The 57,671-nt window shown below is 66.6% G+C and carries 46 protein-coding genes (1 of these 46 running past the window's edge); 29 read left to right on the top strand and 17 right to left on the bottom strand.

The window, feature by feature from the left end:
- The 4 genes from BoBH3_RS09255 to kce all read left to right on the top strand — a co-directional run.
- Positions 1-14: the end of a branched-chain amino acid ABC transporter permease gene (locus tag BoBH3_RS09255; protein ID WP_262330518.1), read on the top strand. It extends 862 nt beyond the left edge of the window; 14 of the gene's 876 nt are visible here — the last part of the coding sequence; the start codon falls outside the window, past its left edge; its stop codon occupies positions 12-14.
- 7 nt (positions 15-21) lie between these two features.
- Positions 22-2,547 (top strand): branched-chain amino acid ABC transporter ATP-binding protein/permease, encoded by a 2,526-nt coding sequence (locus tag BoBH3_RS09250; protein WP_262330517.1) that lies wholly within the window; start codon positions 22-24, stop codon positions 2,545-2,547.
- A gap of 34 nt (positions 2,548-2,581) precedes the next feature.
- The gene (locus BoBH3_RS09245) at positions 2,582-3,520 is read left to right on the top strand and encodes a 3-hydroxyacyl-CoA dehydrogenase (RefSeq protein WP_262330516.1); all 939 of its coding nucleotides are present in this window, start codon (positions 2,582-2,584) and stop codon (positions 3,518-3,520) included.
- A gap of 141 nt (positions 3,521-3,661) precedes the next feature.
- The gene (kce, locus tag BoBH3_RS09240) at positions 3,662-4,594 is read left to right on the top strand and encodes a 3,5-dioxohexanoate:acetyl-CoA acetone transferase (RefSeq protein WP_262330515.1); all 933 of its coding nucleotides are present in this window, start codon (positions 3,662-3,664) and stop codon (positions 4,592-4,594) included.
- Positions 4,595-4,679: 85 nt separating this feature from the next.
- Here the strand turns inward: kce and BoBH3_RS09235 are convergent, their stop codons facing one another.
- The 7 genes from BoBH3_RS09235 to BoBH3_RS09205 form a co-directional block, all read right to left on the bottom strand.
- Positions 4,680-5,321 carry a CDP-alcohol phosphatidyltransferase family protein gene (locus tag BoBH3_RS09235; RefSeq protein ID WP_262330514.1) on the bottom strand — a complete coding sequence of 214 codons (642 nt, stop codon included), beginning with the start codon at positions 5,319-5,321 and terminating at the stop codon, positions 4,680-4,682.
- Between the two features lie 3 nt (positions 5,322-5,324).
- Positions 5,325-5,714: a hypothetical protein gene (locus BoBH3_RS09230; RefSeq protein ID WP_262330513.1), complete on the bottom strand. Its 390-nt coding sequence runs from the start codon at positions 5,712-5,714 to the stop codon at positions 5,325-5,327.
- Positions 5,711-6,661 carry a phosphatidate cytidylyltransferase gene (locus tag BoBH3_RS09225; protein ID WP_262330512.1) on the bottom strand — a complete coding sequence of 317 codons (951 nt, stop codon included), beginning with the start codon at positions 6,659-6,661 and terminating at the stop codon, positions 5,711-5,713. Before BoBH3_RS09225 ends, BoBH3_RS09230 begins: the two co-directional genes overlap by 4 nt.
- A complete protein-coding gene (locus BoBH3_RS09220) occupies positions 6,658-7,296 on the bottom strand; it encodes a lysophospholipid acyltransferase family protein (RefSeq protein ID WP_262330511.1) in 639 nt (212 codons plus the stop codon). Before BoBH3_RS09220 ends, BoBH3_RS09225 begins: the two co-directional genes overlap by 4 nt.
- Positions 7,297-7,617: 321 nt before the next feature.
- Positions 7,618-10,752 carry an efflux RND transporter permease subunit gene (locus BoBH3_RS09215; protein WP_262330510.1) on the bottom strand — a complete coding sequence of 1,045 codons (3,135 nt, stop codon included), beginning with the start codon at positions 10,750-10,752 and terminating at the stop codon, positions 7,618-7,620.
- Positions 10,753-10,757: 5 nt separating this feature from the next.
- Positions 10,758-11,939 (bottom strand): efflux RND transporter periplasmic adaptor subunit, encoded by a 1,182-nt coding sequence (locus tag BoBH3_RS09210; RefSeq protein ID WP_262330509.1) that lies wholly within the window; start codon positions 11,937-11,939, stop codon positions 10,758-10,760.
- Positions 11,940-11,965: 26 nt separating this feature from the next.
- Positions 11,966-12,535: a TetR/AcrR family transcriptional regulator gene (locus tag BoBH3_RS09205; RefSeq protein WP_262330508.1), complete on the bottom strand. Its 570-nt coding sequence runs from the start codon at positions 12,533-12,535 to the stop codon at positions 11,966-11,968.
- 271 nt (positions 12,536-12,806) lie between these two features.
- On the opposite strand from BoBH3_RS09205, the gene BoBH3_RS09200 reads away from it, so the two are divergent.
- The 9 genes from BoBH3_RS09200 to BoBH3_RS09160 all read left to right on the top strand — a co-directional run bounded on the left by BoBH3_RS09200 (position 12,807) and on the right by BoBH3_RS09160 (position 22,139).
- On the top strand, positions 12,807-13,595 hold the full coding sequence (locus tag BoBH3_RS09200; protein WP_262330507.1) for an enoyl-CoA hydratase/isomerase family protein: 789 nt from the start codon (positions 12,807-12,809) through the stop codon (positions 13,593-13,595).
- A 1-nt stretch (position 13,596) separates the two neighbouring features.
- Positions 13,597-14,430: an ABC transporter ATP-binding protein gene (locus tag BoBH3_RS09195; RefSeq protein WP_262330506.1), complete on the top strand. Its 834-nt coding sequence runs from the start codon at positions 13,597-13,599 to the stop codon at positions 14,428-14,430.
- Positions 14,430-15,308 (top strand): branched-chain amino acid ABC transporter permease, encoded by an 879-nt coding sequence (locus BoBH3_RS09190; RefSeq protein ID WP_262330505.1) that lies wholly within the window; start codon positions 14,430-14,432, stop codon positions 15,306-15,308. Before BoBH3_RS09195 ends, BoBH3_RS09190 begins: the two co-directional genes overlap by 1 nt.
- 3 nt (positions 15,309-15,311) lie before the next feature.
- Complete coding sequence (locus BoBH3_RS09185) at positions 15,312-16,352, top strand: branched-chain amino acid ABC transporter permease (RefSeq protein WP_262330504.1); 1,041 nt, start codon at positions 15,312-15,314, stop codon at positions 16,350-16,352.
- Positions 16,353-16,415: 63 nt separating this feature from the next.
- Positions 16,416-17,597 (top strand): ABC transporter substrate-binding protein, encoded by a 1,182-nt coding sequence (locus tag BoBH3_RS09180; RefSeq protein ID WP_262330503.1) that lies wholly within the window; start codon positions 16,416-16,418, stop codon positions 17,595-17,597.
- Between the two features lie 29 nt (positions 17,598-17,626).
- Complete coding sequence (locus tag BoBH3_RS09175) at positions 17,627-18,436, top strand: ABC transporter ATP-binding protein (RefSeq protein ID WP_262330502.1); 810 nt, start codon at positions 17,627-17,629, stop codon at positions 18,434-18,436.
- A gap of 11 nt (positions 18,437-18,447) precedes the next feature.
- The gene (locus BoBH3_RS09170) at positions 18,448-20,271 is read left to right on the top strand and encodes an AMP-dependent synthetase/ligase (RefSeq protein ID WP_262330501.1); all 1,824 of its coding nucleotides are present in this window, start codon (positions 18,448-18,450) and stop codon (positions 20,269-20,271) included.
- An 11-nt stretch (positions 20,272-20,282) separates the two neighbouring features.
- Positions 20,283-21,464: a beta-ketothiolase BktB gene (gene bktB, locus BoBH3_RS09165; RefSeq protein WP_262330500.1), complete on the top strand. Its 1,182-nt coding sequence runs from the start codon at positions 20,283-20,285 to the stop codon at positions 21,462-21,464.
- A 9-nt stretch (positions 21,465-21,473) separates the two neighbouring features.
- A complete protein-coding gene (locus tag BoBH3_RS09160) occupies positions 21,474-22,139 on the top strand; it encodes a TetR/AcrR family transcriptional regulator (protein ID WP_262330499.1) in 666 nt (221 codons plus the stop codon).
- A 102-nt stretch (positions 22,140-22,241) separates the two neighbouring features.
- Here the strand turns inward: BoBH3_RS09160 and BoBH3_RS09155 are convergent, their stop codons facing one another.
- The gene (locus tag BoBH3_RS09155; protein WP_262330498.1) at positions 22,242-27,347 is read right to left on the bottom strand and encodes an Ig-like domain-containing protein; all 5,106 of its coding nucleotides are present in this window, start codon (positions 27,345-27,347) and stop codon (positions 22,242-22,244) included.
- Between the two features lie 123 nt (positions 27,348-27,470).
- Positions 27,471-28,250, bottom strand: coding sequence for a DeoR/GlpR family DNA-binding transcription regulator (locus tag BoBH3_RS09150; protein WP_262330497.1), 780 nt, complete (start codon positions 28,248-28,250; stop codon positions 27,471-27,473).
- 77 nt (positions 28,251-28,327) lie between these two features.
- Here BoBH3_RS09150 and BoBH3_RS09145 point away from each other — a divergent pair, with 77 nt between their 5' ends.
- From BoBH3_RS09145 to BoBH3_RS09130, 4 genes are all read left to right on the top strand, one after another.
- Complete coding sequence (locus BoBH3_RS09145) at positions 28,328-28,606, top strand: hypothetical protein (RefSeq protein WP_262330496.1); 279 nt, start codon at positions 28,328-28,330, stop codon at positions 28,604-28,606.
- Positions 28,607-28,800: 194 nt separating this feature from the next.
- Positions 28,801-29,148 (top strand): hypothetical protein, encoded by a 348-nt coding sequence (locus BoBH3_RS09140; protein ID WP_262330495.1) that lies wholly within the window; start codon positions 28,801-28,803, stop codon positions 29,146-29,148.
- Complete coding sequence (locus BoBH3_RS09135) at positions 29,148-30,278, top strand: efflux RND transporter periplasmic adaptor subunit (RefSeq protein ID WP_262330494.1); 1,131 nt, start codon at positions 29,148-29,150, stop codon at positions 30,276-30,278. Before BoBH3_RS09140 ends, BoBH3_RS09135 begins: the two co-directional genes overlap by 1 nt.
- Before the next feature lie 3 nt (positions 30,279-30,281).
- Positions 30,282-33,443, top strand: a complete 3,162-nt coding sequence (locus tag BoBH3_RS09130) for an efflux RND transporter permease subunit (RefSeq protein ID WP_262330493.1) — start codon at positions 30,282-30,284, stop codon at positions 33,441-33,443.
- Positions 33,444-33,557: 114 nt separating this feature from the next.
- Here BoBH3_RS09130 and BoBH3_RS09125 read toward each other — a convergent pair whose 3' ends face one another.
- Positions 33,558-34,340 carry a DUF2272 domain-containing protein gene (locus tag BoBH3_RS09125; protein WP_262330492.1) on the bottom strand — a complete coding sequence of 261 codons (783 nt, stop codon included), beginning with the start codon at positions 34,338-34,340 and terminating at the stop codon, positions 33,558-33,560.
- A gap of 313 nt (positions 34,341-34,653) precedes the next feature.
- Here BoBH3_RS09125 and BoBH3_RS09120 point away from each other — a divergent pair, with 313 nt between their 5' ends.
- The 3 genes from BoBH3_RS09120 (at position 34,654) to BoBH3_RS09110 (ending at position 41,165) form a co-directional block, all read left to right on the top strand.
- Entirely contained in the window at positions 34,654-38,310 is a 3,657-nt protein-coding gene (locus tag BoBH3_RS09120; protein WP_262330491.1) for a S8 family serine peptidase, read from the top strand.
- Positions 38,303-39,901 (top strand): ComEC/Rec2 family competence protein, encoded by a 1,599-nt coding sequence (locus BoBH3_RS09115; RefSeq protein ID WP_262330490.1) that lies wholly within the window; start codon positions 38,303-38,305, stop codon positions 39,899-39,901. Before BoBH3_RS09120 ends, BoBH3_RS09115 begins: the two co-directional genes overlap by 8 nt.
- 139 nt (positions 39,902-40,040) lie before the next feature.
- On the top strand, positions 40,041-41,165 hold the full coding sequence (locus tag BoBH3_RS09110) for a zinc-dependent alcohol dehydrogenase family protein (protein ID WP_262330489.1): 1,125 nt from the start codon (positions 40,041-40,043) through the stop codon (positions 41,163-41,165).
- Positions 41,166-41,212: 47 nt separating this feature from the next.
- On the opposite strand, the gene BoBH3_RS09105 is transcribed toward BoBH3_RS09110, so the two are convergent.
- From BoBH3_RS09105 to BoBH3_RS09085, 5 genes are all read right to left on the bottom strand, one after another.
- Positions 41,213-41,914, bottom strand: coding sequence for an ABC transporter ATP-binding protein (locus tag BoBH3_RS09105; RefSeq protein WP_262330488.1), 702 nt, complete (start codon positions 41,912-41,914; stop codon positions 41,213-41,215).
- Between the two features lie 2 nt (positions 41,915-41,916).
- Positions 41,917-42,666 carry an ABC transporter ATP-binding protein gene (locus BoBH3_RS09100; RefSeq protein WP_262330487.1) on the bottom strand — a complete coding sequence of 250 codons (750 nt, stop codon included), beginning with the start codon at positions 42,664-42,666 and terminating at the stop codon, positions 41,917-41,919.
- Entirely contained in the window at positions 42,663-43,616 is a 954-nt protein-coding gene (locus BoBH3_RS09095) for a branched-chain amino acid ABC transporter permease (RefSeq protein WP_262330486.1), read from the bottom strand. The genes BoBH3_RS09100 and BoBH3_RS09095 overlap by 4 nt, the downstream gene beginning before the upstream one ends.
- Entirely contained in the window at positions 43,616-44,521 is a 906-nt protein-coding gene (locus BoBH3_RS09090) for a branched-chain amino acid ABC transporter permease (protein WP_262330485.1), read from the bottom strand. Before BoBH3_RS09090 ends, BoBH3_RS09095 begins: the two co-directional genes overlap by 1 nt.
- Positions 44,522-44,725: 204 nt before the next feature.
- Positions 44,726-46,030 (bottom strand): ABC transporter substrate-binding protein, encoded by a 1,305-nt coding sequence (locus BoBH3_RS09085; protein WP_262330484.1) that lies wholly within the window; start codon positions 46,028-46,030, stop codon positions 44,726-44,728.
- Positions 46,031-46,268: 238 nt separating this feature from the next.
- On the opposite strand from BoBH3_RS09085, the gene BoBH3_RS09080 reads away from it, so the two are divergent.
- Genes BoBH3_RS09080 through BoBH3_RS09070 form a run of 3 tightly spaced genes read left to right on the top strand, consistent with a single transcriptional unit; the run spans position 46,269 to position 49,437 of the window.
- Positions 46,269-47,399, top strand: a complete 1,131-nt coding sequence (locus BoBH3_RS09080; protein ID WP_262330483.1) for a CaiB/BaiF CoA transferase family protein — start codon at positions 46,269-46,271, stop codon at positions 47,397-47,399.
- A 20-nt stretch (positions 47,400-47,419) separates the two neighbouring features.
- Entirely contained in the window at positions 47,420-48,577 is a 1,158-nt protein-coding gene (locus BoBH3_RS09075) for an acyl-CoA dehydrogenase family protein (RefSeq protein ID WP_262330482.1), read from the top strand.
- A gap of 14 nt (positions 48,578-48,591) precedes the next feature.
- The gene (locus BoBH3_RS09070) at positions 48,592-49,437 is read left to right on the top strand and encodes an HTD2 family dehydratase (protein ID WP_262330481.1); all 846 of its coding nucleotides are present in this window, start codon (positions 48,592-48,594) and stop codon (positions 49,435-49,437) included.
- Positions 49,438-49,457: 20 nt separating this feature from the next.
- On the opposite strand, the gene BoBH3_RS09065 is transcribed toward BoBH3_RS09070, so the two are convergent.
- Positions 49,458-50,420 carry a LysR family transcriptional regulator gene (locus tag BoBH3_RS09065; RefSeq protein ID WP_262330480.1) on the bottom strand — a complete coding sequence of 321 codons (963 nt, stop codon included), beginning with the start codon at positions 50,418-50,420 and terminating at the stop codon, positions 49,458-49,460.
- A 354-nt stretch (positions 50,421-50,774) separates the two neighbouring features.
- Here BoBH3_RS09065 and BoBH3_RS09060 point away from each other — a divergent pair, with 354 nt between their 5' ends.
- Entirely contained in the window at positions 50,775-51,755 is a 981-nt protein-coding gene (locus BoBH3_RS09060; RefSeq protein ID WP_410050589.1) for an MBL fold metallo-hydrolase, read from the top strand.
- A 181-nt stretch (positions 51,756-51,936) separates the two neighbouring features.
- Here BoBH3_RS09060 and BoBH3_RS09055 read toward each other — a convergent pair whose 3' ends face one another.
- The gene (locus BoBH3_RS09055) at positions 51,937-52,344 is read right to left on the bottom strand and encodes a hypothetical protein (RefSeq protein ID WP_262330479.1); all 408 of its coding nucleotides are present in this window, start codon (positions 52,342-52,344) and stop codon (positions 51,937-51,939) included.
- A 230-nt stretch (positions 52,345-52,574) separates the two neighbouring features.
- Here BoBH3_RS09055 and BoBH3_RS09050 point away from each other — a divergent pair, with 230 nt between their 5' ends.
- The 5 genes from BoBH3_RS09050 to BoBH3_RS09030 all read left to right on the top strand — a co-directional run bounded on the left by BoBH3_RS09050 (position 52,575) and on the right by BoBH3_RS09030 (position 57,464).
- Positions 52,575-53,018, top strand: a complete 444-nt coding sequence (locus tag BoBH3_RS09050; protein WP_262330478.1) for a DUF2946 family protein — start codon at positions 52,575-52,577, stop codon at positions 53,016-53,018.
- Between the two features lie 227 nt (positions 53,019-53,245).
- A complete protein-coding gene (locus BoBH3_RS09045; protein WP_262330477.1) occupies positions 53,246-54,361 on the top strand; it encodes an ABC transporter substrate-binding protein in 1,116 nt (371 codons plus the stop codon).
- 179 nt (positions 54,362-54,540) lie between these two features.
- Positions 54,541-55,545, top strand: coding sequence for a FecCD family ABC transporter permease (locus tag BoBH3_RS09040; protein WP_262330476.1), 1,005 nt, complete (start codon positions 54,541-54,543; stop codon positions 55,543-55,545).
- Positions 55,542-56,288 carry an ABC transporter ATP-binding protein gene (locus BoBH3_RS09035; protein WP_262330475.1) on the top strand — a complete coding sequence of 249 codons (747 nt, stop codon included), beginning with the start codon at positions 55,542-55,544 and terminating at the stop codon, positions 56,286-56,288. The genes BoBH3_RS09040 and BoBH3_RS09035 overlap by 4 nt, the downstream gene beginning before the upstream one ends.
- A gap of 165 nt (positions 56,289-56,453) precedes the next feature.
- Positions 56,454-57,464, top strand: coding sequence for a c-type cytochrome (locus BoBH3_RS09030; RefSeq protein ID WP_262330474.1), 1,011 nt, complete (start codon positions 56,454-56,456; stop codon positions 57,462-57,464).
- Positions 57,465-57,671: the final 207 nt, after the last annotated feature.

Raw genomic sequence — 57,671 nt, 5'->3', positions numbered from 1 at the left:
AGCGCTTCGAGTGAGGCCGCGATGACGCAAAGCCAACGCGACCTCGCGCCCCTCCTTATCGCCGCCGCAGGCCTCGTCGCCCTGCCCTTCCTGATGCATTTCATCGGGCTCGGCACGACATCTGCGACGGAGATCGTCGTCTTCGCCATCGCCTGCATGGCGCTGAACATCCTCGTCGGCACGACGGGCCTTGTCTCCTTCGGCCATGGCGCCTGGTTCGGGCTCGCCGCCTATGCGGCCGGGCTGCTCCAGCGCAACCTGATGCCCGGCCAGTTCGCCCTGCCGATCCTGCTGGGTGTCGCCTTCGTCGGACTGATCGCCTTCGCCTTCGGTGCGCTGATCCTGCGTCGCAAGGGCGTCTATTTTTCGCTGCTGACGCTGGCACTCGCCGCCATGACCTATTCCGTCGCCTTCCGCTGGACGGCGGTGACGGGCGGCGAGGACGGGCTCGGCGGCATCAGGCGGCCGCTCTTCCTCGGCATCGATTTCGAGCAGGCGGCGAGCTTCTATGTCCTCGTCGCTGCCATCGGCATGGCCGTCGTCTACGGGCTCTGGCGCTTCCACCGCTCGCCGGTCGGCACCGTTCTGGTCGCGATCCGCGAGAACGAGCAGCGCGCGCGCTTCCTCGGCTATGCGACCGACCGCTACAAGCTGATCGCCTTCACGCTCTCGGCGGCGCTGACGGGGCTTGCCGGCACGCTCCTGCTGTTCAACAACCGCATGACCTCGGCTGAGCCGATCTCGGTCGCCTTCTCCGGCGAACTGCTCGCGATGGTCGTCATCGGCGGCATGCGCTCCTTCCTGGGGCCGGCGCTGGGTGCGCTCTTCTTCGTCATTTTCCGCGACTACCTCTCCAGCGTGACGCCGAACTGGCTGTTCTGGTTCGGCCTGCTCTTCGTAGCCTTCATCGTGTTCTCTCCGACCGGCCTCGTCGGCGTCGGCGAGCGGCTGCTGCGGCCCTTCCGCAAGCAGGTGGCGGGCGATGCCGCCATGTCCGAGCGCAAGGCCGGCACGGTCACGCTGCCGGACTTCATGAAGCCGGCCGATGCCGGCGACGGCGCGATTTTGACCGCGACCGGGCTCGCCAAGAGCTTCGGGGGCATCAAAGCGGTCGAGAATGTCGACCTAAAGATGGCCGACCGCCGCCTGCATGCACTGATCGGCCCCAACGGCGCCGGCAAGACCACCGCCTTCAACCTGATCTCGGGGCTGTTCGCGCCCGACCGCGGCGAGGTGCGCCTGCGCGAGCGCCAGATCGGCGGGCTCTCGCCGGAGGCGATCACCCAGGCCGGCATCGGGCGCGCCTTCCAGATCACCAACCTGTTCCCCACGCTCTCGGTCGAGGAGAACGTTCGGCTGGCCGTACAGGCACGCGCGCCCGAGCGCTTCGGCTTCTGGCGCTCGGCCGGCGCCTTGTCGGAGGTTTCGGCTCAGACGAAGACCGTGATCGAGACGATGGGCCTGCGCGGCATCGAGACGGCGGAAGCTGGCTCGCTCAGCTATGGCGGCCAACGCCTGCTCGACATGTCGCTGGCGCTCGCGACCAAGCCGCGCGTGCTGCTGCTCGACGAACCGCTGGCGGGACTCGCGGCGGCCGAGCGCGAGCGCGTCGGCAACCTGATCAAGTCGATCTCGACCGACCTGCCTGTGCTGCTCGTCGAGCACGACATCGACCGCGTCTTCGCCATCGCCGACCATGTCACGGTGATGAACGAGGGCTCCGTGCTGGTGGACGGCACCGTCGAGGATGCGCGTTCCTCGCCGCGCGTGCAGGAGGTCTATATCGGCTCGGGTGCCCATGCGCTCGCTGAGAAGCCGCGCCAGAGCGCGGCGCGCGAGAGCGTGCTGCTCGGGCTCGACAAGGTCGACACCTTCTATGACAAGAGCCATATCCTCCGGCAGGTCTCCTTCGACGTCCACGAGAACGAGATCGTCGCCCTGCTCGGCCGCAACGGCGCCGGCAAGTCGACCCTGCTGAAGACGGTCACCGGCATCGCCCCGCCGGCCTCGGGCAGCATCACGCTCGCGGGAGACGACATCGCCGGTCGCCCGCCCGCCGCGATCGCGCGGGCCGGCATCGCCTATGTACCGCAAGGCCGCGGCCTCTTCGCCGGCATGAGCGTCAAGGACAACATGGAGCTCGGCCGGCTCAAGCGCCTGACAGGCAACGGCACGCGCTGGGAGGACGAGAAGATCTTCTCCTTCTTCCCGCGCATCAAGCAGCGCTGGCATTCGCCGGCGGACTACCTCTCCGGCGGCGAACAGCAGATGGTCGCGGTGGCGCGCGCGCTGTCCGGCGACACCCGCGTGCTGCTGCTGGACGAGCCCTTCGAGGGCCTCGCTCCGGCCGTCGTCGAGGAGTTGTTCGAGGCCTTCGACAAGCTGCGGCAGGAGATCGCCATCGTGATCGTCGACCATCATCTCGATCTGGCGCTGGCGCTGTCGGACCGCACGGTCGTGCTGGAGCGCGGCAGCGTCGTCCATACCGGCCCGTCGCGCGCGCTGAGCCAGGACCTCGCGCTCAGGCGGCAGGTGTTGTGGCTGTGACCCCCGACGGAAAGCGTCTCACCAAGGATAGCGCATGACCAAGATCGCCATCGTCGGCTCGGGCCTGATCGGCCGTGCCTGGGCCACCGTCTTCGCCAGTCATGGCTTCGAGGTCGCGCTGCATGACGTCGCGCCCGGCGCTGCCGAGGCGGCGCGGGCGCATATCGGCACCAATCTGGAAGAGCTCGCCAGCCATGGCCTCGTGGCCGATCCCAAGGGCTCGCTGGTCCGCATCCGCGTTGCCTCCGGGTTGGCAGACGCGTTGCAGGGAGCCGATCTGGTTCAAGAGAACGGGCCGGAAACCGTCGAGGCCAAGCAGAAGTTGTTCGCGGAAATGGATGCACTCGCGCCCTCCTCCACCATCCTCGCCTCTTCGACCTCCTTCATCATGGCCTCGGTGTTCAGTGAAAGCCTGAAAGGTCGGGCGCGCTGCCTCGTCGCCCATCCGGTGAACCCGCCGCATCTCGTGCCGATCGTCGAACTAGCCCCCGCGCCCTGGACCGATCCGGCGGTCGTCGAGCGGGCCAAGGCGCTCTACGAACAGGCCGGGCAGGTGCCGATCATGCTGCGCAAGGAAAAGCCCGGCTTCGTGCTGAACCGGCTCCAGGCGGTGCTGCTGGCGGAGGCGTTCCGGCTCGTCGGCGAAGGGGTCGCGAGTGCGGAAGACGTCGACAAGACGATCCGTGACGGGCTCGGGCTGCGCTGGTCCTTCATGGGGCCGTTCGAGACGATCGAACTCAACGCGCCCGGCGGCATTCCGGACTACTGCACGCGCTACGGCGCCTCGCTCGCCCGGATGCAGCCGGAGGCCGGAGGAGTCGATCCGTTCGGACCTGAGACGGTCGCGACCGTGATGAGCGAGTGGCCCGGCACCCAATCGGCCGAGCGCGTCAGGCATCTGAGCGAGTGGCGCGACACAAGGCTGGCCGCGCTGCAAGCCCACAAGCGCGCATCGGCGCGCAAGCCGGTATGACCATCTCGGCCGTCATTGCGAGGAGGCGCAGCCGACGACGTAGTCCAGGGGCCGTCGAGCGAGCCCTCCTGGATTGCTTCGCTATGCTCGCAATGACGCTGACGCCATTCATTCATTCGACGATCTGAGAAAGGGCCGAACATGGCGAAGAACCGCAAAGTCATCATCACCTGCGCGGTCACCGGCGCGATCCACACGCCTTCGATGTCGCCGCATCTGCCGGTAACGCCGGACGAGATCATCGATGCGGCCGTCGGCGCGGCGGAAGCCGGCGCAGCCCTCGTCCACGTTCATGCGCGCAATCCGAAAACAGGCCAGCCCGACCAGTCGCCCGAGGCCTTCGAGCCCTTCCTGAAGGTGATCAAGCAGCGCTCGAACTGCGTCATCAACATCACCACTGGCGGCGCCCCGACCATGGGCGTCGAGGAGCGGTTGCAGCCCTGCGCCTATTTCAAGCCCGAGGTCGCCTCGCTCAACATGGGCTCGATGAATTTCGGCCTCTATCCAATGCTCGCCCGCTTCAAGGATTTCGAGCACGACTGGGAGCGGCCCTATCTGGAAGGCTCCAAGGACCGGATCTTCAAGAACACCTTCCAGGATATCGAGAACATCCTGACCACCTGCGCCGAGAACAACACTCGCTTCGAGATCGAGTGTTACGATATCGGTCATCTCTACACGCTGGCCCATTTCGTCGATCGCGGGCTGGTGAAACCGCCCTTCTTCGTCCAGTCGGTCTTCGGCATCCTCGGCGGCATCGGCCCGCATCCCGAGGACGTCGCGCATATGAAGCGCACGGCCGACCGGCTGTTCGGCGACGCCTATCAATGGTCGGTGCTCGGCGCCGGCCGGCATCAGCTCCCGATCGCGGCGATGGCGGTCTCGATGGGCGGCAATCTGCGCGTCGGCCTGGAGGATTCGCTCTGGCTCGGTCCGGGCCAGCTCGCCAAATCCAACGCCGACCAGGTCCGCGCGGCTCGCAAGATCATCGAGGGGCTCGGCCTGGAGGTTGCGACCCCGGACGATGCCCGCGAGGTGCTGCAGCTCAAGGGCGCCGACAAGGTGAATTTCTAGCGCGAGCTTCGTAGACAGCCGGCGCAACTTCGGGCCGAAGGCGAGCCCGGCCGAAACCGGAACGATGCGCGACGCGCGAGCCGCCTCAGCGCGCCCGCAGGGAGCGAACGATATTGCCGGCCCGCTTGACGGTGGTCACGGCTGCGCCTGCGGCTATGAGCCAGAGAGCGGCGGTCAGGACCTCGTTGTGGCCGCGCCAAAGCGGCTCCACGAGCGACAGCAGCGCGGCCCCGGTGATCGTCGCCATGCGGTGCTGCTTGGCCATCGGGCCGGAGAAATCGGCAGGCAGCCCGCAGGCACGGCCGAGTTCGCGCGTGTAGGCGGTGAGCACGGCGAGCCCGGCCGCTGCCCAGCCCAGCGCCGGCACGCCGGCCCCATAGCCGGCGCCGACGAAGATCAGGATGTCGGCGACACGATCCGGGAATTCGTTCCAGAACGGCCCGTCAGGCTCCTGCTTGCCACCCTCGATCGCCACCATTCCGTCGAAGAGGTTGCAGAGCAGCCGAAACTGGCAGAACAGCGCCGCGCCCAGAAGCAAGACGATACGCGATCCGGGATTCACGGTGCCTGCCAGCCAGAAGCAGGAGCCGGCGATTGCCGCCATGACCATGCTCGCCATCGAGATCTGGTTCGGCGTGACGGAGGCCGCGCTCAGCCGGCGCGCGATCGTGCGGGCCCAGCCCGAATTGCGGCTCGCGAGGGGTCGTCGATTCTCGTCCTGGGCCACGGTTCAGCCTCCCCTGCCCCGCCAGAGCGAAAAATTGTAGAGAGCCGCATAGCTGGTCGCGACGGTCAGAGGGAGCGCGATCGTCCGCGCGATCTCGGGCGTGCCACCTGCAGTATGAATGGCTGTCAGCAGGCAAGCCGATACGAGGCCCGCAATCAGCGGTGGAGCCAGAAGCGCAGCGAAGCCGGCAAGACGTTTCGACAATGCCTCGATGCCGCGTTTCAGAAACAGGGTGATGACGGCCGACAGCGCACCCTGGATCAATCCAGCCTGGAGGGGTGCCGGCATCGGATGCGCGCGGTTGGCAAAAGCGGCCCAGCTCCCCATCGCGACGAAGGCGAAAGCGACATGGATGACGCTGCTTCGCATCAGGCGCGCGACCGGCGGGTTCATGTGGCCGACCACCCGTAGCGGACGAGATGGAAGAAGATCGGGGCCGAGAACACCACAGAATCGAGCCGATCGATGAAACCGCCATGGCCGGCAATCAGATGACCCCAATCCTTGACGCCGCGATCGCGCTTGATCGCCGACATGACGAGCCCGCCGAAGAACCCCATCAGTACGATGACGAGCGACAGGAAGGCAGCTTGGAGCATCGTGAACGGCGTCATCCAGGACAGGCCCGCGCCAACGGCTGTGGCGCTGAGCGCCCCGCCGACGAAGCCCTCGACCGTCTTCGAAGGCGAAAGCCTGGGTGCGATCTTGGTGCGGCCGATCAGCTTGCCCCAGACGTATTGCAGCACGTCGCTCATCTGCACGACGATGACGAGATAGGCGATCAGGAGCACGTTGCGCCCCTCGAAGCCGGCAATTTCCAGGCTGAGCAGGGCCGGCACATGCGAAATGCAGAAGACGCAGATCATCAGCGCCCACTGCACTTCGGCGATGCGCACGAGAAAATGGTCCGTATCGCCGCGCAGCGCGGCGATGATCGGCATCAGCAGGAAGGCGTAGACCGGTATGAAGATCGAGTAGAGGCCGTACCAATCGATCCAGACAAGATAATACTGCACCGGCAGCACGACGAAGAAGGCGACTGCCAGCGCCCAGTGGTCGGCGCGGCGCGTGTTGGTGAGCGTGATGAATTCCCGAAAGGCCGCGAAGGAACAGAAGGCGAAAAGCAGGGTCACGCCGGACTTGCCGCCGATCAGCGCCAGCCCCATCAGCACGATCATGACCCACCAGGCTCGGATGCGGTGGTTCAGGTTCTCCACCACGGCATTGGAGCCATCGGGCGAGAGCCTGCGCTGCAGCACGTAGCCGATGCTGGAGGCGACGACGAGCACCACGAGCATTCCGGCCAGAACCGCCACGAGATCGGGATGCGGGGTGATCATCGCGCGTTCGCCTTCGGGGACAGGGCGAGCAGTGCCGCTTCGGCCCTCGCCAGGAAATCCTTCTTGGTCTCCCCACCCGCGATATGAAGCGCGGAGCCGAAGGTGACCGTGCAGATGAGGGGAATGGGAACGAACTCACCCTTCGGCATGACGCGGTTGAGATTATCGATCCAGACCGGCACCAGGACGATGTTCGGCCGCGCACGCGCCAGATGGAACAGCCCGCTCTTGAACGGCAGGAGCGGCGCGGCGGTGCCGTTTCGCGTTCCTTCCGGAAAGACGATGAGGGAGGAGCCGGCATCGAGCGCATCGGTCATCAGGGCGATCGGATCGTTCGCCCGGCTCGCCCGTTCGCGATCGATAAGCACGGCGTTGAAGACATCGCAGCCGATGAAACGCCGAAGGCGGCTTTTCAGCCAGTAGTCACTCGCGGCTACGGGCCGGGTCGCCCGGCGCATGCGGCGCGACAGGACCGTCCAGATCAGGACGAAATCGCCGTGGCTGGCGTGATTTGCGTAGTAGATTCGTTGCTCGTCCGTCGGCGCCACGCCGTCCCATTGTCCGCGGACAGCGGTCAGGAAGCGGGCGAGCAACAGGATGAGCGTGCCTGCCAAGCCGATTGCCGCGCCGCGCATCGCTATTCCCTGAATATTCCCGCAATGACGTAGCGTTCAATCGAAACGATGTCGATGTCATCGTTCGATCGAGCGACGCCTCGGCCACTCTGGAATATCCGGGAGCATTCGTGCTTGTGCGAGCCCTCGTTTCGACTTTTGCGAAGGCTGGAGGACATCGTCCCCAGGATACCCGATGCCGTTCGCGGCAAGGACATGCTTCCGCGAGCGCCACGGGTCGCGCAAGGCCGAGCGTTCGCAAAGAACAACGGCTACACGCCTCAGCGTCTGCTTCCCTGCTGGGATGCAGACGCTGGCCGAGTCGTTCCCCCGCTCAGATGCTCACTGGTGCTGCTGGGATGCGGCTGGAGCCGTCTTCTCCGCCTTGTCCTGCCGCGAGAACAGATTCATCACGAAGACGAAGAACGCCGGGACGAGGAAGATCGCGAGCACCGTCGCCGAGATCATGCCGCCCAGCACGCCGGTTCCGATCGCGTTCTGGCTCGCTGCGCTGGCGCCCGAGGCGATGGCGAGCGGCACGACGCCGAGCGTGAAGGCGAGCGAGGTCATCAGGATCGGCCGGAAGCGCAGCCTCGCTGCCTCGATCGTAGCCTCCCTCAGCGGCATGCCCTGCTCGCGCAGATCCTTGGCGAACTCGATGATGAGGATCGCGTTCTTGGCCGAGAGGCCGATGATCGCGATCAGCCCGACCATGAAGTAGACATCGTTCGGCATGCCGCGCAGCGTCACCGCCGCGACCGAGCCGATAACGCCGAGCGGCACCACCATCATGACCGAGATCGGGATCGACCAGCTCTCATAGAGCGCCGACAGCAGCAGGAAGACGAACAGGATGCTGAGCGCGATCAGGAACGGTGCCTGCGAGCCCGACTGGATTTCCTGCAGCGACTGCCCGGTCCATTCGTAGCCGAAGCCCTGTGGAAGGCTCTGCGCCAGACGCTGCATCTCCGCGATGGCGGCGCCCGACGAGTATCCCGGTGCGGCCTGGCCGGCGATGCGGACCGCCGGATAGCCGTTATAGCCCACCACCTGCGTCGGCCCCTTCTGCCATTCGATCGTGGCGAAGGCCGAGAGCGGCACCATGCCGCCATGCACGTTGCGCACGTTGAGCTTGAGCAGATCGCCCGCCTGCATGCGCTGGGCGGCATCGGCCTGCACCGTCACGCGCTGCATGCGCCCGGCATTGGGGAAGTCGTTGACATAGGACGAGCCGAGATTGGCCGAGACTGTCGCATTGATGTCGGCGAAGGCGACGCCGAAGGTGTTGGCCTTCTCGCGGTCGATCACCAGGTTGACCTGCGCCGCTTCGGCCAGCCCCTCCACGCGCACGCCGGCGAGGATCGGGCTCTGGGTCGCAGCGGCAAGCAACTGGGCCCGCGCCTGCGCCAGCGCCGCCTGGCCGAGGCCGCCGCGATCCTGCAGGCGGAAGGTGAAGCCAGTCGAATTGCCCAACCCCGAGATCGGCGGCGGCGACAGTGCGAAGGTCTGCGCGTCGCGGATCGCCTGCAGCTTGCCATTGATGCGACCCGAGATGGCGGTGGCGGAATCGTTCGCGCCGCGCTCGCTCCAGTCCTTCAGCGTGATGAAGGCGAGCGCCGCGTTCTCGCCCGCGCCGGAGAAGCTGAAGCCGGAAATGCCGAGCATGCGCGAGACGGCGGGCTCCGCCAACACGATCTTTTCGATCTGCTGGATGACCTCCAGCGTGCGGTTGGCGCTCGCTTCGGGCGGGGCCTGCACGTCGACGAGCAGGTAGCCCTGGTCCTCATTGGGCAGGAAGGCGGAAGGCAGGCGCATATAGCTCCAGCCCAGCCCGGCCAGCAGCGCCAGATAGATCACCATGTAGCGTCCGGGCTTGCGCGCGACGGCGCCGACCATACCGGCATAGCCGTGTGTCGCCCGGTCGAACTTGCGGTTGAACCAGCCGAAGAAGCCCTTCTTCTCGTGATGTCCCTTGGCCACCGGCTTGAGGAAGGTCGCGCAGAGAGCGGGCGTCAGCGTCAGCGCCAGGAAGCCCGAGAACAGGATCGAGACCACCATGGTCAGGCTGAACTGCTGGTAGATGATCCCGACGGCGCCGGGGAAGAAGGCCATCGGCACGAACACCGCCGTCAGCACCAGCGTGATGCCGACGATGGCGCCGGTGATCTGCGTCATCGCCTTGCGGGTCGCCTCCTTCGGCGAAAGCCCCTCCTCCGCCATGATGCGCTCGACGTTCTCGACCACGACGATGGCGTCGTCGACGAGGATGCCGATCGCCAGCACCATGGCGAACATCGTCAGCACGTTGATCGAGAAGCCGGCGACGAACATCACCGCGCAGGTGCCGAGCAGCGCCACGGGCACGACCAGCGTCGGAATCACCGTGTAGCGGAAGTTCTGCAGGAACAGGAACATCACCACGAAGACGAGGACCATCGCCTCGAGCAGCGTGTGCAGCACCTTCTCGATCGAGACCGCGACGAAGGGCGAGGTATCATAGGGGATTTCGTATCTCAGCCCCGCCGGGAAGAAGCGGGAGAGCTCCTCCATCTTCGCGCGGACGGCCGCCGCCGTCGCCATGGCATTGCCGGTCGGCGAGAGCTGGACGCCGACGCCGGCCGCGGGCTGCCCGTTGAGGCGAGTCGAGAAATTGTAGGATTCACCGCCGACCTCGACGCGGGCCACATCGCGCAGGCGCACCGAGGATCCATCGGTATTGGCACGCAGCACGATGGCGCCGAACTCCGCCGGCGAGGCGAGCTGGCCCTTGACCAGCACGGTGGCCGAAAGCTGCGTGTCGATCGGGTTGGGCCGGGCGCCGATGCGGCCGGCCGCGACCTGCGCGTTCTGGGCCGTTACCGCGGCGATGACGTCGCTCGAGGTCAGGCCGAGCCCGAGCAGCTTCTCCGGGTCCATCCAGATGCGCATGGAGCGCTGCGTCGCGAAGAGCTGGGCGCTGCCGACGCCGGGCACGCGGCGCAATTCGCCGAGCACGTTGCGGCTGAGATAGTCGCCGAGGCCGACGGCATCCAGGCGGCCATCGTCCGAGATCAGCACCGCGAAGAGCAGGAAGCTCGTTCCCGCCTGCTCGACGCGCATGCCCTGCTGCGTCACAGTGCGCGGCAGGCGCGGCTCGACGCGGCTGATGCGGTTCTGCACCTCGACCTGCGCCTCGCCGATCTCGGTTCCAGGCGCGAAGGTCACGGTGATGTTGATGCGCCCGCTCGCCTCCGACGTGCTCTCGAAATAGAGCAACCCCGGAACGCCGTTGAGCTCCTCCTCCACCGGGCGCGTCACGCTCTGGTAGATCTCCTCGGGCGACGCGCCCGGGTAGTTGGTGCCGATCGTGATCTGCGGCGGCGCGACGTTCGGGTACTGCGCGATCGGCAGCATCGGGATCGTGATGATCCCGCCCAGCATGATGAAGATCGCGACGACCCAGGCGAAGATGGGCCGGTCGATGAAGAAGCTCGGCATCGGTCTCAGCCCTGCTTGGCGGCGTCGTTGGCGGCGGCGGCCGGCTTCCAGGGCACACCCTTGAAGCGGGCGCCGGGCCTGATCTTCTGGAAGCCCTCGACCACCACCTGCTCGCCGGGCTTAAGCCCCTCGTCGATGACCTGCCGCGTGCCGAGCACGCGCCCTGCCCGCACCGGCCTGAGCTCCAGCGTGCCGTCATCCTTCAGGATCTGCAGCTGCGCCTGGCCGGCGCCGTCGCGCTGCACGGCCTGCTGCGGCACGGCGATCGAATTGGCCTGGACGCCCTGCTCGATGACGACGCGCACATACATGCCCGGCAGCAGGTCGCCATCGGGATTGGGGAACTGGCCGCGCAACGTCACCTGGCCGGTGGTCGCGTCGACCGTCGCCTCGGAGAACAGAAGCTGGCCGCGATGGCGGTAACGCTCGCCATTGTCGAAGAATAGCTCGACATTGGCCGCGCCGGCATCGGCGCCGGTCAACGCGCCGACCTTGAGCGCGCGGCGCAGCGCCAGCAGTTCGCCGGCCGACTGCGTGAAATCGGCGTAGACGGGGTCGAGCTGCTGGATCGTCGCCAGGATGTCCGAGGCGCCAGTGCCGACCAGCGCGCCCTCTGTGATCAGCGCGCGGCCGATGCGCCCGCTGATCGGAGCGCGAACCTCCGAATACTGCATGTCGAGCTTGGCGGTCGCGAGACCTGCCTCCGCCGCGGCGACGTCGGCATCGGCCTGCGCCAGCTGCGCCACCGCCGTCTCCTGTTGCTGCGCGCTGGCGACATTGCGCTCGCGCAGCTCGACGATGCGGTCGGATTGCTGCCGCGCCTGGAGCTGCGCGGCCTGGGCACGCTTCAGCGTCGCCTCGGCGCTCGCCATCCTGACACGGAACGGCGCCGGGTCGATGCGATAGAGGACGTCGCCTTCCTTGACCTGCGTGCCCTGCTGGAACACGCGCTCGACGACGATGCCGGAGACGCGCGGACGCACCTCCGCGATCCGCGTCGGCGCGATCCGGCCCGGCAGATTGTTGGTCACCGGCACGTCTTCCGCCACGGCGGCGATCGTGCCGAGCGCAATCGGGGGCTGCTGCGCCGCCGCATTGGCAGGCCTCTTCTCCTCGCTGCAAGCGCCAGCGAGCAGGGCAACGGCGAGCAGCAGAACAGACGACCGGAACGGCATAAGGGAGGGCATGGCGTGCAAGGGCTCTCGTATCTTGTTCAGACAGACGGGGCGGGAACGGGCGTTTGGCCGATCAGCCAGGCGATCTCGGTGATCAGCCGCTCACGTTCTTCGGGAGGAAAGCTGTAGAGGCCAAACCAATCGAGCAGCATCAGCCCCTCGACGGCGAGGAACGCCAGCATCGCGCCGCGCGGATGGCTCGAGGACGCCTGGATGTCGGCAACGGTGCGGCTCAAAGACTGCTGCACCGGATCGCGCAGCTCCGCATCCTGCGCCAAAGCGGCGCAGAGATTGAGCGCAACTGCCCTGTCTTCATCCGAGAATGATCGCGAGGCCGCAGCGAGCCGGGCACGAATGTGCGCGTCGGGACCATCGGCTACAGCATCGACCAAAGCCTGCAATCGCTGCTCTTCATTCGCGACGCGGCGCTCGATCAGGGCCCGGATCAGGGCGCGCTTGGTCTTGTAGTCGTAGAGCACGCTCGCCTTGCTGATGCCCGCCTCGGCGGCGACGGCGTCGAGCGTGAGATGCGCCGCGCCTTCGCGCATCACGACACGCTCCGCGGCGTCGAGGACTCCGGCGCGATCGATGGTTCGATGCCGTCCCACGACCTCTCCTTAAAAAATATCCGACCAGTTGGATATTTATATTGCACTGCAAAGTCAAGGCGCTCGGGCTGCCACGAGCCAGCCGGCGCCTTGGGTTCAGACAGCGAATGGCCGAACCGCCCGCCCCGTTCCGTTTCAACAATCCCGATCGTGCGGAAATGCGGGTAGCATGCGCCAACGGGTTGAGCCCTACTCACGAGTAAGCTCCGGAATTACTAGTAGAGCGCAGAACAAGCCGTGGCGGCCAACGACCGCGGATGAGGGGAACGTCATGGATGAGGCCGGAAACCCGGTTCTGCTCGAAATCGAGCAGGCCGTGGCCGTGATCACGCTTAACCGTCCGCACGTGCTCAACGCCCTCAACGCGCAGATGGCGCAAGGCCTTGCGCATGCGTTCGAGTGCGTCGCGGAGGATGGCACGGCGCGAGCGCTGCTGCTGCGCGGCGCGGGGCGCGCTTTCTGTGCCGGCGGCGATGTCGCGCGGTTCCTCGATGGCGATCCGGCCGAGGCGGTCGCAGCTATCCTCGATCCATTCCATGCAGGGTTGAAGGCGCTGGCGAAGCTCGGCATTCCCACGATTGCGGCCGTTCACGGCGCAGTCGCCGGAGGCGGCCTCAGCCTCGCATTGGCCTGCGACCTCTGCATCGCATCTGAGGATGCGATCTTCACGACGGCCTATGCGCGGATCGGCGCCAGCCCTGACGGGTCGCTGACCTATGCTCTGCCGCGGATCGTCGGCCCCCGAAAAGCACTGGAACTCGCCATACTGGCCGAACCGATCCGGGCAGCCGAGGCGCTGCGGCTTGGCCTGGTCGCTCGCGTCGTCGCGCCCGATACTTTGCAGGCTGAGGCGGCAGCGTTCGCGCGAAGGATATCCGAAGGGCCGACGGCAGCCTATGCCCGCATCCGCGCGCTGATCGGCGGCTCGCTCGCCCACGATCTGCCGAGCCAGCTCGATCACGAACGCGAGGCCCTGCTGGCCGGCACGCGCACGGCCGATTTCGTCGAGGGCGTCTCGGCCTTCCTGGCCAAGCGGCCCGCGCGCTTCGAGGGGCGCTGAGATGTCGCCTCCGGCCGACATCGCCGCCCGGCCCATTCTGGAGGTTACGGGGCTCTCGCTGGCCTTTGGCGGCGTACGCGCGCTGACCGACGTTTCTTTCACCGTGCCGGAGGGCGGCATCACCGCCGTGATCGGCCCGAACGGCGCCGGCAAGACCTCGCTCTTCAACACGATTTCCGGCTTCTACCGCCCGCAGGCCGGCAGCATCACCTTCGCGGGCGAGAGCCTGTCGGGCCTGCGCGCGCCGCAGCGGGCCGCGCGCGGTCTCGCGCGGACCTTCCAGAACATCGCGCTCTTCCGCGGCATGACCGTGCTCGACAACATCAAGCTCGGCCGCCACGCCCATATGCGCACCGGCGTGCTGGATGCGCTGTTCTACTGGGGCCGAGCCCGGAAGGAGGAGTTGGAGCTGCGCGCCGAGATCGAGGAGCGCATCATCGACTTTCTCGAGATCCAGCACATCCGCAACGCGGCGGTCGGCACCCTGTCCTACGGCCTGCAGAAGCGGGTCGAGCTGGCGCGCGCGCTCGCCATGCGCCCGCGCATCCTGATGCTGGACGAGCCGGTCGCCGGGATGAACCGCGAGGAAACCGAGGACATGGCTCGCTTCATCCTCGACGTGAAGGAGGAATGGGGTGTCACCATCCTGATGGTCGAGCACGACATGGGCATGGTGATGGACATCTCCGACCATGTCGTGGTGCTGAATTTCGGCCAGGTCATAGCCAGCGGCACGCCGCGAGACGTCCAGGGCAACGAGGCGGTGATCGCCGCCTATCTCGGCGCCGGCGATGTCGGCGAGATCGCGCGCCGCATCAAGGCGGAGGCAGCCTGATGGATCTGCTCTTCCTCGCCGAAGTCGCTCTCGCAGGCCTCGGCGCCGGCGCGCTCTATGCTCTGACCGGCGTCGCCTTCGTGCTGATCTACAAGGCCACGCGCGTGGTGAACCTCGCCATCGGCGAAATCCTGATGCTCGGCGGCTACGCCTTCCTCGGCTTCGCGGCTGGGCTCGGCCTCTCGGCCTGGATCGCCCTGCCCCTCGCCATCGCAGCCGGCGGCGCTTTCGGTTGGCTCGTCGAACGCAGCCTGATCCGGCCGATGCTGGGCGAAAGCCCCATCGCCGTCTTCATGGTGACGATCGGCCTCGGCTCGATCCTCGCCGGCGCCGTGCAGCTCGGCTGGGGAGCCGATCCGCTGCGGCTGCCCGAGTTCCTGCCCGGCACGCCGATCTTCATCGGCGAAGCCTATCTCGCGCCGAAGGTCGCGTTCGGCTTCGCCGCGGCGGCGGTGGTGATAGGCCTCTTCCTGGCGCTGTTTCGCTTCTCCCGCGGCGGCGTCGCGCTCAAGGCCACGGCGGCCGACCAGGGGGCAGCCTATTCGGTCGGCATCGACGTGCCGCGCGTCTTCTCGATCGCCTGGATCCTCGCTTGCGCCACCGCCGCCGGAGCCGGCGTGCTGGTCGGAGCGATCGGCGGCATCTCGCCGACCATGGGCGTCTTCGGCCTCTCGGTCCTTGTCGTGGTGATCATCGGCGGGCTGGATTCGCTCGCAGGTGCCCTCGTCGGCGGCCTGCTGATCGGGCTCGTCGAAGCACTGGCCGGCGCCTTCCTCGGCGGCGAGTTCAAGCTCGTCGTCACCTTCGCCCTGCTCCTCGTGCTGCTGATGGTCCGGCCTTACGGCCTCTTCGGCACGCATGAGATCGAGAGGCTCTGAGCCATGCGGATCGGCACGCTCAAGACCAGCTACGCCGCCGACGAGGCGCTGTTCGATACGCCGGTGCAGCGCGGCCTGCTCGTCCTGCTGGCGCTAGCCGCCCTGGCCGTTCCCTTCGTCGCCAGCCCTTACTGGCTCTTCCTCGCCTGCCTGTGTGCGATCAATGTCGCCAGCGCGACCGGCCTCAACCTGCTCACCGGCTATACCGGCCTCGTCAGCCTCGGGCAGGCCGCGTTCATGAGCGTCGGCGCCTATGCGGTCGCCGTACTGGAGATCAGGCTGGGCACACCGTTCCTGCTCAACCTCCTGATTGGCGCCACGCTCGCGGCCGCGATCGGCGTCCTCGTCGGCATTCCGAGCCTGAAGGTGAAGGGGCTCTATCTCGCCATCGCGACGATCGCGGCCTCCGTCATCCTGCACTTCCTCTTCTCGCACTGGTCCCTGACGGGTGAGGCGCGCGGCCTGTCCATGCCGCCGGCCACCCTCTTCGGCTATGCGATCGACCGGCCCTTCTCACTCTACTGGCTGATCATGCCCGTGACCTGCCTGATGGTGCTGGGCGCGGCGAACCTGCTGCGCACCCGCATCGGCCGCGCCTTCATCGCGATCCGCGACCGCGACATCTCGGCCGAGGTGCTGGGCATTCCGCTGCTGCGCTACAAACTCACCAGCTTCGCCATCTCCTCCTTCTACGCCGGCCTTGCCGGAGGGCTCTGGGCCTATTTCTTCCGCGTCGTCACGCCGGAGAGCTTTCCGCTCGTCAACTCGATCTTCTACCTCGCCGCGATCATCGTCGGCGGCATGGGCACCATCCTCGGCGGCATCCTGGGCGCGGTCTTCATGACACTGGTGCCCGAGCTGCTCAAGTTCGCCGCGAACTGGCTGACCCCGGTCTATCCCGATGCACTCGCCGCGCTGGCGCCGGTACGCACCATCGTCTTCGGCGGGCTGATCGTCGGATTCCTGATCTTCGAGCCGCGAGGTCTCGCCGAGATCTGGCGCCGCGTGCGCCGCTTCTTCCATCTCTGGCCGTTCAGGACCTGAAGGACGGACCAAAGCTTCGTTGAAACGGCTGCCGGCAAGAGCAGCCAACAAAGGGAGGACAAGATGACGAATACGCAGCTAGACAGGCGCCAGCTTCTGACCGGGACGGCGGCATTGGCCGGCATGGCCTTCGGCGCCACGCCGCTCGCAGCTCAGGACGGCGGCGAGATCGTGCTCGGCGGCTCGATTCCGCTGACCGGCGTCTTCGCCTTCGCCGGCATCGGCATCCATGCCGGTATCCAAGACTATCTCAAGATCCTGAACGACGGCGGCGGCATCAAGGGCCGCAAGATCAAATACGTCGCCGAGGACACGGCCTACAAGGTTGACGCCTCGGTCGCGGCCTTCAACAAGATCACCAGCCAGGAGAAGGTCTCGCTCTACTACGGCGACTCCACCGGCTTCTCGAAGACGATCAACCCCGAGCTCGAGCGCCGCGGCACCATGATCATGGCCGGTGCCTCCTTCGCGACCGAACTCAACGATCCGAAGAAGTTCCCGCTGCAGTTCATGGCGGGGCCGGACTACACCGAGATGTTCGGCATCCTGCTGCGCTACATCGCCAAGGAGAAGCCCGGAGCACGCGTCGCCTTCGTCTATTCCGACACCGAGTTCGGGCGCGATCCGATCGTGCCGGGAGAGGCCGTCGCCAAGGAGCTGAAGCTCAACGTCGTCGAGAAGATCGTGACGCCGCCGGGCAGCGTCGACGTGTCGACCGAGGTGCTGAAGCTGCGCCGCGCCAACCCCGACTTCACGATCTTCCACGGCTACGTGCTGGCCCCGATCCCGGAATTCGTCGCCCAGGCGAAGCAGATGGGCATGAAGAGCCAGTTCATGGGCACGTTCTGGACGATGGACAACTCGACCGTGCAGCGCATGGGTGAAGCCGCCGACGGCTTCATGGGCGTGATGCCTTACCGCTACTACTACGACAAGGACGGCTCCGCGCCGATGCTGGAGAAGATCCGGCAAATGCGCCCGGAATACCAGTCGACCGGCTACATGCAGGGCTTCGTCACGGCCATGCTGATGGCGGAGGCCGTGAAGCGCACGCTCGATGCCGGCAAGGAGCTGACCGGCGCGAACATGAAGGCCGGGCTCAACAGCATCAAGGACTTCGACACCGGTGGCCTTTTCGGCGTGCCGATCTCGATCCCCGGCAATTCCGTGCCGGTCGGCCGCATCTACCGCTTCGACGGCAAGGCCAAGCAGATGCTGCCGGCATCGGACTGGATCAAGCTGTGACGGCAGACGCCGCATAGGGGCAGATGGCGATGACCGGTACCGCGGTGCTCGACGTCAACAATGTCGAGGTGGTCTATAATCGGACCGTGCAGGTGCTGCGCGGGCTGTCGCTGCGCGTCCCGGAGGGCGAGATCGTCGCCCTCCTCGGCTCGAACGGCGCCGGCAAGTCGACCCTGCTCAAGGCGGTGTCGAATCTGCTCTCCCTGGAGGATGGCGACGTCACCGCCGGCGCCATCCATTTCAGGGGCGACGACATCGCGAGCCTCACGCCGCATGGGCTCGTCCGGCGCGGGCTCTTCCATGTCATGGAAGGGCGGCGCATCTTCGAGGACCTGACTGTCGAGGAAAACCTCACCGCCGCAACCTTCGCGCTGACCGGGCGCGGTCTCGCGGCAGCGGATTTCGACCTCGTCTACAGCTATTTCCCCCGGCTGCACGAGCGCCGGAAAGGGCTGGCCGGCTATCTCTCCGGCGGCGAGCAGCAGATGCTCGCAATTGGCCGGGCCCTGATTGCAAGGCCCTCGCTGATCCTGCTGGACGAGCCCTCGCTGGGCTTGGCACCCAAGCTCGTCGAGGAGATTTTCGGGATCATCGCCCGGATCAATGCCGAGCAGCGCGTGTCGATGCTGCTGGTCGAGCAGAACGCGGCCGTGGCCTTCGCGGTGGCGAGCTATGGCTACATCCTGGAGATGGGCAAGGTTGTCATCGACGGGCCGGTCGACAAGCTCGTTCGCGACCAGGACGTGCGCGAGTTCTATCTAGGCCTCGGCGGCGCCGGCGGCGAGCGAAGCTATCGCGACATCAAGCACTACAAGCGCCGCAAGCGCTGGCTCTCGTGAGGATGGCGGCGATGCACCAGCTTCCTGACCTGACCTTGCCGCAGATGCTCCGCGAGAATGCGCGCCGGATGCCCGATCGCCTCGCCTTGAGGCAGAAGGATTTCGGCATCTGGCTGCCGATCACCTGGGCCGAATACGAGCGGCGCGCCCGCCATTTCGGCCTGGGCCTGCGCGCGCTCGGCCTCGCCGGAGGCGGGCATCTCGGCATCCTCTCAGAGAACCGCGCCGATTGGGTCGTGGCCCAGCTCGGAGTCGGCATGGTCGGCGCCGTGGCGGTCGGCGTCTACGCCACGAGCCCTGCCAACGAGGTGGCCTATGTGCTCGGGCATGCGCAAGTCGAGATCGTGGTCTGCGAGGACCAGGAGCAAACCGACAAGGTGCTGGAGCGGCTGCAGGAGCTGCCGCTGCTGAAGCGCATCGTCGTCATCGACCCGAAGGGCCTGCGCGGCTACCGCCCGGACCTCATCGTCTCCTTCGCGGATGTGGTGCGGCTCGGCGCTGGGCATGAAGCCGGAAACCCCGACTTGGTCGAATCCTGCCTCGCGGCCCAGACCCAGGGCGATATCGGCCTGATGGTCTACACCTCCGGCTCGACCGGCAAGCCCAAGGGCGCGATGCTGAGCTATCGCAACATGCGCGCCCAGGCCGCGGCGACGATCGAGCGGCTGGGCTACGACGAGACCACGACGAACCTGTCCTATCTGCCGCTCTGCCATGTCGCCGAGCAGATGCTGACGACCATGGCGCCAATCTATTCCGGCTCCTGCGTTTCCTTCGGCGAGTCGATCCGCACCGTGCAGGAGGATCTACGCGAGATTGCCCCTTCCCTCTTCCTCGGCGTGCCGCGGATCTGGGAGAAGCTGCACGCTGGCATCCACATCAAGCTGATGGAAGCAGGCGGCTGGCGCCGTCGGCTGTTCGAGGCCGGACTTCGCGCCTGCGAGCCCTTCGCCACGAAGCCGAACTCCGCCCGCAGCCTGCGCGACAAGGCGGTGGCGGCCTTCTTCCATGTCGTCATTTTCCGGGCGCTGCAGAACTTCATCGGCTTGCGCAAGGCCAAGGTCGCACTGACGGGCGCCGCGCCGATCCCGCCGCGCATCGTCCAGTTCTTCCGCACGCTCGGCGTGCCGCTGCTCGAAGTCTACGGCCTGACCGAGACATCAGGCATGGCAACCGGCCAGCGTCGCGAGCACATGCTCCCCGGCGCCGTTGGCGAGGCCGTCGCCGGAGCGGAGGTTGCGCTCGGCGACCAGGGTGAACTGCTGATACGCGGCGACATCGTCTTCGAGGGCTATTTCCGCAATCCCGAAGCGACACAGGCGGTGCTGCGCGAAGGCTGGCTCCATACGGGCGATGTCGCGACGCTGGAAGCCGGTCAGGTCAGGATCGTCGACCGGCTGAAGGACATCATGATCACCGCGGGCGGCAAGAACCTGAGCCCCTCCGAGATCGAGAATACCGTGAAGGGTAGCGCCTTCATCAAGGAGTGCATCGTCGTGGCGGACGGGCGGCGCTACCCCTCCGCCCTCATCCAGATCGACGCCGAGACCGTCGGCAAATGGGCGGAGGAGAACCGCATCGCCTTCACCCATTTCCGCAGCCTGGCAGAGCACGGGCGGGTGCGGGACCTCGTCGCAGCCGAGATCGAACGGGCGAACAGCCAGCTCGCACCGGTGGCGCAGCTCAAGCGCTTCCACCTGCTCGTGAAGGAACTCGATCATGACGATGACGAGGTCACGGCCACGATGAAGGTAAGACGCGCCAACATCGCGCAGAAATACGCCTCCGAGATCGAGGCGCTCTACAAGCCAGAGCGGCAGGCCGAGCCGGCCTGAAGGAGCCAGTCATGAGCAGACATGTCGTCATCATCGCGGGCGCGCGCACCGCGATCGGCACCTTCGGCGGCTCGCTGTCCGGCCATTCGCCAACCCAGCTCGGCGCGCTCTGCGCCGCCGAGGCGTTGCGGCGCGCCGGTCTGCCGGCTGCCGAGGTCGGCCATGTCGTCTTCGGCAACGTGCTCCTGACGGAATCGAAGGACGCCTATCTCGCCCGCGTCGCCGCCATCGATGCCGGCATTCCGGTGGAGGTGCCTGCGCTCACGCTGAACCGACTTTGTGGCTCGGGCGTTCAGGCGATCGTCTCGGCGGCGCAGGCAATCATGCTCGGCGACTGCGACACCGCCGTCGCCGGCGGGGCGGAGACGATGAGCCGCACGCCGCATCTGCTCTCGACCGCCCGCTTCGGCCAGCGCATGGGTGACGCGCTGGCAACCGACCATCTGACTGGCGTGCTGACCGACCCGTTCGGGAACGGCATCATGGGCATCACGGCAGAGAACGTGGCCGAGCGCTACGGCATCGACCGCGAGGCGCAGGACCGTTTCGCCGCCGAAAGCCAGCGCCGGGCCGCCGAGGCCATCGCCGCGGGCCGCTTCGACGAGCAGATCCTGCCCGTCGAAGTGCGCAAGGGCCGCGACATGATCAGCTTTGACCGCGACGAGCATCCCAAGCCCGCTACGACGCGGGATTCGCTCAAGGCCCTGCGCCCGACCTTCAAGAAGGACGGCACGGTCACAGCCGGCAATGCGTCGGGCATCAATGACGGCGCTGCCGCCATGGTCCTGATGGAAGAAGCGCGCGCCGCCCGCGAGGGCAAGGCGCCGCTCGCACGGATCGTCGGCTACGCCCATGCCGGCGTCGAGCCGGGCGTGATGGGCATCGGCCCCGTGCCGGCGGTGCGGGGGCTGATGGCGCGCACGGGGCTCTCGCTCGGCGATTTCGATGTGATCGAATCCAATGAGGCCTTCGCTGCACAGGCCTGTGCGGTCGCAAGAGAACTTGGCTTCGACCCGGCGAAGGTCAATCCGAACGGCGGCGCGATCGCGCTCGGCCACCCGGTCGGCGCCACGGGCGCAATCCTCACCCTGAAGGCGGCCTACGAGCTTCGCCGCACCGGCGGGCGCCATGGGTTGGTGACAATGTGCATCGGCGGCGGTCAGGGCATCGCGCTCGCAATCGAGCGGATGTAGGACACGCGCATGAACGCCCCTCTCTGGAAGACGCAGGCCGAGCGAGAGCACGAGCGCGCCCTGAAGCGCGAGGCGGTGCTGCGTGCGGCAGCGCGCGCCTTCAGCGAGCATGGCTTTCACCGCACCTCGCTCGACGAAGTCGCCGAGCGGCTGAACGTCACCAAGCCGACGATCTATCACTACGTCCGCAGCAAGGACGAGATCCTGTTCGAATGCGTGCGCATCGGGCTCGAGCGGCTCGATGCAGCAGCCGCTTCGGCTCAGGCGCGAAAGAGCGGGGGCAGTGGCCTCGACCGCCTGATCGTGCTTTGGACGGAGTATGCCCACATCGTCACCGAGGATTTCGGACGCTGCCTTATCCTCGTCGGCGAGGACCCCCTGCCCGCCGAAACGCGTAAGGATCTGCGCGCCCTCAAGGGCAAGATCGACCAGCGCTTTCGCGGCCTGATCGAAGCCGGCATCGCCGACGGCTCGATCCGGCCCTGCGATCCGAAGCTGCTGGCATTCGCCGCAGCGGGCGCGCTGAGCTGGATGGCGCGCTGGCACGATCCGGCCGGCGCCCTCTCCGTCGACCATATCGCCCGCGAGACGATCCAGCTCTTCGTGAATGGCATCAGGGCTCGCGATCTCGAGCCGGCGTATCCTGCCCACTCCGAAGCCAGGCTGGCAGACTAATTCGAGCCCTCTCGCTGGCCACGGGCCTCGCGACGCGGCATCCGCAACAAGAAAAGGGCGCCCTTTCGGGCGCCCTTCTCGTTTGTCGCCTGAGCCGTGGTCTCAGACGAAGCGGAAGTCGTCCTGGGCGAGGCTGGAGAGCTGGACGCCCTTCAACGTCAGCGTGGTGTCGGCGTCGACGGTGAAAACGACATCGCCGCCCACCTGATCGGCCGCGTCCATCGCGGTCGCGAAATCGGCGAAGACATCGGTGTCGAACTCCAGCACGTCCGAGCTCGAGCCCGTCGTCTTGAAGTCGGTGACGATGTCCTTGCCGAAGCCGGCCGCGAAGACGAAGACGTCATGGCCGGAACCCCCGGTCAGGATGTCGTCCCCCGCGCCGCCGACGATCCGGTCGTCTCCGGAGCCACCGTCGATGGTGTCGTTGCCGGCGCCGCCGAGCACGATGTCGTCGCCCGAGCCGGCATCGACCACGTCGTTGCCTTCACCACCCTCGATCCGATCGTCGCCGGAGCCGGCCTTGATCGTGTCGTTGCCGATGCCGCCGGTGACCACGTCGTCGCCCGAACCGCCGTCGAGGGTGTCGTCACCCTCGCCGCCGGCGAGCGTGTCGTTGCCGGCGCCGCCCTTCAGCGTGTCGTTGCCGGCCCCACCGTCGAGGTTCTCGGCGCCATTGCCACCGGTGACGACGTCGTTGCCGGCGCCGAAGAGCAGCTTCTCGATGTTGCTGAAGCTGTTCGTGCCGATGCCTGAGCCCGAGGCCTTGCCGCCCGCGAAGTCGACGGTGACCGGCCCGGTCGCCGCCGAGAGGTCGAGCGTGTCGAAGCCCGCCCCGCCATCGATGACGTTATGGCCCAGCCCGCCGACGAAGACGTTGTCGCCGTCATCGCCGATCAGGGTGTCGTCGCCGGCGCCGCCGATGACGTTCTCGATCGAGACGAGTTCGTCGGAGCCGGCCTCGTCGCCCTCGGCATAGCCTTCGGCGAGGTTGACCGTCACGCCGGCCGTGTCGCCGGAGTAGTTGGCTGTGTCGATGCCGTCGCCGCCGTCGAGCAGGTCGTCGCCCGCGCCACCGATCAGGACGTCGTTGCCGACGCCGCCGAACAGCGCATCGTCGTCCGCACCGCCCTTCAGCAGGTCGTCGCCCTCGTCGCCGGAGAGCGTGTCGTCGCCTTCGCCGCCATCGATCACGTCGTCGCCTGCGCCGCCCGAAACCTCGTCGTCGCCGGCCTGCGCCGCGATGACGTCATCGCCGGCCGTCCCGGTGATCGTGTCGTCACCAGCCGTGCCCGCCGGGACTTCCGGCTCGGGCGCCACCGTGACGATGACGTTGCCGGTCGCGGTGCCGCCCTTGCCGTCGGAGACGACATAGGAGAACGACGCCTCGCCCTCGAAGCCTTCGGCCGGCGTGAAGACGACGCGACCGTTGACGTCGAGCGCGACCGTGCCGCCGGCGCCGGCCGCAACGGAGAGGATGACGAGGGTGTCGCCGTCCGCATCCGTGTCATTGGCCAGCAGCAACGCCGGATCGATCGTCAGCACCGCACCGTATTGGGTGCCGAGGCCGGTGTCGTTGGCCGCCACCGGAACAGCGTTCGGCGGGCTGATCGTCAGGTTGACCGTGGCTTCGGTCTTGCCGCCGCGCCCGTCATTCACCAGCACGGTGAAGCTGTCCTCCCCGGTGAAACCGGTGGCGGGCATGTAGCGATAGGTGCCGTCCGTATAGACGAAGACCGTGCCATGAGCCGCCGCCTGCTTGAGGCTGAAGATCAGCGACGAGCCGGCGTCCTGGTCCGAAGCCGAGACCTGGCCGGTGACGAGAGCGTTCAGCAGGCCGGAGACCTCGCTGTCCACCGCCGTCGGAGCGTGGTTCACCGGCAGCGTGTCGCCGGCATCGGCGATCTTGACGAAGTGGACGTCGTCGAGCGCCACGCCCGCGCCCCAGGAGTCCTTCACGCCCGTGTCCATGAACTCCAGCCGGTTGGTGCCGTTGCCGGAGCCGCCCTTCACCTCGAAGCTCAGCGTCACCCAGCTCGCGCCGGTCTGCGGGGGCAGGCCATCGAAGATGACCTCGCCGTTCCACAGCACGATGATGCCGTCGTCGAAGCGCCCGGTATCGGAGTCGGAGAGCGAGAAGCTCACACGGTAGGTCGCGTCGGTTTCCGCCTGGGAGATCGTCTGGCCGATCCTGTTGCGGGCCGTCTGGCCGGCGCCGTCCATGTCGATCCAGAACTTGCCATCCTTGGCAACGACGCCGCCATAATTGTCGAGGTGCTGCTCGATGCGCTTGAAGTTGGCGTTCGTCCAGCCGAGGATCTGACCGTCTAAGTTCCGGTAGCCCCAGTCGGCCCCGCCATTGTAGCCGCTGGACTCGCTGATGTCCTCGAAGCTGCCGTTGACGATGAGGTCGGTGCCAATCGCCACCTGCGACGTCGACGACTTGACGGTCAGGTTCACGGTTGCGGTGTCCTTGCCGCCTCGGCCGTCATCCACCAGGTAGGTGAAGCTGTCCGCGCCGCTGAAGCCGGCGGTGGGCGTGTAGCGATAGGTGCCGTCCGTGTAGACGAAGACCGTGCCGTGGGCCGCTGCCGTCCCGAGGCTGTAGATCAGAGAGCTGTCGGCGTCCTGGTCCGTTGCCGAGAGCTGACCGGAGATGACCGTGTCCTTCAGGCCCTGGGCCTGGCCGTCGACAGCTGTCGGCGCCTGGTTCGCCGGCAGGGTATCGCCGACATTCGCGATCTTGACGAAGCGCACATCGTCCAGCGCCGTGCCTGCGCCCCAGGAGTCGGTCACGCCCTTGTCGATGAACTCGAGGCGGTTCGTGCCGTTGCCGGAGCCACCCTTCACCTCGAAGCTCAGCGTCGTCCAGCTTGCGCTGGTCTGCGGCGGCAGGCCGTCGAAGATGACCTCGCCATTCCACAGCACGATCACGCCGTCGTCGTAGTTGTTCCTGTCGGAGTCGGAGAGCGAGAAGCTCACCCGATAGGTCGCATCAGTCTCGACATGGGCGATGGACTGGCCGATCCGGTCGACGGTCGTTCCCGTCTGCGAATGGTCCATGTCGATCCACATCCGGCCATCCTTGGCGACGACGCCGCCATAGTTGTCCCAGTGCTGCTCGATGCGCTTGTTGTTGACGTTGGTCCAGCCGAGGATCTGGCCGTCCTGGTTACGGTAGCCCCAGTCGCTGGGGCCGTTGTTGCCGGAGGACTCGCTGATGTCCTCGAAGCTGCCGTTCACCATCAGGTCGGTGCCGAGAAGGATGCCCTGCGCGACGGTGAAGTCGACGGTCGACTCGACGATGCCGCCATGCCCGTCATTCACCAGATAGCTGAAGCTGTCGGCGCCGGTGAAGCCGGCAGCCGGCGTGTACCTGTAGGTTCCGTCCGCATTGAAGACGAGCGTGCCATGGGCGGGGCCGTCGCCGAGGCTGTAGGTCAGCGTGTCGCCATTGGCGTCGGTGGCCACGACCTTGCCGCTGAACGGGACATCCTGGCTGATGACGAGATCGACATCCGGGGTCTCCGGCGCGACGTTGCCGGGGCTCGGCAGCACCGGATCGGCGACCTTCAACAGGCGGAGATCGTCGAGCGTGGCGCCGAAGCTCTCGCCCGCGCCCTCGAAGACGAGGTCGTTGGAGCCGTCGCCCGCACCGCCCTTGAGCATGAAATGCAGCTTGTCGCCGCCAGCGGACGGGACGCCCTCGAAGATCACCTGACCGCCCCAGAGGACACGCACACCGTCATCGCCCGTCGGCAGGTCCGCCAGCGAGAAGCTCAGGCGATAGACCGCGCCGGTCTCGACGCTCGGGACATCATAGGAAAGAGTGCCCTCGGGGAAATCGCCTGCGGCGACGAGATCGGTGCCGACCGCGACCGAGGAGGGGATGGCGAGGGCGGGCGCGTTGGCGAGCAGGTCCTGAAGGCCGGGCAGCACGGCCGCGACCTCGGCATCGGTGCCGTCCACGGCGAGCGCCGCAAGCTGTGCGCCGGTCAGCGTGAAGCCGTCGGCGGTGGTGATCGAGGCGGGCAGATGCGCCGGATCGACGCCGTTGAGCAGAACGAGCGCGTCGTTGCCCGCGCGGATGATCAGGTTGTTGCCGTTGCGGATGACGCTGACGCCGGCCGGGGCTACGCCGTCGAAGACGATCGTGCTGGTCGAGTCGAGCGAGACAAGATCGATGCCGTCGCCGGCGCGGAAGACCACCTGGTCGCCCGTCGCGACGATCACATCGTTGCCGGCGCCGCCGGAGAGAATGTCCGCCCCCGTGCCGCCGGCGAGGTAGTCGTTGCCCGAACCGCCGACGAGACGGTCGTTGCCGGCGCCGCCGAAGAGCAGGTCGTTGCCGGCATCGCCGTAGAGCACATCGTCACCGAGGCCGCCGCGGACGATGTCATCGCCCGACATGGCGTAGATGACATCCTCGTCGGTGCCGCCGTTGATTTCGGTTCCGAGATCCGTGCCATAGACGACGGTCGCACCGTTGAGGAGCTTTTCGAGCGCCGGACGGGCGAGCTGCGTGTTGTCGTTGATAATGCCGTCGACGCCCAGGCTGAGGGCGTTGCGGACGTCGGATTCGTTGCCCGCGACGGTCCAGCCATTGACCTTGAGGCCGGCCGCCTGCGCAGCCGCAACCGTCTCCTTCGTGATCAGCGCCATCTGCGGCGCAAGGCCGTCCAGTTCACCCATCGTACCCTGCGGGTTCGTGACGTTGGCGATCTTCGCGTCAGTGATGTTGTCGGTCAGCCAGACCAGCGGGAAATCGACGTCGTATTTGTCGTCCATCAGGTCGCGGAGGACCTTGTGGTCGGTCGCGAAGGTCTGGAAGACGATCCGCTCCGGATCGGCGAAGTCGGCCGCGACGAGATCGGCCAGCATGGCGTCATAGGTCGCGTAGCCCGTGCTCTTGGTCTCGACCAAGATTCCGAGCTTGCGGCCGGTCTCGAGCTCCATCTGCTTCGTCAGCGCGATGATCTGGTCGAAGGTGATGATGCCTGGGACCGCTGCCTTCACCTCGGCATAGGTCATGTTGGCGATGCCGCCCGGAAGATCGTCATGATAGCTGACCAACTCGCCATCCTTGGTCAGACGGAGGTCGATCTCGATGAAGTCGGCACCGTACTTGAACGCCCACTTGTAAGCGTCCGCCTCGTTGTCCGTGTAGGGGTTGGTGCCGCGATGGGCGTAAAGAACGGGCTGGTCAGCCATGACTCATCTCCAGAAACAGGCAATAGTCGGTCGTTCCCGGCAGCGGGTATGCTGCGGGCATTCGTAAAAGTCGGATTGGGATGACGAGCTGCGCCCGTGTGGGCGCAGCCTCTTCTCGTTGGGCTACGGCCTCACGGCCGCCTCCGCGCTCGTGACGAGCTGGACGCCGGAATGATCCAGCATCTGGCGGATCGCCGTCGGCGGCTCTGTCTCGCAGAACACCGCGGTGACCTGATCGATGTGCCCGCCATGGACATGGGCCGGGCGCGTGAACTTCGAGGAATCCAGCACGAGGTAGGATCTGCGGCAGTTGCGCAGCATCGCCTCGCGGGCGCGCACCTCCTCCTCCGAGAAATCGAGCAGCGAGCCGTCCGCATCGATACCGCCGACGCCGAAGATCGCGATGTCGACCTTGTAGGACGCGAAGAAGGCGTCGACCGTCGATCCGCAGACGTCGAGATCGCCGCCGCGGACGGTGCCCCCGGCGATCGCCAGCGAGAAATCGGAGTTCTGCCCGACCATCACCGCAAGCGGCAGGTTGTTCGTCACGATCTTGAGCTGCCGGTGCGCCAGCAGGGCCTCCGCGACGAACTGCACGGTGGTGCCGATGCCCAGCGAGATCGATTCTCCGTCGCCCACGCGGCTCGCGACGCTCGCCGCAATGCTCTGCTTGGCTTCGCGGTTCAGCACGCGACGGTCCTTGAATGTGAGGTTCCCGCTGCGGGCGAGGCTTTCGATGCCACCATGCCGGCGCCTGGCGACGCCCATATCGCAGAGCGCGACGAGATCGCGCCGGATCGTCTGGGTGGCGACGGCGAAATGCGCCGCCAGCTCTTCGACACTGATGAAATCCCTGCTGCGCAGCATTTCGGCAATAGCCGTCTGCCGCCCGTCGGAACCCATCGCGGTGTTCAAATGAATGCCATTCATGTTCATGTGACTGCGATAGCGTCGCCCTGTGACGCCTGTGCGACGGTTAAATGAAGGCGAATGCAGAAGTTCAAATTGTCGGGACTGTCTCCGAGACGGCAAAAACCGGCATCCAGACCGCGGCAGGAAATGCTGAGACGGCAAAGCTGGCGTTGTTTCTGAGATTCCCGGTCCAGCTCGCTTCATTGCCGGAGCGCGCCTGTAAGCAGGCCGAGCGCTTCCTGTCCCGGCCGGAGAGCGCCCTCGCACGCTGGGCAAATCGCTCTCCCGAATTCGCATTCGTCAACGAAGTGCCGCGCCCGCGGCGCGCTCATTCGAGCTTCATTTGAATAGGCGCGCTGCGTCGGCGCGCCGTCTTGAGAGCGGCACTCGTCTGCCCCCGCCTCCATGGCCCCCTATCACGGCCGCTGATTGGGCCCTGTCGAGCGAAAGAACGCCTCAACTGGGCTGCGATCGCCTGCGATGCCAGTCCTTCCGAGCCGAGCATGCCGGCTCCACGGCCGTCTGCATCGTCAGCGTCACCTTGCTTTCGGTCGCCTTCGCGGGTTGGCTGCTTGCGCCGCTGAAAGGCTGGGCGCGCTGGCTGATCGGCCTCGGCTCGCTGCTCATGATCGTCGCCACGCCAGCCTCGATGGCGCTGGGACTAGCGATCTCGGCTCCGGTCCTGCTGCGGCAAGTGCGCGCCTTTCGCCGCACTGACGCCGAGAAGCCGGCACGCATGGCGGAACAGGCACCATCAGGAGATTATCTGTGTGTGTTATTGGGTTCCGATGAAATTGTGATGGGCGTTGCTCTATCAAAAGCGACGGATGTCGGCATTGTAGGCAGTCGAACGCAGCTGATCTCTGGGTCAATCATGCGGGGGTTATGATGGCATTTCGATTGTTCGCCTCGGTCGCAGCCTTGGCGCTCCTGCTCGGCGCCTGCAACGAGCGGCAAGCCTCGCATCCCCCGTCCGCCCCTCCTCCGCCCGCCGTGGGCGTCATGGCCGCCGCCAAGAAGGGCGTGACCTGGACCTACTCCTTCGTGGGCCGCATCAAGGCGCCTGAGAGCGTGTCGTTGATGGCGCGCGTCCAGGGCTTCCTCGAAAAGGTGCAGTTCACCGAGGGGCAGGACGTCAAGGCCGGAGAGGTGCTCTACCAGATCGAGAAGGTGCAGTATCAGGCGCAGGTCGACCAGGCGGAGGCCAATGTCGCCTCGGCCAAGGCCGCGGAGCTGAATGCTCAGCTCACCTACAACCGCTCGCTCGACCTGGTGAAGACGCAGGCGGTGTCGCAGGCGACGCTCGACAGCAACCGCGCGGGCCTCGACATGGCCCATGCGCAGGTCCTGCAGAACGAGGCGGCTCTGACCCAGGCCAAGGAGAATCTCCGCTACACCGACGTCATCGCCCCGATAGCCGGCCGCATCGGCCGCACCACCTATACGCAAGGCAACCTCGTCGGCCCCACCAGCTCCCCACTCGCGACCATCGTCAGCCAGGACCCGATGTATGTCCTGTTCCAGGTCAGCGTCCGACAGCTCGAGGAGATCCGGGATCAGCGCAAGCAGGAGGATGGTGGCCAGTCCAAGATCTCGATCGTCGTTCGCCTGCCGACCGGCAAGGAATACGCCCATGCCGGGGTGTGGAACTACACCGATCCGCAGGTCGACCAGCAGACCGACACCGTGACCATGCGCGCGACGCTGCCCAATCCGGAGCGCCGACTCATCGACGGCGAGTTCGTCTCGGTCGAAATCCGCGAGCGCCGCGAGCAGCCTCGCCTCGTCGTGCCGCAGGCGGCGGTCCAGGTCGACCAAGCCGGCAGCTATGTCCTGGTCGTCGACAAGGACAACAAGGTCCAGCAGCGCCGGATCCGGCTGGGAACGCAGCAAGGCGCCGATTTCGTCGTCGATTCCGGGCTTGAAGAGGGCGAGAACGTCATCGTCGACGGCGTCCTGAAGGTCCGTCCCGGCTTGACGGTGACCGCGACGCCGTTCGCTCCGGCCAGCGGAGGTTGAGCCTTGATCTCCTCCGTCTTCGTCGACCGGCCGCGGCTCGCCTTCGTCATCTCGATCGTGATCACGCTGGCGGGCATTCTCGCCATCTTCTCGATTCCGGTCGCACAGTTCCCTGATATCGTGCCGCCGCAGGTTTCGCTGACGGCGAACTATCCGGGCGCCGACGCGGAGGTGGTGGAGACCACGGTCGCCCAGCCGATCGAGCAGCAGATCAACGGCGTCGACAACGCGCTCTACTACCAGTCGACCAGCGGCGCCGACGGCAGCTACTCCCTGACCGTCACCTTCGCGCTCGGCACGAACCCCGACATCAACACGGTCAACGTGCAGAACCGCGCCGCGCTCGCGACCCCGCAGTTGCCGAGCGAAGTGTCTCGCCAGGGCCTGACCATTCGCAAGAAGTCGGCGGCGCTGCTGCAGGTGGTCGAGATCCATTCGCCCAAGCACAGCTTCGATTCGCTCTATCTGAGCAACTACGCCACCATCAACATCATCGACGCCCTGGCGCGCATTCCGGGCGTCGGCCAGGTCAGCCTGTTCGGCCCGCTCGACTATTCGCTCAGGGTCTGGCTCGACCCCACCAAGCTGACGGCGCTCAGCCTGACGCCGAGCGACGTCATCACGGCCGTCCAGGGGCAGAATGTGCAGGCGGCGCTCGGGCGCATCGGCGCCGCGCCGGTCAGCAGCGACCAGCAGTACCAGCTCACCGTCAAGACGCAGGGCCGGCTGACCAAGCCCGAAGAGTTCTCCAACATCGTCCTGCGGACCAATCCCGGAGGGTCGGTGGTGCGGGTCAAGGACGTCGCCCGCGTCGAGATGGGCTCGCGCACCTCCGATCGCTACAGTCGCTTCAACGGCGCTCCCGGCGCGGCCATGGGCATCTATCAGTCGCCCGGCGCCAACGCGATCGAGGTCGCCACACGCGTGCGTGCGACGATGGAGGAGCTGTCCAAGCGCTTCCCGGACGACCTCAGCCACGGCATCTTCTTCGACACGACCGTGTTCGTGAGCGCCACGATCGACGAGGTCATCAAGACGCTCGGCGAGGCCTTCATCCTGGTCGGCATCGTGGTCTTCCTCTTCCTCGGCAAGCTCAGGACGACGATCATTCCCCTGATCGCGGTGCCGGTCTCGATCATCGGCACCTTCGCCGTGATGCTGATGATCGGGTACACGGCCAACACCGTCTCGCTTCTGGCGCTCGTGCTCGCCATCGGCATCGTCGTCGACGACGCCATCGTGGTCATCGAGAACGTGGAGCGCGTCGTCGAGGAGGAGCCGGACCTCACCATTGCAGAGGCGACCAAGAAGGCGATGGCCGAGATCACCGGCCCGATCATTGCGATCACCTTCGTCCTGCTGGCGGTCTTCGTGCCCGTCGCCTTCATCCCCGGCATCAGCGGCCAGCTTTTCCGGCAGTTCGCCGTCGCCGTTTCGGTCGCGATGCTGATCTCGGCCGTCAACGCGCTGACGCTGAGCCCGGCGCTGTGCTCCCTCCTGATCACGCGCAGCCACGGCACCGGCGGCCCCATGCGCTACGTGATGAACGGCATCGACAAGGTCCGCGACGGCTACGCATCCATCGTCCGGCGCCTCGTGCGCATCGCGATCGTGGTGGTGTTCGTGCTCGCCGGCATCGTCGCGACGACCGGCTGGTTGTTCGTCACCACGCCGCAGAGCTTCCTGCCGGAAGAGGATCAGGGCGCGTTCTTCATCGCCATGCGCCTGCCGGAGGGCGCCTCGGTGAACCGCACCGCAGCGGTGGTCGAGCAGGTCGAGAACATCGTCCGGCCGATCGACGGCGTCGAAGGCGTGCTCTCGGTCGTCGGCTTCAATTTCATCGACGGCCTCGCCTCCTCAAACCAGGCCTTCTTCGTCGTCCGCCTCAAGCCGTTCGAGGACCGCAAGGCCGCGGCGCAGAGCGCCAACGGCATCATCGGCATCCTCCGGCCGCACCTGGCAGCGGTCCAACAGGCGACGGTCTTCCCGTTCAACCTGCCGCCGATCATCGGCCTCGGCAGCACCGGCGGCTTCCAGTACGTGCTGGAGGCACTGCAGGGGCAATCGCCGACCGATATCGCCGCGACCATGCGCGGCCTGCTCGTCGCCGCCAACCAGCAGCCCGAGCTCGCCGCCGTGTTCAGTACCTTCGCCGCCGACACGCCGCAGATCTATCTCGACATCGATCGCGACAAGGCACAGGTGCTCGGCGTGCAGATCGCCGACGTCTTCAGCGCCCTGCAGGCCACGCTGGGCGGCTACTACGTCAACGACTTCAACGTCTTCGGCCGCACCTGGCAGGTCAATGTCCAGGCCGAGACGCCCTTCCGCAGCTCCGTCACCGACATCGGCAGGATCTATGTCCGCAACAATGCGGGCACGATGGTGCCGATCAACGCCATCGCGCAGGTGCGCCTCGTCACCGGTCCGCAGGCACTGACACGCTATAACGGCTATCGCGCCGTGATCATCAACGGCTCTGGCAGGCCGGGCGTCAGCTCGGGCGAGTCGCTCGCCGCGATGGAGCGAATCTCGGCGACCACGCTGCCGGCCGGCTACGGCTTCGAATGGACGGGCACCGCACTTCAGGAAAAGGCCGCAAGTGGCCGCACGGGCGCCGTTCTCGCGCTCGCGGTGTTGTTCGCCTATCTCTTTTTGGTCGCGCTCTACGAAAGCTGGAACGTGCCGGTCGCGGTGCTGCTCTCGGTCTCCGCTGCGATCATGGGCGCCGTCGCATCGATCGCAATTACCGGCGTCAGCCTCGGGGTCTATGCGCAGATCGGGCTCGTCGTACTGATCGCCCTCGCAGCCAAGAACGGCATCCTGATCGTCGAATTCGCCCTGGAGCAACGGGCCAAGGGCGAGTCGATCCACGAATCCGCCATTTCAGGAGCAAGGCTCCGGTTCCGGCCGGTGATGATGACGAGCTTTGCCTTCATCCTCGGCCTGCTCCCGCTGGTCATCGCCACCGGCGCGGGCGCGCTCAGCCGCAGGGCTGTCGGCACGCCGGTCTTCGGCGGCATGCTCTTCGCCTCGCTGTTCGGCATCTTCCTGGTCCCGATGCTCTATGTCGTCTTCCAGTGGATGCGGGAGCGCGTGCGCGGGAAAGCGAAGGACGACGAGCTGCTCGGTGGTGACTCGGCCCCGGCACGCCCGGGGCATTGATCGAAAACCCGGACGGAGGCCGATCGCGACAGGCCCGGGCGGCAGCGCTGCTCAGCGGAAGCCATTTCATCGAGCGGTGACCGCTACGCCCCCACGACTACGCGCCGGCCCCGGCTATTGCGCCATGTTCTTCATGATCGCGATTTCGTTGCGGCTCCCGGCCAGGAAGCCGGTCGGCGTCAATCGATAGACCTTCACGTCCACGGTGTCGGTCGGGACATTGGCTCCGATCGCCCGCACGGAATCCTCAAGGACCTGGCATACGACATCGGTATGGGACTTGAACCCGTCGCTCGCCGCCGCGGTGTCATAGGTCTGGTGCCTGACCCGCCATTGAGCGATCAGGTCGCCGACCTCCGGCTTCTTCTCGGTGATGCGGAAGCCCCAGAACGGCGCGGCCCGATTGGCCTTCATCTTGACGATGCTGTCATGAATATAGACCGAGTGGCCCGCGGCGAATTTGAAAGCGGTATAGCCCCCTGCCCGCCTTATGAAGGCGCACATGCCGGCGGCCGACCATGGCCAGTCCCGGTGGCTGGTGTCGTTATCCGGTGGCCGCCCGCCGCCGAGCTCGTCCCACATCTTCAGGACCTCGTCCTTGAAGGGCTGGACACCCTCGCGGCCGCCGCCGCGATCGAACAGCGTCCAGTAGTGCATGACGGACGTCATCAGGCGAACGATGGCGTCACTCTTGGCCTCGGTGAGATAGCGATCCGACGCGAAACCGATCGTGGCCGAGCCGTTCAGCGGGGCCCGCACCTTCTTCCATTTCGTGCCGGTGTCCTCGATGAGGTCGCACACCGTGGCGAACGGCATCGTGCCCAGGATCGTGCCACTCTCCGAAGGTGAAGCCCTCAGGTTGAGGCCGTTATAGACGTTGCTGACGATATAGCGCATCGGATCCCCCTTCGGCTGCTTTGCAGACAGCATCGTTCCCGGGTTACCGATGGGTCTGTGAACCAGCGCACAGATCAGTGGACGGAGTCGGCACTATTCAGCGTCGCGGTATAAAGCTGCATCCGATCCTGACATAGCTGGCGGTATTATCTTTCAGCCCACACTCATGGTTCCTCCAAGTCGACATCGCGTCGGATGGCTCCGCTAGGCCGACGAGGCAATCATCCCGGCATGACGATGTTGTCTGCGCGTGTCCGGCGTGCAAATTTACTTTTGGTCACTCCGTAGCGTGCATTGCGGCGAGGAGAGCGTCATGGCTGGCTTGTTGGTCAAGGTGCGCGGGGACGGACGGGCCTTTGCCGCGCGGGCATCGAAGCGCCTTGGTGTCAGCAGCCTCGAGATCCAGCCGATCCTGAACGTGCCCGCCACGACCGAAGGCCCGGCGCTTGCGGGAGGCGGGTCTTCGACCTGGCTGAAGATCGGCGACAAGGCCTCCTCCGGGCATCTCTGGGACGATGCCCATGTGCTTCTCGGCGACGCCGACTACGCGGCGAAGGCGGGCGCGGACGGGATCGTGGCGATCGAGCCCGACATCGAGCAGAGCTGGCTCGCGGAGCGGCCAAGCGACGATGCGAAAGGCGCGGCGGGGCACGCCGCGGCCGCGGCCGAAATCTGCGCCTTCGACGACCAGGATGCGGGTGGCGGCAAGGCCAAGGGCCCTCGCCCGGCCTGGAACCTCGGCGATGATTTCAGCCACCTCAAGAGCGCGCGCGACAAGGTCGGCACCGCGCAGGCCAAGATCCGCATCGCCCATCTCGACACAGGCTACGATCCCGATCACGTCACGCGGCCGCGCCGGCTGCTCACGAACCTACAGGCGAATTTCGTAGCGGGCGGCGATCCCAACGATGCCGTCGACCGGATTCCGCCTGGAGAGTCCTTCTTCACGAACCGCGGACACGGCACCGGCACGCTCTCGCTGCTCGCCGGCAACCGGATCGAAAGGCCGCCCGGCTTCCCGCGCTTCTCGGATTTTCTCGGTGGAGCGCCGGAGGCCGAAATCATCCCGATCCGCATCGCCGACTGGGTGGTGCGCTTCACCACCGGTACGATCGTGCAGGGCATCGAGCATGCGCGCCGCAACGGCGCCCATGTGCTGTCGATGAGCATGGGCGGCCTGACCTCGCAGGCGCTGGCCGACGCGGTGAACCTTGCCTACGACAGCGGCGTAGTGCTCGTCACCGCTGGCGGCAACAACATCGCCTGGGTGCCGACGCCGAAGAGCATCGTCTATCCGGCTCGGCTCAAGCGCGTCATCGCCGCCTGCGGCCTTATGGCCGACGGACGCGCCTATGCCGGCCTCTCCGCCGGCACGATGCAGGGCAATTTCGGACCGGCCGAAAAAATGACCACCGCGATCGGCGCCTACACGCCGAATGTCCCCTGGGCGCAGATCGGCTGCGGAACGATCGTCGACATGGACGGCGCGGGCACCTCGGCCGCGACGCCGCAGGTCGCCGCCGCCGCGGCGCTGTGGCTGGCGCAGCACTGGAACCAGGTGAAAACCTATCCGCAGCCGTGGATGCGGGTCGAGGCGGTGCGCAAGGCGCTGTTCGGCTCCGCCGCCAAGAGCACGCCGCGCATGGATGCGGCCGAGACCTTCGAGAAGATCGGCCAGGGCATACTGAACGCAGAGGCAGCGCTCGCCATCCGGCCGGCTCCGGCCGGCGATCTGACAAAGCTGCCGCCCTCGGAGTCGAGCTTCCCATGGTTCGGCATGGTCTTCGGCCAGGGAGGTGTGGGGATCGCAGCCGCTGGAGCCGACGCGCGGCGGCGGGCAATGCTGGCTCTCGAACTCACCCAGATGGCGCAGCGCGTCGCCGCCGTGGAGGCGGCCATGCCCTCGCCCGAGCGTGATCCCGCCACCATCAGCGCGGCCGAGAAGAACCGCTACCTCGAAGCCGCGCTCGATGCCGGCAATCCGTCGCAGGCACTGCGAGCCGTTCTGGAAAGCCATCTCGGCCGCGCAGGGGCGCCAACATCGCCCACCGCGACCGCCCTGCCCCGGCGCATCCGCCGCAAGATCATCAAGCCCGGCCCGCCGCCGCGCCGGCTGCGCGTCTACGCGCTCGATCCCGGCATGGCGAAGCGGCTCGACACGCTGCCGGTCAACGAGACGGTGCTCAGCCTCCCCTGGGACGATCATCTCGAGGCGGGGCCGCATGCGCCGGGCCCGCTGAAGCCCGGCCCGGTCGGCGATTATCTCGAAGTGGTCGATGTCGACCCCGCCTCGGGCAAGGCCTATGAACCGGTCGATCTCAACGACCCGTGGCTGCTGGCCCAGAACGGCCTGCCGCCCTCGGAAGGCAATCCGCAGTTCCACCAGCAGATGGTCTATGCGGTGGCGATGAAGACCATCGGCGCCTTCGAGAAGGCGCTAGGGCGGCGCGCGCTCTGGGCGCCGCATCGGCCGCGCAAGGCCGACGGCAGCTATGACGACGCCACCCCGGTGCGGCGCCTGCGCATCTACCCGCACGCGTTGCGCGCGCCGAACGCCTATTACAGCCCGAACAAGGTGGCCCTGCTCTTCGGCTATTTCCCGGCGGATTCGACACAGAACGATGCGACTGCGCCCGGCAGCATGGTCTTCACCTGCCTGTCGAGCGACATCGTCTCGCATGAGATGTCGCATGCGTTGCTCGACGGGCTGCATCGCCGTTTTCAGGAGAACTCGAACCCCGATGTCGCCGCCTTCCATGAGGGCTTCGCCGATATCGTCGCAATCTTCCAGCATTTTTCCATCCCCGAACTCGTTCGCTTCGAGATCGGCCGCGCCCGCGGGCGCCTCGATGCAGCCACGCTGCTGGCCGGGCTTGCCGCGCAGTTCGGCGAAGGCAGCGGGATCGGCGGGGCACTGCGCGACTATCTCAGCGCGAAGACCCGTGCGCGCCGGTATGCGACGACGCTGGAGCCGCATGACCGCGGCGAAATCCTGGTCCTCGCCGTCTACGACGCCTTCCTCGCCATCGTGCAGCGCCGCACGGCCGATCTGATCCGCATCGCGACGGGCGGCACCGGCATCCTGCCCTCGGGCGCGATTCACCCCGATCTGGTCGAGCGGCTCGTCGGAGAGGCCTGCAAAGCGGCAGGCCATGTGCTGCGCATGTGCATCCGGGCCCTCGACTACTGCCCGGCCATGGACATCACCTTCGAGGAGTATCTGCGGGCGATCATCACGGCCGATGTCGATCTCGTTCCGGATGATCCTTACGGTTACCGCGTCGCCTTCATGGAGGCCTTCCGCGCCCGCGGCATCCCGATGCGCAGCGTGCGCACCGTCTCGACCGAGAGCCTGACCTGGAACACGCCGGAAACCAACGATCCCGCCTGGGTGGCGAAGGCCTTCGAGCGGATCGACTTCGCGCTGGAGCGGCGCGCGAGCCATGACGACATCGTCGCCGCCAATGAGCGCAACCGCTGGGCACTCTGGCGGGCGCTGGACGAGGCCTTCGCGGCGGCCCCCGAGTCTTGCCGCGACTTCGGACTGTTGCCGGACATGCCCCGATACGATGCGCGTGGCACGGTTGCGGGGCCGGCCAAGGGAGCGACGACCTTCGACGTCTTCAGCGTGCGCCCGGCACAGCGGACCGGACCGGACGGCTCCCTGCAGAAGACCATCGTCGCGGTCGTCCATCAGCGCCGCCCCATTCCTTTCGACGGGAAGGACGTGGCCAATGGCTTCTTCTGGTTCCGCGGCGGCGCGACGCTGATCCTCGACGCCAACACCGGCAAGGCGGAAATCCGCTACATCGTCGTCAAGAACGTCGACAGCGAAAGGCGCCTGGAGCTGCAGCGCCGCACCCTTGGCGAAAGCCATCTCTCCCCGCTGCGCACGCTCTATTTCGGCGGCATGGCCGGAGAGCCCTTCGCCCTGATGCATGCCGACCGCGGAGGGCACGACCATGGCTAGGACGCCGCGGACACCCGCCGAACCGAAGCCGCGTCGCCGGACAGCGCCGCGGCGCGGCACCAGCCCCGCCGCATCGCCAGAAGCGGACGCAGCACGAGCCACAGCCGCCTTCACCGTCCGGCACTATTGCCAGGGCATCGGCGACTGCCATCTGCTGCGCTTTCCGCGTGAGGATGGCGGCAGCTACTTCATGCTGATCGACTGCGGCGTCCATTCCGGCGTCTCGGGTGGTGCCGACAAGGTCCGCGAGATCGTCGCCGACATCGCCAGCGTGACGAAGCGCATCGACCTTCTGGTGGTGACCCACGAGCATTGGGACCATGTCTCCGGCTTCACCAGCGCCGCCGCAGCCTTTGGCGGCATCCATGTCGAGGATGTGTGGTTCGGCTGGACCGAGGACCCGGACGATCCGCTGGCGCGGGAACTCGACGAATACAAGGGCCAGGCGCTCGCGGCCCTGCAGGCGGCCAGCAGCCGGCTGGCGGGGCTGAGCGGCGGCGACGCCCATCTCGGCGCGCTCAGGCAGGGGCTCTCGCAGATTCTCGGCTTCTATTTCGGTGCGGCCGGCGACAATGTCCGCAAGGCCCGCAACGCCGCCCGCAGGCTGGCGAAGGGCAAGGTCTCGTATCAGCAGCCCGGCGCCGGCCCGCTCGCCCTGCCGGGCGTCGCCGGCATCAAGATTTATGTGCTCGGACCGCCGCGCGATGCCGCGGCGATCGGCCTGGAGGAACGGGCGAGCGAGCTGTACGGCCATGGGCTTGCCGGCGGACGCGGCATGGCGATGGCGAAGGCCCTGCTCGGCTGCGCAGGAGGCGCCGATGCTTTTGCCGAGGACGAGAGTTCGCCCTTCGACCCCGAATTCGGCAAGGCTCTCAGCGAAGTTCTGCCTCTCGCCGGAGGCTCAGCCGCGCCGAAGACCGCCGATCTGGCAGATGCCAGCTCGGCCGCCCTCGTCGAGCTGCTCCATGCCCATTACAGCGGGCCGGCGCTCGCACCTACGGCAGGCAAGGCGAAGGCGAAGCCGGCGGCGGCGGTCACCGTCGACCAATCCTGGCGGCGGATCGATGGTGACTGGCTCGGCCTCTCGGCCGACCTCGCCATGCGGCTCGACAAGGGTGTCAACAACACCAGCCTTGTCCTGGCGTTCGAATTCGGCAATCGCCGCATCGCGCTCTTCGTTGGCGATGCGCAGGTCGGCAACTGGTTGTCCTGGCATGACCTCAAATGGGAGGTGAACGGAACTGCCGTGACCGGCCCCGACCTGATGAAGCGCACCGTCTATCTGAAGGTCGGCCATCACGGCAGCCATAACGCCACCCTTAAGGCGAAGGGGCTGGAGCTGATGAACGATCCCGATCTGTCCGCCTTCATCCCCGTCAACGAGGCGGACGCGAAGAAGATCGGCTGGAGAGAGATGCCGTTCACCGACATCCTCGGCGCGCTGAAGCTCCGCGCCGGCGCCAGGGTCGTGCGTGCGGACGAGCCCTGGCTGGCGGATGGCGCCATTCCCCCTGCGCTGGCCCAAGGCGGCGGCTCTCTCCAGGCGGTCCGCTGCAAACCCAAGCTGTGGGTCGAGTTCGATATCCGATAAGGTCGGCGCCTGCGGCTCCGAGAAGTGAGCGCGAACCGGCTTATGGGCCGGATCACTATTCCGTCTTTGACACAGGCCGGCTTTTGCAGCCCGATGGCCTCGACAAGGCGCCCGAAGCGCCGACCGAGGAAATGCCTAGATGAAGATTCGTGCCGCCGTCCTGAACGCCAGCCCCGTCTCGGCGCCTTACGCGAAAAGCCGACCGCTCTCGATCGAAGAGGTCGATCTCGCTCCGCCGGGCCCCGGCGAGGTACTGGTCAGGGTGCGGGCGGCCGGCCTCTGCCATTCTGACCTCTCGGTCATCGACGGAAACCGCCCCCGCCCCGTGCCGATGGTGCTCGGTCATGAAGCAGCGGGCGAAGTTGTCGAGCCCGGCCCGGGCGTAAAGGACCTCAAGAAGGGCGACCGGGTCATCATGGTCTTCGTGCCGTCCTGCGGGCATTGCGCGCCCTGCGCTGAGGGGCGGCCCGCGCTCTGCGAGCCGGGCAACGCCGCCAATGGCATCGGAGAACTGCTCGGCGGCGGGCGCAGGCTGTCGGTCGGCGGCAAGCCCGTGCATCACCATGTCGGCGTCTCGGCCTTTGCCGAACACGCGGTGATCTCGCGCCATTCGCTGGTGAAGATCGAGGCCGACATCCCCCACGAAATCGCGGCGCTGTTCGGCTGCGCGGTGCTGACCGGCGTCGGCGCGGCGGTGAACACGGCCAAGGTCCGGGCCGGCGAGACGGTCGCGGTCGTCGGGCTCGGCGGCGTTGGCTTAAGCGCCCTGCTCGGCGCGGCCGCCTGCGGCGCGTCTCGCGTCATCGCCGTGGACCTCTCGGATGAGAAGCTCGCCGTCGCGCGCGAACTCGGCGCCACCGACACCTTCAACGCCGGCGATCCGGGCGTCGTCGATGCCATCCGGGCGGCCACCAAGGGTGGTGTCGACCACGGGCTGGAGATGGCCGGCTCGGTCAAGGCGCTCGATCTCGCCTACCAGATCACCCGCCGCGGCGGCACCACCACGACGGCCGGCCTCGCCAACCCGGCCCATACGCTGTCGCTCGCGCCAGTCCGCCTCGTCGGCGAAGAGAGAACCCTGAAGGGCTCCTATGTCGGCTCCTGCATCCCGGTGCGCGACATTCCCCGCTTCGTCGATCTCTACCAGCGCGGCAAGCTGCCGGTGGACAAGCTGATGACGAGCAGCAGCGGGCTCGACGGCATCAACGAAGGCTTCGACGCGCTGAACGAGGGCCGGACGATCCGGCACATCATCATGATGTGAGGGAGCGTCTCGCCCCGCCTCCGGCGCCATTCCACTCAAGCGGCGCGTCAGTGCATCCCCGCCGCCTCCAGCGAGCTCGCCGCCAGGCCGCCCGCCACTTCCGTCACCTCCCCGCGCTCGATCGCATAGGCGCGCTCGGCGAAGCTGCGCAGCAGGCTCGGGTTGGATTCGGTGATCAGCAGGGCGATGTCGGGATGGCTGTTGCGGAGTGCGCGGAGGGCGGCGGCGTAGCGCTGGGCCAGGACGGGCGCCAGCCCCTGGAACGGCTCATCGAGCAGGATGATGCGGGTGCCGACCATCAGCGCCCGCGCCAGAGCCGCCATCTTGCCCTGCCCGCCTGATAAGCCTGCCGCGGCGCGATGGCGCAGTTCCGCCAGCTCCGGCAACACCTGGTAGACCCCGTCGAGCCGGCGGGCGATCTCCGCAGCCGGCACCTTCATCACCTCTGCCGGCAGGCGGATGTTCTCCTCGATGGAGAAGCTCGAGAACAGGCGGCGGTCCTCCGGCGCATAGCCGATGCCGAGCCTTGGCCGCTCATAGGGCGGCAGGGGCAGGATCGGCCGGCCATCGAAAGCGATGCTGCCTGCCGTGACATGCATGAAGCCCATGATGGCGCGCAGCAAGCTGGTCTTGCCCGCGCCGTTGCGGCCGATCAGCGCGACGGTCGCGCCTTCGGCCAGCGCGAAATCCACGCCGCGCAGCACCCGGACGCCCTCGATCTCGGCGGAAAGCCCCTTGATCTCCAGCATGGCTAGACTCCCACCCCGATCACGGTCTGGCGAACCTCCGGATGGTTCAGGATCTCGTCAGGCGTGCCTTCGAGCGCGATCCGCCCGCCTGACCAGACGGCGACGCGGCCGGCATAGCGGGCGACCACGTCCATATCGTGCTCGACGAAGATCGCCGTGGTGGCGCGGGCATCCAGCGCACGGGTGAGCGTGTCCATGACCTGGAACTTCTCATGGCTGGAGACGCCCGAGGTCGGCTCGTCCATGAAGATGAGCTTCGGATCGAGCGCGAGCGCCACCGCGATGTCGATCAGCTTGCGCATGCCTTCGGGCAGCTCACGCACGGGCCGCTCCGCGGTCTCACGCAGGCCGACACTGTCGAGCAACGCGACCATCTCCTCGCGTTTCGGATGCCGGTCGAGGCGCTGGAAGGGCGACCATGTGCCTTCGCGCGCGCTGAGCGCCAGCAGCAGGTTCTCCATCACCGTATTGTCGGTGAAGAGCTGCGGGATCTGGAAGGAACGGCCGATGCCGCGCCGCGTGATCACGCGGGGAGAAAGCGCCGTCACATCCTGCCCGGCAAAGACGACGCGCCCCGATTGGGGCTTGAGATAGCCTGTGCAGAGATTGATGAAGGTGGTCTTGCCGGCGCCGTTGGGGCCAATGATGGCGATGCGCTCATTCGTGCGAACCTTCAGGCTCGCGCCATTGGCGGCCTGGACACCGCCGAAGCGCAATTCGAGATCATGCGCCTCCAGGATGAACTCGCTCATGGCGCGCCCTCCTTCGTCGCGGGGGTTCGTCTGCGGCCGGCAATGAGGCCATAGAGCCCGGTCGGCGCAAAGAAGATGATGATCAACAGCATGATGCCGAGCACTGCGTGCCAGGTCTCGGGCGCGTAGACCGCCGCATAGCCCCGGATGATCTGGAACATCAGCGCGCCGAGGAACGGCCCTGCGACACCGCCGACGCCGCCGAGAATGGCAATGAAGACGAACTCGCCGGAGCGCACCCAATAGGCCAGCTCCGGCGTGACATGGCCCGAGACCAGCGCGATGATCGCCCCGCCCAGCCCCGCCAGCAGGCCCGACAGCAGATAGGCGCCGTAGAGCACCTTGCGGCTCGATACGCCGAGATATTCCAGCCGGGTCTCGTTCGTCTTGATCGCCTCCAGCGCCTTGCCGCCGGGCGAGACCAGATAGCGCGCGACCGCCAGCGCCGCGACAACCGCCAGCGCCAGCGTGATGTAGAACATCCAGAACTCGAACGCCTCGCGCTCGAGCGTCATCCCGGCCAGCGTCGGGCGCGGCACGCGCTTGCCGTCGGCGCCGCCCGTCAGCGAGAACAGCTTCTCCAGCAGCGACCAGAACACCATCGAGATGGCGAGGTTAAGCATGCCGAAGAAGATCGCCCTGTAGCGCACGATGAACAGCCCGACCAACGCCGCAACCAGCCCAGAGGCGGCGGTGGCGATCGGCACCAGCAGCAGAACCTCATGGCCGAACTTCGCCGCCGCCATGAAGGCGACGACATAGGCAGAGAAGGCGAAGAACAGCCCATGCCCGAACGAGACCTGCCCCGCCCGCAGCAAGACCAGGATACCGAGCGCTGCCAGCCCCTCGCAGAGCGCGACCGTGAGGATGACCGTCGACCAGGGCGAAACCAGCGGGAAGACGACGAGCGCGACGAGCAGCAGCGCGCCGACGATAAGCTGCCGCGACATCAGACCTTCCTCGTCTGCAGCGTCGTGAACAGGCCTTCCGGCTTGATCAGCAGCACAGCGACCATGATCAGGTAGGGGATCAGCACGTCGAACTCCGGCGCGAAATAGACCGCCGCCGAGCGCCCGAGCCCGATCATCAGCGCCGCCACGGCCGCCCCCTCGATCCGCCCGAGCCCGGCTGTCGCGGCGACCGCGAAGGACAGCACGATCATGCCTGAGCCGATGCCCGGCGTCAGCGAGGTCGTGGCCGAGGACAATGCCCCGCCGAGCGCGGCCAGCGACGCGCCGATCATGAAGGTGAACAGGTAGACATGCGTGGCGTTGATGCCCATCGCCATGGCGGCCTCGCGATCCTGCGTCACGGCGACGATGGCGCGGCCGAAGGAGGTGCGGCGCAAAAACAGCCGCAAACCGATGAGCACGGCCAACGCGACCAGCGGAATCAGGATGAGCTGGTAGACCGTGTACTGAATGCCGAAAACCTCGACCGTGCCGAGCCAGTTCATCGGCGCGTTGGCGAAGAGCGGGCGGACGCCGAAGATCACCTTCTGCGCATCCTCCAGGATCATGAAGACGGCGAAGGTCACGAGGAGCTGAAGCACCTCCTCCTTGCCGTAGATCCGCCTGAGCAGCAGCGCCTCGACAGCACCGCCGACGACGACACCGACCAGGATCGCCGAGACCAGGAACAGCGGGAACGACAGCCAGGTCGGCAGGCCCATGCTGGCGGCGGCGAGCACCGCGCTCGCCGCGACATAGGCGCCGATCGCATAGAACGAGCCATGGGCGACGTTCAGCACACCGAGCACGCCGAAGATCAACGACAGCCCGACCGCGACCAGGAAGATCAGCGAGCCATAGGCGATGCCGTCGAGCGCGGCGAGGAAGAGCATTTCTGGAGGCATTCAAACGCCGTTTCGTGTCTTGCCGCTCGAAACACCGCCGTCATCCCGGCCGAAGCGAAGCGGAGCGCCGGGATCCATCGAAGGGCGCCGAGCTCTACGATGGATCCCGGGACGGCCTGCGGCCGCCCGGGATGACGAAGGAGGGTGAAACGAAATGTTGAGAGCAGACCTCGCCGCGCTCCAGCACAGCGAGGTCCACCCGCATCACTTCGAATAGTCGAAGGTCTCGATCGACTTGTCGTTGACCAGATCCGGCTTCACCTTGGCGAACCAGTCGAGCGACTTCTCGCCGACCGGCGTGGTCACCAGCTTGCCGGGATAGAGCGCCATCTTGTCGTAGACGGCGAAGGGGAACTCCGGCACGCGCTTGGTGGTGCCGAGCATCTGGTCCTCGAGGCCTTGATGGTCGGAGCGGATGGTGATCGTGCCCGTCAGCGACTTGAACTCCAGGCCCTCGAAGGCGGCGATGACCTGCTCCTTCGTCGGCCACTTGCCCCCGGCGGCGGCCCCTGCCTTCTCATACGCCTTCACCAGCCCGGTCACGGCCTGGTTCATATGGAAGGTCGGATAGATCGGATAGACGCCGGTCTTGTCCTTGTATTTCTTCACGAAGGCCTGCATTTCGGGCGAGTTCTTGTGCTTGGGATGCAGGAAGTAGTGATCTCCGCGTGAGCCGACGATCACGCCCTCCGGCAGCACGGCGCCGAGCCGCTCCAGCGAGCTTTCCGCCAGCGGCAGCACGAAGGTCGACTGCTTCAGGAGGCCGCGCGCAGCGGCCTGCTGGACGAAGGTGTCGAGGTCGCCGCCCCAGGAGGTCGAGATCACGACATCGGGCCGCAGCGCCGAGAGGCGCGTGATCTCGGTCGAGAAGTCCGGCGCGCCGAATTTCGGGAAGAGCTCGGCCACGACCTTGACGTCCGGCTTCAGCGCCTTGAGGCCAGCCTGCAGCAGCGCCCAGGATTCACGGCCCCAGGCATAGTCCTGGTTGACGACGGCGACCGTCTTGAAGTCCGGCTTGGTCTTCATCAGGTAGAGCAGCGTCGCCATCATCTCGGCGCCGGCATGGCCCTGGGTGCGGACCGAATACTTCCACTTGCCGTCCTCGAAGATGGTCTGCGTGCCGCAGTCCCACATCACGTTGACGACCTTCAGGTCCTCGGCGACGGGCGCGAGCGCGTTACACGAGCCGGACGAGATCGCCCCGAACATCACCTGCGCGCCCTGGTCCTGCACGACGCGGCGATATTCCGAGATCAGCTGGTTGGTGCCGGCGCCCTCATCGACATAAACGGGCTTAACCGGGACGCCGAGAATGCCGCCCTTGGCGTTGAGCTCCTCGAAGAACAGGTCGGCTGCGTTCTTGCCGGGAACGCCGAAGACCGAGGCTGGCCCGGACAGGAAGGTCGCGATGCCGACCACGAGTTCCTTCGGCTTGTCCTGCGCCTGCGCCGGCAGCGTCAGAAGCGCTCCCAATCCGAATGCGGCCGCAGCAAATCCCTTGATTGCCATCGTTCCTCTCCCTGGATTCCTCTGGAGCGCGCTCTTGGGCGGCGCGCTGCCTGGTCGCAGAGGGGTGCATGGGCCGGAAGTCAGGACAAGTAGGATAAAACGATGAGGGCCATAGCGATTACCTATGGAGGCGGCGGCGGCAGCCAGCATTTCGCTATGGCCGACATCGCAAAACCCTATTTGACTTCGAAGGCCGTTGGACGCCCCGTCTGCCACGATTGCCGACGGACATGGAACAATGACAGACGCCCTCGAAGGGATCCTGGTTGTAGCGCTCGAACAGGCCGTCGCCGTCCCGACCGCGACGTGCAAGCTGGCGGATGCCGGCGCCCGCGTGATCAAGCTGGAGCGCTCCGAGGGAGATTTCGCACGCGGCTACGACGACTATGCGAAGGGCCAGTCCTCCTATTTCGTCTGGCTCAACCGGGGCAAGGAGTCGTGCCGGGTCGATCTCAAGCAGGCCGATGACCGCGCCCTCGTCGAGGCCATGCTCGGCAAGGCCGACGTGTTCATCCAGAATCTCGCGCCCGGTGCGGCGACGCGGCTGGGCCTCGGCGCCGTCGAGCTGCGGACCCGCTACCCCCGGCTGATCACCTGCGATGTCTCGGGCTATGCCCCCGGCACCCCGCACCATCAGCGCAAGGCCTATGACCTGCTGGTGCAGGCCGAATCCGGGCTTGCCTCCATCACGGGCACGCAGGATTCCGGCCCCTCCCGTATCGGCGTCTCCATCGCCGACATCGCCACCGGCCAGGCAGCCTATGCGGCCATCCTCGAAGCGCTGCTGCGACGGGCGCGGACCGGCCAGGGTTCCGCCATCCAGCTCTCGCTTTTCGATACGCTGGGCGAACTGATGAACGTGCCCTACCTGACACGGCGCTATGGCGGCATCGAGCCCCCTCGCCTCGGCCTCGCACACCCCTCGATCGCACCCTATGGCGTCTTCGCGACGGCCAACGGCAACATACTGATCTCGATCCAGAGCGAGCGCGAATGGCAGATCCTGGCGCGCGAGGTTCTGGGCAGCCCGGCGCTGGCCGAGGATCCGCGCTTCGCGACCAATGTGCTGCGCGTGCGGCAACGCCACGTCGTGGATGCCGAGGTGCAGGCCCTGCTCGCGAGCAGGCCCTTCAACGAGGTTGCCGCTGCGCTCGACCGCTACGCGATCGCTTATGGCACGGTCTCCAGCGTCGGTGACCTCATCGACCACACGGCTGCCACGGCGCTCACCGTGGAAACGCCACTTGGTGACGTGGAGGTGCTGGCTCCGCCCGCCATCGTGGACGGCGAGCGGGTGCGTCCTCGCCCGGTGCCTTCCCTCGGCCAGCATGACGCGGCGCTACGCGCCGAATTCACCCCCGACCGCTGAACGAACAGCCGAAGAAACAGATGCAACACGCCTCAGATCATACCGAAATCCGCGACGCCGTCACCCGGCTCTGCTCCGACTTTCCCGGCGAATACTGGCGCGGGCTCGACCGCGAGATGGCGTATCCGACCGAGTTCGTCGCAGCCCTCACGCACAGCGGCTTCCTCTCCGCACTGATCCCGGAAGCCTATGGCGGGGCGGGCCTGTCGCTCTCGGCCGCAGCCGTCATCATGGAGGAGATCCAGCGGCAAGGCTGCAACGGTGCCGCCTGCCATGCCCAGATGTATGTGATGGGCACGGTGCTGCGGCATGGCAGCGAGGACCAGAAGCAACGCTATCTGCCGAAGATCGCCTCCGGCGAGTTGCGGCTGCAGGCTTTCGGCGTCACGGAGCCGACGAGCGGCACCGACACCACGAGCCTGCGCACGACGGCCAGGCGCGAGGGCGGGCACTACATCGTCAACGGCCAGAAGATCTGGACCAGCCGCGCCGCGCAATCCGACCTGATGCTGCTGCTGGCGCGGACCACACCCCGGGATCAAGTGCATAAGCGCACCGACGGTCTCTCGGTCTTCATCCTCGACATGCGCGAAGCGCTCAAGGCGGGCCTCACCATCCGGCCGATCCGCACGATGATGAACCATGCCACCACCGAGGTCTTCTTCGACAATGTGAAGGTTCCGGCCGAGAACCTTGTGGGCGAAGAGGGAAAAGGCTTCCGCTACATACTCTCGGGCATGAATGCGGAGCGCATCCTGATTGCGGCCGAATGCGTCGGCGACGCAAAATGGTTCATCGAGAAGGCTGCGGGTTACGCGAAGGAGCGGCAGGTCTTCGGCCGGCCAATCGGCCAGAACCAGGGCATCCAGTTCCCGATCGCGAAGGCCTACGCCAACATGCGGGCAGCCGAACTGATGGTGCGCGAAGCGATCCGGCTCTACGAGGCCGGCGAGAACCCCGGAGCGGAAGCCAATATGGCCAAGATGCTGGCGGCCGACGCCTCCTTCGAGGCGGCCAATGCCTGCGTCCAGACGCATGGCGGTTTCGGTTTCGCCGAGGAATACGACATCGAACGGAAATTCCGCGAGACGCGGCTCTACCAGGTGGCCCCGATCTCGACGAACCTGATCCTGTCGTACCTCGCAGAGCATGTCCTCGGCATGCCGCGCTCTTATTGAAGCTGGGCCGCGCCATGGACATCGACCATCTCAGAAGCTGGATCGGCCGGACCCAGGAGGCTTCCGACCTCGTCACGCCGCGCCTGATCGAGAGCTTCACAGCCACTTTCGCTCCCCATCTCGCGCCCGGCGCCGCTGGCGATGCTCCCCTCGCCCTGCATTGGTGCCTTGCGCCGCCGATCGCGCCTATGGCTGCGCTCGGTCAGGACGGCCACCCGGCCAAGGGCGATTTCCTGCCGCCCGTGCCGTTGCCGCGGCGAATGTGGGCCGGCGGCAGCATCGAGACGCTCGCGCCGCTGCGCGAAGGTGACCTCGTCACGCGCCGCTCGCGCATCGGAAACGTCACCGCCAAGGATGGCCGCACCGGCCCTCTCTGCTTCGTCGCCGTCGAGCACGAGATCACGACCGCGCGCGGGCTCAACCTGCGCGAGCGCCACGACATCGTCTATCGCGAGGCCTCCTCGCAGAATGCCGCGCCCGCGCGTGCGCCGGCACCTGCCGAGCCCGCCCCGGCCGATCTCGCCTGGGAGGTCGAGGCCAGCCCGGTGCTGCTGTTCCGCTATTCGGCGCTGACCTTCAACGGCCACCGCATCCATTACGACCTGCCCTATGTCACCAGCGAGGAAGGCTATGCCGGGCTTGTCGTGCACGGCCCGATCCAGGCCACGCTGATGCTGAACATCGCGGCGGTGCTGTCCGGACGCTCGACGCTGAAGCTCGACTACCGTGGCCTGAACCCGCTGATCGCGGGCGGCTCATTCACCGTGAAGGCCCAGCGGCAGGGCGACGGAACGATCCGGACCTGGACCGAAGGCAGCGACGGCAGGGTTCGCATGGAAGGCACAGCCCGCATCGCCTGAGCGGGCCTCCTTGGCGAAGGCTAGCCGTAGAGCTTCGGCGGGCCGCCATCCTCGCCGAGTGTCGCGATCCAGGTCTCGTCCACAACGAGGCCGCGCAGGATCTCCCACGAAAGCTGGCCGATGGCGCGGGCAGCCGTCGGCATCGGCCGCTCCGTCGAATAGGCGAGATAGACCTTGCGATGAAGCGAGGGCCGCTCGATCCGCCAGGTCTGGAAGACGCCCGCCTTTTCCTGCACCGCGACAGCCATGCGCGGTAGAATGCTGTAGCCGAAGCCCCGCTCCACCAGCCGCTTGATCTGACTGTAGGATTCGATCTCGATCGCCGGCTGGAGCGTGGCTCCGGCCCCACTCGCAGCTTCGTCGATCTGGTCTCGCAGGCCGTGGCCGGGGCCGGGCAGGATCAGGTCGAGCGCGGCAGCCACGGCAAGCGGAGCCGAACGCCCTGCCAGCGCGGGCTGATGCGCGGCGCCCGCCGCCGAGAAGAGGCAGAGTTCCTCGGTGAGGACGTGGTGGATGCCGAGCCCCTTCGGGTCCGAGGTCGAGTAGATCATGGCGAGGTCGACATCGCCGCGCCTCAGCCAGTCCAGCACGAAACCGCTCATCGCCTCGGCGATGCGGATCCGGATGGCGGGATAGCGCTCCCGCGCGGCCTGGATCAGCGCCACGCTGAACTGCTCGCTGACGGTGCCGGGCAGGCCGATCCGCACTTCCCCGGCGGGCTGCTCGGCCTCGCCGCGGACCTGCTCGCGCAAGGCGGCGAACTCGGCCAGGATCGAATGCGCGCGGGTCAGGAGGCGTTCGCCGGCCTCGGTCGGCTGGACGCCGCGCGTGCCGCGATGCAGCAGCGCGACCCCGAGCTCGTCCTCCATGTGGCGCAGATGCTGGCTCAGCGCCGGCTGCGCCACGCGCAGCTTCGTTGCGGCCTTCGAAAAGGAGCCCTGCTCGACGATGGCGGCAAAATAGCGGAGCTGACGTAGATCCATCGCCCTCTTCGTCTCGCAGTGGTCGCGCTCGATGCCCCGCTGAATAGCGGGCCGGAAAGGCAATGGCCAGCGCGCCCGCCGCCGGTTCGGCCTCTGGCTCGAGGGCTCGCTCGGCCCGCCAGCTTACCATGCCAGCCGCAGCTTTGCGTTATGGAGGCTAGATCGAACGGATATTGGTCCGGACGTAGGGGCAGGTGCATCCTCCGCCGCGGTGGCACGGCAGAGCCGGAACGGCCAACCCCGTCCACCTCCGAAGCGCCGACGGCTTAGAGCACGCGCACGCGTTCTCTATCAAGAATCGAGAGCCGGGAGCCAGACCGTACAGGAGGAAATGCCGTGTCCAATGACAAGTTCATTCCGCCATCCGCGAGTCGACGCGGCTTTCTCGGTTCGGCTGCGGCACTGGCCGCAGGAGCCATGCTGCCGATCGGCGGCCCCGCCCTTGCCAAGGCGCCGCTCTCGAAGACGCAACCGGCCTATTTCTACCGGTTCATGTTAGGCACCGCCGAGGTCACGGTGGTGTCGGACGGGCCGCTGCCGCTCGGCGATCCAGGCGCGAGCTTCCTCGGCGTGCCGAAGGAAACCGTCTACGGCATGCTCGAGACCAACTTCCTGCCCAAGGAGAACGTGGTCCTCGAGCAGAACATCCCGATCGTGAACTTCGGCGACCGGCTTGTGATGTTCGACACCGGCATGGGGTTTTCCAAGGCGTTCGGCCCGACGACCGGCCGGCTGTTGAAGAGCATGGAGGAGGCCGGCATCAAGCCGGAGGATGTCGACGACATCGTCTGCAGCCACGCCCATATCGACCATATCGGCGGCATCTGCACCGCGGAGGGCAAGCCGCTCTTTCCCAATGCACGCATCCACATCAGCCAGATCGATTTCGATTTCTGGACTGACGAGGGCAAGATGAACTCGCCGCTGAAGGCGTTTATCGTGCATGCGCGCGCCAATCTCCTGCCGGTGCGCGACCGCCTCGTCTTCTTCAAGGACCAGCAGGAGTTCCTGCCGGGCGTCCAGGCGCTCGCAGCGCCGGGCCACACGGCGGGCCACCACATCTTCAAGGTGGCATCCGGCGGCAAGTCCTTCGCCTTCCTCGGCGACCTGACGCATCACGCCGTCCTGCTGACCGAGAATCCGCGCCTCGAATTCGCCTATGACAGCGATCCGAAGCAGGCCGTGCAATCCCGCGTCCGGCTTCTGACGATGCTGACCGAGGAGAAGATGCCGGTGATGTCCTATCACTTCGCCTGGCCAGGTTTCGGCAATCTGGTCAAAGCGGGCGACGGCTTCCGCTATCTTCCCGCACCGATGCAACTAGTGCCGGCCTGAACGGCGCACGCCTCGCGCTGCGGCGCCAAAACGGCATCCCGGCGCCGCCGGGATGCTCCTTCGGCGGCCTCGCCGCCCGAGCCAGTTCTCTGGGTCAGGATCGTGAAATGCTGAGCGCCTTCAAGACCTTCGAGGCGAATCGTTCGCTGCAACATCATTGCAGTCGACAGAGTGCGACCGGTTATCGGCTGCACCTGTTGTAGGTCGTGGTGATCTCGGGGAAAGCGGGATCGAACCGAACCAGTTTGTCGGGTCCCTCGAAGCGGACCGACACAGTCATCTTGTCGAACATGATCTGGCTCTGGCAGCCGAGCAGCAACGTCAGCACGTCGCCCTGCTGTTTCGACGATTTGAGGTCGCAGGTCGCCCGCGGCCCACGCATCTGCTTTCCGCTCACGATGAGGCCCGCAGCTCCGTCCATTGAGTTGCGTTTGAATGCGGGGCGCCCATTGCGATTGGTGAACACGTCCCCGCAGGAGGCCAAGTCGACCGCCCAGGTCCCACTCAGGCGATCATCGGCGCGCGCGGAATCGAGCGGCGCCGACATCGCGACGAGGAAGGCCGCCAGCAGGTATCGTTCGAGCCGCATTATCTTATCCTCAATCGAGCCAGGGCATGACGCCCCGCGACCATGACACTCTTCAATCGATCAGCTTGGCAAGGAAGCCATAGTGGTACCGTAACGGCAACACCCGTCGTTTGCGATCCTTGTCGCTGTCAGCCGACGTCCCGCTCTGACGCATGTCGCATGTCAGGGGCTCCGTTTCTTGGAGCGGCCCCGACATTCTTTACGCAAGGCACCGAGTTTGCGCTGGCGCATTGACGCTCCACAGCAAGGTGCTATCGCTGACGCAAGGAGTGCAGCACTTGCTCTTTTGTCGCCACGGAACCGGAAGACGTCGATGGGTCGCCCTTGCGGCCGCCTATCTGCTCGTGCTTCAGGCAATCCTGACCGGCATGGCCTCGGGCGCGCATGCCGCCAACGCCGCGTTGGCGCAGAGCCTCGGCATGACGCTCTGTTCTCCGCTGGCGTCGCATGACGGGGCTTCCCGTCCGGATGCGGGTCAACCCGACCTGACCGATCATTGCCGGACGGTCTGCGCCCTCGCATCGACAAGTCTCATCCCGATTTCGGGCGAACACGCGCCGATCGTTTATCGCGACGTCGACCGCGTCGCCTTCGCGCGCCAACTCGACACGCCACAGGGCTATGTCGGCGGCCGTTCTCCCGCCAATCCTCGAGCGCCGCCGTCCCTCAGCTGACGCCGCCACGCGCCGCACGGCTGCGTGGCCGGGGTATCGAGGATGGCATGATCTGCGATGCGCAATGGAGCGGCATCGACGATATCAGCCGCAGCCCGCCTGAGCCGGATCGGTCGCCGCGTCATCGCGTGCCGCCGCACTCTCCCCGGCCTGCGCGCTCCCCCGCTGCCCCCTGACCGAACGGCGCCACGTCACACGAGCGCCACCGCCGTCACGAGGACATCGACATGCTCAACAGGATCAAATCCCTTTTCTACGCCCTGGCACTGGCCGGGTGCTCCGCCGCAGCGCTTGCTGCCCCGACCGAAGTCACCGACGCTCTCGGGCGCAAGGTCACGGTCGAGTTGCCGATCAGGCGGGTGGCGCTCAACTTCAACTTCGAGGAGTTCACCGCGGTCGCCGGCGTCGAGGGCTGGCAGAAGGTGGTCGGGATCTCCCGCGCGCCATGGGAAGGCTGGCGCCCCCTGATCTTCAACCGCTACAAGGCCGCGATCCCCAACCTCGCCGGCATGCCGGATATCGGACATAGCGACGACGGCAGCTTCAGCGCCGAGAAGGTGATCAGCCTCAAGCCGGATGTCCTCCTGCTGTCCGAATGGGCCTTCAAGGCGCTCGGGACCCAGGTCGGGCAGATCGAAGGCGCCGGCATCCCCATCGTCATCATCGACTACAACGCGCAGCTGCTGGAGCGCCATCTCGCCTCGACCCGCGCGCTCGGCAAGGTGATGGGCCGCGAGGCGCGCGCCGAGGAACTCGCGACGCTCTACGAGCACCAGTACCGCGATATCCTCGCGCGGGTGGAAAAGGCCAAGACGGCCGGTGCGCCGACCAGGAAGGTCTATGTCGAGCTGGGCCAGGCCGGCGCCGACACGATCGGCAACACCTACAACAACACGATGTGGGGCAAGATCATCACCACGCTCGGCGCCAGCAACATCGCGAACGGCAAGATCCCGGGGCCATGGGGACCGCTGAACGGCGAGGCGGTGATCGCGGAGAACCCCGACGTCATCCTGATGGCGTCCTCCTCCTGGCTCGGGAGGGCCAAGGCCGTCCGCACCGGCTACGATGTCACGCCCGAGGAAACCCGAGCGAGCCTCAGACCCTATGCCGCGCGCCCCGGCTGGGACAACCTCAAGGCGATCAACGCCGGCGAGATCAGCGCGATCGAGCATGGCCTGTGCCGCACGCTCTATGACTTCGTCGCGATGCAGTACATCGCCAAGCGGCTCTATCCGGAAGCCTTCGCGGATGTCGATCCGGTTGCGAGCCTCAGGGCCTATCACGACAAGTACCTGCCCATCGCCTTCAGCGGCACCTGGATGCTGCCGATCAAGCCTTGACCCGCGGACACAGGAGCCGCTCGATGTCCGCCAGTTCCATGCATTGCCCCACCCGCACGCCATTCCCGGTTGCGTCGGTCCCATCCCCTCCGCCCCGATGCGAGGGGGCCTCGGCGACGCGGACCTCCCTCCCGGGTGAAGGCTCCCGCCATGGCGACATAGCCCGCCTTCATGCCGCGATGGCGCGGCGCCGCGCCGTCGTGCTCGTGTTCGGCGCAGCATGCGCCCTGATCAGCCTCATTCTGGATATAGCGACCGGGCCGGCGCTCCTGCCCGTTCGCGCCGTCGCCAATTCGGTCTTCGGCCTGGCCCAGGACCGCATGGTCGACGCGATCGTCTGGTCGATCCGGCTGCCGACGGCCCTCGTGGCCCTCGTCGTCGGCGCAGCGCTGGGGCTCTCAGGCGCGATCATGCAGACCATCCTCAACAATCCGCTGGCCTCCAGCTACACGCTCGGTGTCTCCGCGGGGGCCGGTTTCGGCGCGGCACTGGTCATCGTGCTCGGCGTCATGATCCCGGTCCCGGAAGCCTATGCCATTCCGCTGATGGCATTCCTCTTCGCTTGCCTGGCCTGCGCCGGGGTCTACGGCATCGGGTCGACACGGGACTCGTCACCGGAGACCCTGCTGCTGGCCGGCATCGCGCTGCTCTTCCTGTTCCAGGCCCTGCTGGCGCTGCTCCAGTTCGTGGCCTCGCCGGAGGCGCTCCAGCAGATTGTCTTCTGGCTGTTCGGCAGTCTGCAGAAGGCGAGCTGGAGCAAGTTCTGGATCATCGGTGCAGTGCTGCTTGCCTGCATCCCCTGGCTCGTTGCCGACGCCTGGCGGCTGACGGCGTTGAAACTGGGCGACGAACGGGCACGAGGGCTCGGTGTCGATGTCCGGCGCCTCCGGCTGCGCTCGTTTGCGCTGATCTCCGCGCTGACCGGGGTGGCCGTCGCATTCGTCGGAACGATCGGCTTCGTCGGGCTGGTGGCGCCGCATATCGCCCGCATGCTGGTCGGCGAGGATCAGCGCAGCTTCCTGCCGGCCTCTGCGCTTTACGGAGCGCTGCTGCTGTCGGTGGCCTCGATCGCGAGCAAGACGGTGTTGCCCGGCGCCATCGTCCCGATCGGCATCGTCACCTCGCTCGTCGGGGTTCCCTTCTTCATCTGGCTGATCATGCGCAACCGGAGGGCCTTCTGGTGAAAGTGTCCGTAAGCGATCTGAGTGTACGCTACGGCGCGACCGAAGTGATCCCGGAGCTCGACCTGGTTGCCGAAACGGGAGAAATCCTCGCAGTGATCGGCCCCAACGGCTCGGGCAAATCTTCGCTGATCAAGGCGATCGCCGGGGTGATCCCGCATGGCGGCACCATCGCGTTCGACGGCTCGTGGCGGCAGGCCGACCGCATCGGCTACATGCCGCAGGACATTGGCGGGCGCGCTGCGCTGACCGTCCTTGAAACGGTGTTGCTGGGGCGCCTGGGCCGGCTCGGCCTGCGCGTGGGTGCGGCCGACCTCGATGCGGTCGAGGCCGGTCTGCGCGAGCTCGGCCTCCTGGCTCTCGCCTCCCGCTATCTGGGGGAATTGAGCGGAGGCCAGCGTCAGCTGGTGTTTCTGGCCCAGGCCCTTGCTTCGAAACCGGCACTGTTGCTGCTCGACGAGCCGATCAGCGCTCTGGACATACGCCACCAGCTCGAAGTGATGGAGGTGGTGGCGCGCGCGACCCGCGAACGAGGCCTGACGACGATTGTCGTGCTGCATGATCTTAACATCGCCGCTCGATTTGCCGATGCGGTCGCCGTGATGCAGCGCGGACGCCTCGTCTGTCACGGCACGCCCGAAACAATGATCGAGCCGGCGACGGTCGCGCGGGTCTTCGAAGTCCACGCCGCCATGTATACGGCTCCCGATGGCAAGCCCGCCATAACTCCGCTCAGAGCGTTGTGACAGGTTGAGGTCGCACTCGGTTTGAGACATCCGCATTTCGCGGCACTTTTTTACGTTGGCGTTGCGACGAACCCAGCCGTCGATACCTCTCATTGGATCGATCGTGTACGATCCGCTTGGCGATATCCCGGTGCGAATCTGGGCTCGGATCGTCACAGGGAGATCATGGTGGACCTGGTCAGAGCAGCTCTCAATATTGTCGGCGTCCCCCTGATCGCCGCGACCGCGATCATCGGGACGGTGGGCGCATTTGCCCAGTCTCCTCAGAAGATGACCGAGTGGACCATCCCGGACGTGGCCGCGCTGTCCGACAGCGCGTCGGATCAGCTCATCAAGAAGGGGCGTGATCTCATCGTCGCGACCCCTTCGCTGATCGGGCCGAACGTCGGGAACCCGGACCGACGCTACAGCGGGAACAACCTGTCATGCAGCAATTGTCACCTCTCGGCGGGCACCCGGAAATTCGGCTTGCCGCTGTTCGGCCTGGCTGATCTGTTTCCGCAGTACAGCAGCCGGACGGGCGGGCCGATCTCCATCGAGGATCGCCTGAACTCCTGCATGACGCGCAGCATGAACGGCCGCGCCCTGCCCGACGATGCGCCCGAAATGCGGGCTCTGGTCGCTTATGTCGACTTCCTGTCCCGCAATGTTGCGAAGGGTGAGACGCTGCCGGGCCTCGGAGCCGGTTCGATGCCCGAATTGTCCCGCGCAGCCGATCCGGCGCGGGGCCAAGGCGTCTTTCAGAAGGTGTGCGCCGCCTGCCATGGCACGGATGGTTTGGGCGTGCGGCGAAATCTGCAGACCAGTGACTTCGGCTATATGGTCCCGCCCTTGTGGGGCAACGACAGCTTCAACAATGGAGCCGGGATGGCCCGCTTGAGCGTGGCGGCGAACTTCATCCACTTCAACATGCCCCACGGCACCGACTTCACCGACCCGCAGCTTTCCGTCGAGGACGCGTGGGATGTCGCCGCCTACATGCTTTCGCATCCTCGGCCGGTCAAAGCGGGGCTGGAGAAGGATTTCCCTGACCTGCTCTCGAAGCCGGTCGATACCGCCTACGGCCCTTATGCCGATGGCTTCAGCGCGGATCAGCATCGCTACGGGCCATTCGGGCCGATACGCGGCGCGATCGCCAAGCTGAAGCAAAACGCCGCGCCGACCTCGCGGCGATAGCAGCGGACTGGCCAGAATCTGCCGGTCCGGGACGACGGCCAGGCATTGCTCGGCGCAGGCACCGTGCGCCGGACCGGCGCCACGAAATTCTGCTGCATCGCATCAAAAAGACGGCGGCGCCCTTTCGGGCGCCGCCTGATATCGAGAATCCAGCTTCGCCGAGGCTCAGGCGGCTCTGGCCACGCTGCGCCCGCCCGTCGCCTCGCG

It is taken from the genome of Allobosea sp. BH3 (assembly GCF_025499465.1).
In the GTDB taxonomy this organism is placed as follows: Bacteria; Pseudomonadota; Alphaproteobacteria; order Rhizobiales; family Beijerinckiaceae; genus Allobosea.
Note: the sequence above shows the minus strand (reverse complement) of the source record. Positions and strands in the feature narration are given on the sequence as shown.

Excerpts from the sequence above, each read along its gene's own strand:
- BoBH3_RS09145 (WP_262330496.1), top strand. The coding sequence starts at position 28,328 with ATGAAGGCGAATGCAGAAGTTCAAATTGTCGGGACTGTCTCCGAGACG.
- BoBH3_RS09120 (WP_262330491.1), top strand. The coding sequence starts at position 34,654 with ATGGCTGGCTTGTTGGTCAAGGTGCGCGGGGACGGACGGGCCTTTGCC.
- BoBH3_RS09080 (WP_262330483.1), top strand. The coding sequence starts at position 46,269 with ATGACAGACGCCCTCGAAGGGATCCTGGTTGTAGCGCTCGAACAGGCC.
- BoBH3_RS09030 (WP_262330474.1), top strand. The coding sequence starts at position 56,454 with ATGGTGGACCTGGTCAGAGCAGCTCTCAATATTGTCGGCGTCCCCCTG.
- BoBH3_RS09150 (WP_262330497.1), bottom strand. The coding sequence starts at position 28,250 with ATGGGTTCCGACGGGCGGCAGACGGCTATTGCCGAAATGCTGCGCAGC.
- BoBH3_RS09175 (WP_262330502.1), top strand. The coding sequence starts at position 17,627 with ATGACCGGTACCGCGGTGCTCGACGTCAACAATGTCGAGGTGGTCTAT.
- BoBH3_RS09105 (WP_262330488.1), bottom strand. The coding sequence starts at position 41,914 with ATGCTGGAGATCAAGGGGCTTTCCGCCGAGATCGAGGGCGTCCGGGTG.
- BoBH3_RS09065 (WP_262330480.1), bottom strand. The coding sequence starts at position 50,420 with ATGGATCTACGTCAGCTCCGCTATTTTGCCGCCATCGTCGAGCAGGGC.
- BoBH3_RS09195 (WP_262330506.1), top strand. The coding sequence starts at position 13,597 with ATGTCGCCTCCGGCCGACATCGCCGCCCGGCCCATTCTGGAGGTTACG.
- BoBH3_RS09095 (WP_262330486.1), bottom strand. The coding sequence starts at position 43,616 with ATGTCGCGGCAGCTTATCGTCGGCGCGCTGCTGCTCGTCGCGCTCGTC.
- BoBH3_RS09135 (WP_262330494.1), top strand. The coding sequence starts at position 29,148 with ATGGCATTTCGATTGTTCGCCTCGGTCGCAGCCTTGGCGCTCCTGCTC.
- BoBH3_RS09230 (WP_262330513.1), bottom strand. The coding sequence starts at position 5,714 with ATGAACCCGCCGGTCGCGCGCCTGATGCGAAGCAGCGTCATCCATGTC.
- BoBH3_RS09110 (WP_262330489.1), top strand. The coding sequence starts at position 40,041 with ATGAAGATTCGTGCCGCCGTCCTGAACGCCAGCCCCGTCTCGGCGCCT.
- BoBH3_RS09190 (WP_262330505.1), top strand. The coding sequence starts at position 14,430 with ATGGATCTGCTCTTCCTCGCCGAAGTCGCTCTCGCAGGCCTCGGCGCC.
- BoBH3_RS09070 (WP_262330481.1), top strand. The coding sequence starts at position 48,592 with ATGGACATCGACCATCTCAGAAGCTGGATCGGCCGGACCCAGGAGGCT.
- BoBH3_RS09225 (WP_262330512.1), bottom strand. The coding sequence starts at position 6,661 with ATGATCACCCCGCATCCCGATCTCGTGGCGGTTCTGGCCGGAATGCTC.
- BoBH3_RS09115 (WP_262330490.1), top strand. The coding sequence starts at position 38,303 with ATGGCTAGGACGCCGCGGACACCCGCCGAACCGAAGCCGCGTCGCCGG.
- BoBH3_RS09045 (WP_262330477.1), top strand. The coding sequence starts at position 53,246 with ATGCTCAACAGGATCAAATCCCTTTTCTACGCCCTGGCACTGGCCGGG.
- BoBH3_RS09185 (WP_262330504.1), top strand. The coding sequence starts at position 15,312 with ATGCGGATCGGCACGCTCAAGACCAGCTACGCCGCCGACGAGGCGCTG.
- BoBH3_RS09100 (WP_262330487.1), bottom strand. The coding sequence starts at position 42,666 with ATGAGCGAGTTCATCCTGGAGGCGCATGATCTCGAATTGCGCTTCGGC.
- BoBH3_RS09055 (WP_262330479.1), bottom strand. The coding sequence starts at position 52,344 with ATGCGGCTCGAACGATACCTGCTGGCGGCCTTCCTCGTCGCGATGTCG.
- BoBH3_RS09245 (WP_262330516.1), top strand. The coding sequence starts at position 2,582 with ATGACCAAGATCGCCATCGTCGGCTCGGGCCTGATCGGCCGTGCCTGG.
- BoBH3_RS09180 (WP_262330503.1), top strand. The coding sequence starts at position 16,416 with ATGACGAATACGCAGCTAGACAGGCGCCAGCTTCTGACCGGGACGGCG.
- kce (WP_262330515.1), top strand. The coding sequence starts at position 3,662 with ATGGCGAAGAACCGCAAAGTCATCATCACCTGCGCGGTCACCGGCGCG.
- BoBH3_RS09155 (WP_262330498.1), bottom strand. The coding sequence starts at position 27,347 with ATGGCTGACCAGCCCGTTCTTTACGCCCATCGCGGCACCAACCCCTAC.
- BoBH3_RS09090 (WP_262330485.1), bottom strand. The coding sequence starts at position 44,521 with ATGCCTCCAGAAATGCTCTTCCTCGCCGCGCTCGACGGCATCGCCTAT.
- BoBH3_RS09220 (WP_262330511.1), bottom strand. The coding sequence starts at position 7,296 with ATGCGCGGCGCGGCAATCGGCTTGGCAGGCACGCTCATCCTGTTGCTC.
- bktB (WP_262330500.1), top strand. The coding sequence starts at position 20,283 with ATGAGCAGACATGTCGTCATCATCGCGGGCGCGCGCACCGCGATCGGC.
- BoBH3_RS09250 (WP_262330517.1), top strand. The coding sequence starts at position 22 with ATGACGCAAAGCCAACGCGACCTCGCGCCCCTCCTTATCGCCGCCGCA.
- BoBH3_RS09215 (WP_262330510.1), bottom strand. The coding sequence starts at position 10,752 with ATGCCGAGCTTCTTCATCGACCGGCCCATCTTCGCCTGGGTCGTCGCG.
- BoBH3_RS09040 (WP_262330476.1), top strand. The coding sequence starts at position 54,541 with ATGGCGCGGCGCCGCGCCGTCGTGCTCGTGTTCGGCGCAGCATGCGCC.
- BoBH3_RS09085 (WP_262330484.1), bottom strand. The coding sequence starts at position 46,030 with ATGGCAATCAAGGGATTTGCTGCGGCCGCATTCGGATTGGGAGCGCTT.
- BoBH3_RS09160 (WP_262330499.1), top strand. The coding sequence starts at position 21,474 with ATGAACGCCCCTCTCTGGAAGACGCAGGCCGAGCGAGAGCACGAGCGC.
- BoBH3_RS09125 (WP_262330492.1), bottom strand. The coding sequence starts at position 34,340 with ATGCGCTATATCGTCAGCAACGTCTATAACGGCCTCAACCTGAGGGCT.
- BoBH3_RS09210 (WP_262330509.1), bottom strand. The coding sequence starts at position 11,939 with ATGCCCTCCCTTATGCCGTTCCGGTCGTCTGTTCTGCTGCTCGCCGTT.
- BoBH3_RS09075 (WP_262330482.1), top strand. The coding sequence starts at position 47,420 with ATGCAACACGCCTCAGATCATACCGAAATCCGCGACGCCGTCACCCGG.
- BoBH3_RS09170 (WP_262330501.1), top strand. The coding sequence starts at position 18,448 with ATGCACCAGCTTCCTGACCTGACCTTGCCGCAGATGCTCCGCGAGAAT.
- BoBH3_RS09200 (WP_262330507.1), top strand. The coding sequence starts at position 12,807 with ATGGATGAGGCCGGAAACCCGGTTCTGCTCGAAATCGAGCAGGCCGTG.